We start from the raw sequence: 57671 nt of genomic DNA, 5'->3' as shown, positions 1-57671 counted from the left end.
TGCCGTTCATCATCGGGGCCTACGCCCTCATGTGGGTGGCCATCCTGGTGTACGTGCTCATCATCACGCTTGGCTTCAAGAAGGCCGAGAAGCAGATGGCCGTCCTGGAAGAGGCCCTCGCCGAGCAGCAGGCCAAGTAGCGCCCCCTGTCATCCTGTGCGCAGCGGCGCAGCGCTTCCCCCTCGCGTCATCCTGAGCGCAGCGGCGCAGCCGCGAAGTCGAAGGATCCGTTACAAGGAGCGCGAAGCGCGACACTGCATTTCCCTGCCGTGCTACAATAACGAAACGCAACGAACGAGGCGCCGCTTCTGCGGCGCTTCGCGCACGTTTACGAGAAAGGTGCATCCATGAAGGCTCTCATTCCCGCGGCCGGCCTCGGCACGCGCTTCCTGCCCGCCACGAAGGCCCAGCCCAAGGAGATGCTGCTGGTGGTGGACCGTCCGGCCATCCAGTACGTGGTGGAGGAGGGCCTGGCGTCGGCGGCCGACGAGGTGGTCATCATCAACAGTCGCGAGAAGAAGGCCATCGAGGAGCACTTCAGCCCGAACCCGGAGCTCGTGGCCCTGCTGCGCGCCCGTGGCAAGGACAAGTACGCCGACCTCGTGGAGCAGGTGGGCGCCTACAACGTGAGCTACGTGTACCAGGATGAGGCGCTCGGCCTGGGGCATGCCGTGCGCTGCGCTGCGGGGAAAACGGGTGACGAGGCGTTCTACGTGCTGCTGGGCGACGTGCTCGTGCCCGACAACAAGATGCTTCCCCGCATGCAGGAGGTGTCCGACGCGCACGGCGGCGCGAGCGTGATCGCCGTGATGCCCGTGCCGGACGATGAGGTGAGCCGCTTCGGCGTCATCGCGGGCGCGGCCGTGGAGGGCGAGGGCGACGTGTGGAAGGTGGACGCCCTGGTGGAGAAGCCGGCGCTTGAGGACGCGCCGTCGAACTTGGCCGTGTTCGGCCGCTACCTGCTCTCGCCGCGCGTGATGGAGCTTCTAGCCGACGTGGAACCCGGCGTGGGCGGCGAGATCCAGCTCACCGACGCCCTCGACGCGGTGCTCCGCGAGGAGGAGATGTACGCGCTCGTCATCGACCCCGCCGACGGCTTCGATACCGGCACCGTGGAAAGCTGGCTCGAGACGAACAACGTTTTGTTCGCAAGGAAGAACGGGTAGGGGAGAAAGCGAGCCGATTCTTCACGTGAAGCATCGGTGACGGGCGGACGGCGGCGCTTGCCATTTGGGTAGCCGCACATTAGAATACGGATTGACAGCAGCGCCCGCGCAACCGGGTGGTGCCGGTCAAGTGTTAAGCCGGGTTACTTGTCGAGGGCAGCCCGGCTTTTTCCTTTCTCCAGCACTATTCGCCTCATCCGGTTGATTCTACCATGCTATACGCATGATGATTGCATCAATTAACGACGTTCTGCGGCTTTCCCTCCGCGAAGGCGCCTACGTTGGCGGCCACGACGGACAGCAGGCGGGCGCGGGCTTCGTGGGTGGCCCAGGCGATGTGGGGCGTCACGACGATGTTCGCGCCCTTCGCCTGCAAAAGCGGGTTGTCGGGGCGCATAGGCTCCGTGGACACGACGTCGGCGCCGAAGCCGGCCAGCTTGCCGGAGCGCAGCGCGTCAACCACGGCCCGCTCGTCCACCAGGGAGCCGCGCGCGGTGTTCAGCAGGTAGGCGCCGTCCTTCATCTTCGCAAGGGCCGTGGCGTCCATCATGCGATCGGTCTCAGGCGTGGCCGGCACGTGCAGCGACACCACGTCGGCGGCGGCCAGAAGCTCGTCCAGCTCCACCTGCCGCACGCCGTCGCCCACAAGCTCGGGCTTGGGCGAGCGGTTCTCGAACATCACCTGCATGCCGAAGGCGCGCGCGACGCGGCACACGGCCTGCCCGATGCTGCCCATCCCCACGATGCCGAACGTCTTGCCCGCCAGCTCCACCAGCGGCGTCTCCCAGAACGAGAAGTCCTTCGCGCGCGTCCATGCGCCGTCCATGACCAGGCGGGAGTGCTCGCCCACGTGCAGGCACAGCTCCAGCAAGAGCGCGAACGTCATCTGCGCCACATCGGGCGTCGAATAGGCTGGCACGTTGGACACCACGATGCCGCGTTCGCGCGCCGCGTCGAGGTCCACCACGTTGAACCCGGTGGATGTGAGCGCGATCATCTTGAGGCGCGGCGCCCAGCCGAGGGCCTCGGCGTCCCACGCCACCTTGCTCGATACGGCGATGTCGGCGTCGGCCACGCGCGCGGCCAGCTGATCGCGCGGCGTGCGGTCGTACACGGTCACGGCGCCGTACTGCTTGAGCGCGTCCCAGCTGAGGTCGCCGGGGTTGTTCACGTATCCTTCGAGGACGACGATGTTCATAGGATCCTCCTGACGTAACGGGTGCGAGGCCCCCGATTCTAGCACGGGCCCGGCGAGCGGCGCACGCCGCGGCGAACGGGTTGCCGTCGCGTGTCGAAGGCGTGTCGAACGGCTGAGATGCCGCCGCAGAAAAAGGATCGGCCCGGTGAGAGGGGAGCTCACCGGGCCACAAGGAGGGGATGATGCGGTGCCTATTGGGCACCGACTCTGCTTTTAGGGATAAAGCAGATGCAAACTGAAAAGGAGGGGAGCCTTTCGTTTGCTGAAGCCATTATAAAAGTTGAGGTTGAAAATCATATGTGGCACACGTGCGTGTTTTGTGAATTGGTGTCTGCGAAAGTAACAAATAGGTAAATTCTTCCCGCTCATAAGGGAAAACCCCTGAGGTGAAACGCGCTGAAATCGGGAAAGCATTCGCGAAGTAAGCCGCTTCTAATTGTGCATCTGCACAAAAATAGGAGAGGCGTGGGAGCGGCTGACCGAGGGCGGCTCGGGCGGCGTCGGGGGTCCGAGAAAAGGATCGGCCCGGTGAGAGGGGAGCTCACCGGGCCACAAGGAGGGGATGATGCGGTGCCTTCGCACCGCCACTGCTTTGTAAGGGGTAAAAGCAGTACAAACTGAAAGGAGGGGAATCTTTCGTTTGCAGGGCCTAGTATAAAAGTCGGCCTTGAAAAACGTGTGGTCGGGTCGTGTTGGTCTTGTGCAGCGGCGCTGAACGGTCGGTGAACGAGCAGGTCGCGCGCTTAAAGGCGTGAAAACGTCGAGCAGCGGGGCCTCCCGGGGCGCCGTTCGCGGGCGGAGCGGAGCCGTTCGTCTGCCAGAGCGCTCTGCCCAGGCGGGCCCGAAGCTTACGCAGGGCGCCCCGTGCGCGGGAACGTCCGCGCCCGCACGTCGCCGCGAGCGCCGCGTTTTGGTATCATGCAAAGCCGACGAAAGGATTCCCCATGCCCGATATCGCCCTGCGCTTCCACAAGGACATGCTCGTGCTGTCCGCCCCCGTCGCTCCCGTGCTCGCCCGCCAGGGCTTCGACGCGGAGCGCGACCTCGAGTACGCGTGCCTCGTTGAGCCGGAGGCCGTTCGCGACGCCCTGCGGCTGAGCCAGGTGGCGGGCGCCCAGTGCCTCGTGGCCTGCACGGAGGGGATCACGCCGGCGCGCCTCGCCCATCGCGGCATGGAGGATCGGGGGGGCGAGGTGGCCCGCGCCGCGCTGACGGCGGTCGCGCAGCTTTCGCCGCAGCACGTCCTGGTCGAGGTCGGCCCGTGCGGGCTGCCCCTCGACCCCTCGAGCAAGTCGTCGCTCAACGAGAGCCGCGACCAGTACGCCCGCGCGGCGCGCACGCTCTCGGGGCTCGCCTTCGACGCCCTCTTCCTGAACGGCTTCGCGAGCGCGACCGATCTCAAGTGCGCGCTCATGGGCCTGCGCCAGGTGTACGACGGCCCGGTGCTCGCGTCGGTGGACGTGGACGCGGACGGCATGCTGGACGGCGGCCGCGACTCGTTCGAGGACGCCCTCGGGGTCATGCTCGACTGCGGCGCGTCGGTTGCCGGCTTCGCCACGGCGGCGCCGCTCGACGTGGCCGAGACGCTCGCCCGGCGCGCGGCGGGGGCGGGCGGGCTGCCCGTGCTCGCGCAGCTCCTCGTGGGGGAGAACGCCCCGAAGCAGGGCGCGCCGACGCCTGAGAACCCCTACTACTGCCCCGATGTCCTCGTCGAGGCGGGCGTGCGCCTCCGCACGGCGGGCGCGCAGTTCCTCCGCGCCGCCGGCAACGCCACCCCGGCCTTCGCAGGCGCGCTCGTAGCCGCGAGCGAGGGCTTCGACGTCATCCGCCCGGACGTGGAGGAGTAGCGCCGTGCCCGCGCGCCAGAGCGGCAACACCGTGCGCAGCCCGCATCATGGCGCGCTGCAGAACGTGGTGGACTCCGTTTTCGCCGATCGGGCCCCGAAGGAGGCCGTGCGCCGCCTCGAGGTGGTCGTGATCGCCGAGGCGGCCGACCTGCCGGACGACCTCATGGAGATCGTCAACCTCCTGCCGCCGGGCAGCTACACGCGCCAGCGGCTCTGCGACCAGCTGAACTCCGCCATCGGAGGGCATGCCTGGGGCCAGGTGTACGGCACGGTCGAATAGCCGCGATCCCACGCCTCGGCGGCAACGCCAGCGCGACGGCGGCGTGACGCGCCGATGCCGGGAGCGTGGATAATCTGTGAATCGAGCATCGCTTCCTGTGTGGGGCGCCCTTCGCCGCGAATTGCCCCCTTGCGCGTCGTGGAGCGCGCGGGTACCATATGTTCACGTTCTAACCGACTACCACCACTACATGTTGTGGAAAACCTGGCGCAGAGCTGGTGGAAAGCCTGCGCATAAACGCGCGAGGCAGCTGATCGCGACGGAAAAAGCCAAGCAAACGCACAACGAAGAGAAAAGGACGGCAAGCATGGTCGAGTCCATTATCAAGCGCGACGGCCGCATGACCGAGTTCAGGCAGGACAAGATCGCCGAGGCGGTGGAGAAGGCCTTCCAGGCGTGCGGCGCCATGCAGGACCGCACGGCCGCCGAGGACATCGCGCAGAAGGTGGTGGACAAGCTCGAGGCCGGCGCCATCGAGGGCGTGCCCACGGTGGAGGGCGTGCAGGACCTCGTGGAGGAGACGCTCATCGAGTCCGGCTTCGTGCAGACCGCCAAGTCCTACATCCTCTACCGCGCCGAGCGCAGCCGCGCCCGCGACGTGAACAGCCGTCTCATCCAGACGCTCAAGGACATCACGTTCTCCAAGGCGAGCGAATCGGACATGAAGCGCGAGAACGCCAACATCGACGCCGACACCGCCATGGGCACCATGCTCAAGTACGGCTCCGAGTCGGCCAAGCAGTTCTACGAGATGTGCGTCATCGAGCCGAAGTTCGCGCGCGCCCATCGCGAGGGCGACATCCACATCCACGACATGGACTTCTACACGCTCACCACCACGTGCTGCCAGATCGAGCTGTCGAAGCTGTTCAAAGGCGGCTTCTCCACGGGCCACGGCGTGCTGCGCGAGCCCAACGACATCGCCAGCTACGCGGCGCTCGCTTGCATCGCCATCCAGTCCAACCAGAACGACCAACACGGCGGGCAGGCCATCTGCGACTTCGACTACGGCCTGGCCGAGGGCGTGAAGAAAACGTACCGCCGCCTGTACAAGAAGCACCTGGCCGAGGCGCTCGACCTGCTGGCCGACGGCGTGGTGGACGACGCCCGCGCGTTCGCCCAGGACACGCTGGCCGCGGTTGAGGAGCGCACCGGGCTCTGGGCCAGCCTCAAGATGGACGAGAGCTTCGAGGCCGCCGTGCGCGAAGCGCTCGTCGCGGCCGGCATGGATGAGGCTCTCGCCGACAAGGCGCTCGCCTACGCCGCCAAGAACGCGCTCGGCGACACCGACCGCACGACGTTCCAGGCCATGGAGGCGCTCGTGCACAACCTGAACACCATGCACTCCCGCGCCGGCGCGCAGACGCCGTTCAGTTCGGTGAACTACGGCATGGACACCACGCCGGAGGGCCGCATGGTGGTGAAGAACATGCTGCTGGCCACGGAAGAGGGCCTGGGCTCCGGCGAGACGCCCATCTTCCCCGTGCAGATCTTCCGCGTGAAGGAGGGCGTGAACTACAATCCGGGCGACCCGAACTACGACCTGTTCAAGCTGGCCATGCACTGCTCGGCGAAGCGCCTGTTCCCCAACTTCAGCTTCATCGACGCGCCGTTCAACGCGCAGTATTACAAGGGCACGCCCGAGACGGAGATCGCCTACATGGGCTGCCGCACGCGCGTGATGGGCAACGTGTTCGATCCCGACCGCGAGATCGCTCCCGGCCGCGGCAACCTGTCGTTCACGTCCATCAACCTGCCGCGCCTGGCCATCCGCTCGAAGGGCGACCTCGACCTGTTCTTCGACCTTCTGGACGCGAAGCTGGCGCTCGCGGTGGGGCAGCTCGACGAGCGCTTCGAGATCCAGGCGCGCAAGAAGGTGTACAACGCGCCGTTCCTCATGGGGCAGGGCGTGTGGATCGACTCCGAGAAGCTCGCGCCCGGCGATGAGCAGCGCGAGGTGCTCAAGCACGGCACGCTCTCGCTCGGGTTCATCGGCCTGGCCGAGACGCTCGTGGCGCTCACGGGCAAGCATCACGGCGAGTCGAAGGCGTCGCAGAACCTCGGGCTCGAGATCATCGGCCACATGCGCAGCTACCTCGACCGCCTGTCGGCCGAGCGCGGCATGAACTACGGCCTGATCGCGACGCCCGCCGAGGGCCTGTCCGGCCGCTTCGTGCGCATGGACCGCGCGCGCTACGGCTCCATCCCCGGCGTCACCGACCGCGACTACTACACCAACGGCTTCCACGTGCCGGTGTACTACGACATCAGCGCGTTCGAGAAGATCGAGATCGAGGCGCCCTACCACGCGCTCACGAACGCGGGCCACATCTCCTACGTGGAGCTCGACGGCGACCCGACGGACAACCTCGAGGCGTTCGAGGCCGTCATCCGCCACATGAAGGAGAGCGGCATCGGCTACGGCTCGGTGAACCATCCGGTCGACCGCGACCCGGTATGCGGCTACAACGGCATCATCGGCGACGTGTGCCCCAAGTGCGGCCGCACCGAGGAGGAGCACGGCATGGCCTTCGAGCGCATCCGCCGCATCACCGGCTACCTGGTGGGCACCCTCGACCGCTTCAACGACGCCAAGCGCGCCGAAGAAGCCGACCGCGTGAAGCACCAGATGTAACCGATTTTGGCATAAAAGGGGACAGTCCCCTTTTATGCCATTTTGAAAGGCCCCTATGTTGACTGCTCCCGCTTCCATACGCCTGTACGGCACGGCCCCGGACTCCATCGTCGATGGGCCGGGGCTGCGCTTCGCCGTGTTCGTGCAGGGGTGCTCGCATGGCTGCCCCGGGTGCCACAACCCCGAGAGCCAGCCGTGCGCGGGCGGGGAGGTGCGCGCCCTCGATGACCTCGTGGCCGAGATCGCCGCGAACAAGCTGGCGCAGGGCGTCACCATTTCCGGTGGGGAGCCCTTCGAACAGGCCGCCGCGTGCGCCGAGCTCGCCCGCCGCTGCCGTGCGCTCGGGCTGGACGTGTGGACGTACTCGGGCTACACCTACGAGCAGCTGGCCGCGGGCGTGCCCGACCCGGCGGCGCGCGACCTCCTCGAGCAGACCGACGTGCTGGTGGACGGCCCCTTCGTGCAGGCGCGCCACTCTTTCAGCCTCAAGTGGCGCGGCTCGTCCAACCAGCGGCTCATCGACGTCTCCGCCACGCGCCGCGAGGGCCGCGTCGTTTTGTGGCAGCCGCAGGAGGACATCCCGCTCAAACCGCCGTCGTGGTGAAGCGCGAGATGGGCGGCTTGGCTTCCGTGTATGATGTGTCAGCCAGCCTCCTCCCTTGCCTTGTGGACAAAATCGGGCTTCGGGACTGATTTCTCATTCGGAACTCCTGTATTGGCTTCTCGCCACCAGGGGTTTCTTTGTTCTTTGGCGGAATTGACGCGAAAAATTCAGTCCCGAAGGCCGATTTTGTCCACGATGCTATGAGTCATATATAAGAAGCACGGTTCGGGAATCGCAGAAGCTCGGGCTTCTGCGGGTGTCGTCGACGCGTCCCGCCGATGCCGCACGGGACTCATCGAACCCATCGCCGCAACGATTTGTAGTGACAATGTTCCAATCATATGATATATTAGAGCCAATCATTCGATTGAAAGGACGGCTCATGGGCGCAGACATCACTCCGGCGGAGATCAAGCGGATCCGCAGCAAGTACGGCCTCTCGCAGCAGGCGTTCGCGCGGCTGCTCGGCATCGGCGAGGCGAGCATGGTGCGCTACGAGAACGGCCAGCCCCCCAGCAAGGCGAACGCGAACCTCATCCGCGCCGCCGACCATACCGCCTTCATGCACGAGTGCCTCGAGCGCGATGGGGACTCCATCCCGCCCGCGCAGCGCGAGCGGGTGGAGAAAGTGGTGTACGCGATGGTCACGTTCGACGACGAAGGGGAGATCATGGATATCAACGAGATGTACATGCTCACGCTTGAGCAGGAGATACTCAACGAGAAGGCCGCCGAGATCCTTTCTGAGGTATCGCGGCTGTACCTTGAGGCGAAAGAGGATGGCGACGAAGCGAGCATGATGGTATACGACGATGTGATGTCGATGATCGCCGAAAGGAAGGGGCAGATCATCAGGGAAGTGGACGGGAGTGCGAAAAAGCTGGCGGAGATCCGCGGGGCTATCGACGGCCTCGCGCATTTCGCGCGGCTCCATGCGGCGAAGGCCGCATGATGAAAGACGATCCCGGTGCTTTCAGCGAGGAGGAGTTCGTCCGCGAGTTCCAATCGATAACGAAGCGTCTCGTGCTCGAATCGCGCTGTGCGCCGTCCGCGCATCCTCAGGCGGTTCTGCTCGGAGGGCAAAGCGGCGCGGGGAAGACGGCGCTTCACGAGCTCTGCGTTAAGGGCTTCAAAGGCGGCGGCATCGTCATCAACGGCGACGAGTACCGCTCGCGCCATCCTCGGTTCGCCGAGCTGGACGCGCGATACGGGCCCGAGGCGGTGGCGCACACGGCCGCGTGGGCGGGGCAGATGGTGGAGGCGCTGGTCAAATCCCTTTCGACCATCCGCTACAACCTGGTCGTCGAAGGGACGCTGCGCACGTCGCAGGTGCCGTTGCAAACGGCCGCGCTCTTGCGGGGCAAAGGCTACCGCGTGTCGCTCGCGCTCATGGCGGTGAAGCCGGAGATATCGCTTCTCAGCTGCCAGCTGCGCTATGAGCTTATGCGCCTGGCGGGCACCACGCCCCGCGCGACCGACCCGGCGCACCACAACAAGATAGTCGCCGACATCGTGGAGAACCTGGGCGTGCTGGAGGCATCAGGGCTGTTCGACGAGATCCGGCTCTACTCGCGCGAGAAGGAGCTGCTGTTCCCGGTGGAAGGGGAGGGACGGGCCGCCGCCGAGGCGCTCGCCGACGTGCTCTTCGGCCCCTGGACTTCGGAGGAGCTGGAACATCGCGCGTTCCTCCAGGCCAAGCTCGACGCGCTGCGGCCGCCCACGCCGTCTTCGGAGCGATAGGCGGCGCCCCTCTCGGTAACGAGGCCGTCAGGTTCGCTGCGGCCGTTTCATGGTAGGATGTTCTCATGGATCAGCTTCTGCACAACATCGACAGCCTTGTGCGCGCGGACTGGCTGAACACGGCCCTCTCCGTGGTGGTCATCCTCGTCCTCACCGCGTTCGTCGCGCGGTTCGTCACGCACTTCCTGCGGCGCGTGCTCAACTTCAACGAGGAGAAGGATCTGCCCTCTAGCTCCATCTTCGTCAACATCGCCCGCGGCGCCGTGTGGCTGCTCGGCATCTGCATCATGCTCGACACCAGCTTCAACGTGAACGTAAGCGCCGTCATCGCCGCGCTCGGCGTGGGAGGCATCGCCATCTCGCTCGGTTTCCAGGACACCATATCGAACCTGATCGGCGGCTTGCAGGTGAGCCTTCTGCGCATCATCAAGCCGGGCGACAACATCGAGGTGGGCTCCTCGCGCGGCGTGGTGAAGGACGTCACCTGGCGCCACACCACCATCAAGAACTCGGATGGCGAAGAGGTCATCATACCCAACTCCATCATCAACAAGACGGCGCTCACGCATCTGCCGCCCACGAACCAGGCGAGCGTTCCCATCGTCGTGGTCACGGACGGCGCGCAGCTGGACGAGCGGGCGCACCTGATAGAGCAGGCGGCATGCGCGGCGGCGCAGTCGGCGGGCAAGACGACGAAGGATCCGGCCGTGGCGTTCAGCGCGGTGGACGACTCCGGCTTCGTGGGATCCATCACGTTCCGCATGGCGGATAGCCGCGACAAGGCGAGCGCCGTAGACGCCGTCGTACGCGCGGTGGCGCCGCTCACGCGCACCGCGCGCACGACGGCAGGCGAGTCCGAGGCACACGAGGGGAAGGACGCATGATGGGATCCGAGACGCGTTTGACCGAAGGCCCGTTGCACGATGGGAAAGGCGCGCTTGCGCAGTGCGGCTGGGCCACCGGCCTGGTGCGCACGTACAGCCGCGACCGCGTCAAGGCCCCGAAATGGCGGCTCAAGGAATGGGACTACTACCTGGTGAACGACGGGGAGTTCGCCGTGGCGCTCACTATCGGCGACATGGGCTACGTCGGGCTCATCTCGGTCTCGCTCATGGACTTCGCGCAGGCGGCCTCGCACACCGCGAGCGTCGTCACGCCGTTTCCGCTCGGGCGCTTCAAGCTGCCCGCCGACTCGTCGGCCGGCACGTCGGCGTTCGAGAACGGCCGCGTGTCGCTGCGCTTCGACGTGGCCGACGGCACGCGCCGCCTCAAGGCGCGTTTCGCGCGCTTCGACGGAGACGACGACCTCGTCTTCGAGGCCGTGCTCGATGAGGAGCCGCGTGACACCATGGTCATCGCCACGCCGTGGGCGGAGGACCCCCTCGCGTTCTACTACAACCAGAAGATCGTTGCCATGCGCGCGCGGGGCAGCTTCAAGAAGGGTCTGCTCGTGCACGGCTTCGATCCGGACGAATCGTTCGGCCTCCTGGACTGGGGGCGCGGGGTGTGGACGCGCGACAACACGTGGTTCTGGGCCGTCGCGCAGGGCTGGCAGGATGGCTGCCGGTTCGGCCTCAACCTGGGCTACGGGTTCGGCGACACGTCGGCCGCCTCCGAGAACATGGCCTTCGTCGACGGCGTGGCGCACAAGCTGCACCGGGTGGACTTCGGCATCCCTGAGAAGTCGGGCGGATCGCAGGCCAAGCGCACGGCCGACCGCTACCGCCTCATGGAGCCCTGGCACATGACCGACGACGAGGGGCGGCTCGACCTCGTGTTCACGCCGCTGCTCGACCGCGTCGACTGGATGGACTACAAGCTCATCCGCTCCGACCAGCACCAGGTGTTCGGCCGCTTCGACGGCACGGTGGTCCTCGACGACGGCACGAGGTTCCCCGTGGAGAACCTGATGGGCTCCGCCGAGGTCATCCACAACGTGTATTAGGTTCCATCGGCCTGAGCGGCTACCCTCGCGCTCTACATCCCTTCGGCTTCGAAGCGCTTCTTCAGGGCCTCTTGGTGGATGCTGTACTGCAGTGCCATCTCCTTGGCCACGCGGCCGCTCTTCACCAGGTCGAACAGGCTCTGGTCCATCGTGCGCATGCCCTCGGAGGCGCCGGCGGCTATCACGCTGTCTATCTGGTGGGTCTTCTCTTCGCGGATGAGGTTGCGGATGGCCGTGTTCGTGACCATGATCTCGAAGGCGGGCACCACCTCGCCGTCCACGGTGGGCACGAGCTGCTGCGACACGATGGCCTCGAGCACCATGGACAGCTGCATGCGGATCTGGCGCTGCTGCGAGGCGGGGAAGGCGTCGATGATGCGGTCCACCGTGCCGGCCGCGCCCGTAGTGTGCAGCGTGCTGAATAGCAGCTGCGCCATCTCGGCGGCGGTCACCGCAGTGCCGATGGTCTCGTAGTCGCGCATCTCGCCCAGCAGGATGACGTCGGGCGATTCGCGCATGGCCGAGCGCAGCGCCTCGCCGTAGGTGGCGATGTCGGTGGGCACCTCGCGCTGCGTGACGATGCAGCTGCCGTGCTTGTGCACGTACTCGATGGGGTCCTCCATGGTGATGATGTGCCCCGCGCGCTCGTGGTTCAGCTTGTCGATGATGCAGGCGAGCGTGGTGGACTTGCCCGCGCCCGCCGGGCCGGTGACCAGCACCAACCCCTTCTGCAGGCCGGCCAGGCGCAGCACCTCGGGCGGGATGTGGTACTCAGCTGGGTCGGGCAGGCCGAACGGGATGACGCGGATGACCGCGCCGAACGACCCGCGCTGGCGGAAGATGTTCGCGCGGAAGCGCCCCACGCCCGCGATGGCGAACGAGAAGTCGTCGTCGTGGTTGCCGTTCTCCTCGAACCGCTGCATGCTGCGGCCGGACACTTCGTAGATGGCATGCACGAACGTCTGGGTGTCGGCCGGCATGAGCGGCGCGGTGTCCAGGCGGATCTGCCGCCCGCTCACCTCGTAGGCAAGCGGCAGGCCGGCGATGATGAAGATGTCGGACGCCTTCACGCCCACCATCTCGCGCAGCAGCTCTTCAAGTTTCATCTCATGGCTCCTATCGTGTTTGCGCTGCGCCCGACCACAGCGTCTCTCCCGCGCCGTCGTCCGTCCACAGCGTGGTCGCCTTCCATGCGGTTACCTTGTACGTCGCGTCCGCCTGTATCTCCAGCTCGATGTCGAGCGAACGACCGCTTTCCGTCGTGAAATGCGCGCTCACGGTCCGCCCGTCGAGGGACGCGCCCGCGGGGAGCGCGCCTTTCAGGGCCGAGAGCGCGTCGTCCAGGCCGCCGCCCTTCGCGCGCACGCCGGCGAGCGTCGCGTCCACCTCGGACGCGAGCTCCTGCGCCGCGCGCTCGTTGGCGTAGGTGTCGGCGGTGAACGACGCCTGGCGCTCAGCCGCCGCGTAGGTGGCCTGCGCCGTCGTCACCGCGAGCACGGCCATCACGGCCAGGCACAGGATGATGACGAGGGCGAACAGGCTGATGGGCCCGATGCGCACCGACCCTCTTCCGCTCGCGGTCATGCCGCATCGCCCCCTCGCGTCCGGGCCGCTCCGTCGCTCGCGTAGCGCGACGTCTCCAGCCGGTACACCTCGTCGCCGTCCCGCCGCACGGTGATGATGGCCTCGTACAGCGTGCCGCCCGCCATCTTCTCGCCCGTGACCTCGCGCTCCACCACAAGGCCGTCTTCGCCCTCGGCGGTCTGCGCGCCCTCGGCGGGCGCGGCCGCGAACTCCTCGGCGCTGTTGGTGGCCAGAAGCACGGCCTGCGTGAGCGCGCGCTCCTCCACGCCGCGGGCGTGGGCGGCGCCGAACAGCTGCATGAACATCGCCAGCGCGAACGCCAGGAACAGCAGCAGCACGAGCGCCTCCACCACGAAGGCGGTGCCGTGCCAGGCGGTGTCGGCCCGCCGGCGCGCGGCCAGCAGCGATTCGCGGGGCTTCGCCATGTCAGGCACCTCCCTTCACGCTGCGCAGCGCGATGCTGGCGTCGCCGTCGTCGGTCTGCACGACCAGCAGGCCGTTCTCGTAGGAGAACGCGAAGCGCTCGGACGCCACGATGCGCGTGGCCTTCTCGGGCGTGTAGGGCGCGTCGTCGAGCGCGTACTCCTCCACGATGAAGCCCTGGTAGGCGTAGATGCGGGTTTCGAACGTGCCGCTGTCCAGCCGCTCGGTGAGCACGAGCGAGCGGCCCTCGGGGCCCTGTCCCGCGCCCACCGCGTCCACGGCGTCGGCCGCGCGCACGCTGTTGGCGATGAGGCCGGTGGCCAGGCGCGAGGAGTCGGCCGCGTCGCGCACGTCCACGAGCGCGCGGTACAGGCCGGTGCCCGCCATGATGGCGATGAGCAGCGCAACCACGAACAGCGCGAACAGAAGCACCGTGAACAGGCGGCCGAAGCCCTGCCCGCCCTCGGCGCGCCGCGCGATGCCCCTGCTGGTCAATGCCTCCATAACCGCGTCCTCGCTCTGCTCGTCCGTCATCGCGGCACCACCACCACGCTCGGCATCACGTTGTCGGCGAACACCTCGTAGGTGATCACGTAGTCGCTGCGGTTCACGCGCAGCCCGTAGCCCTGCTCGAGGTGCTCGAGCGAGGCGGGGTAGGCGCCCTCGATGGCGCAGCACTGCTTCGCGCTGTCCAGGATGGCGTCGCGCACGGAGGCCGCTCCCTGCTCGCGCAGGTTCTGGCCGATGGCGCCCGCCGCGAACCATCCGCCCACGGCCAGCGCCAGCACGAGCGCGAGCGCCGCCCACCGGACGTTCCGGCGGCGTTTGCGCTGCTGTGCCGTTCGCTCGCGGTACACGGCCGTCCTCCTAGCCTATCGATCCCATGATGCCGATGAGCGGCAGCATGACCGACACCAGCGTGGCGCCCACGGCCACGGTGAGGAACGCCGCCAGCACCGGCTCCACGCCGTCCACCAGGCGGTCCATCCGCACGATGGCGTCGTCGAAGAACGTGAGCGAGAGGCGCCCCAGCACGTCCTCGGTGCTGCCGGAGCGCGCGCCGATGGTGAGCATGCGCGCGTACACGGGCTCGAACACATCGCCCTCGGAGATGGCCTGGGCCAGGCTCTTCGGCGCGGCCACATCGAGCATGGTGCCGCGCGCGGCCTCCAGCTTGGCGCGCAGCGCGCGGTGGTCCACCATGGCCACGGCCTCCTTCATGGCCGTGTCGGTATCGATTCCCGAGGCCACGTAGGTGGCGAGCGCCGACGTGAAGCGACTCAAGGCCAGCTGGTACATGGTGCTGCGCGTGAAGGGCAGCTTCTCGGCAAGCGACATGAGGCCGCGCCGCCCGCCTTCGCTGCGCATGGCCACGGCCGCCGCCAGCACGGCCACGGTGCACGCGAGCGTGATGGCGAGCGCCGCCCAGCCTATGCCGATGGCCGCGCTCACCGCGTTGAACGATCCGGCCACGAGGCCGCCCGCCAGGCTCTCGTACACGTCCACGAACACCGGCAGGATGACGGCCACGGTGAACGCCAGGATCACCGACATCACGCACAGGAGCGCCGCCGGGTAGACCACGCTCGAGCGCATCTTCGAGAACAGGCGCCCCTCCTCGTCGTAGTACACGGCCAGCGTGCGCAGCGTGGGCTCCAAGCGGCCCGACACCTCGCCCACGCCCACCATGTCCACCACATGGCGGGGGAAGGCGCCCGAGCGCTCCATCGCCACGGCGAGCGAGTCGCCGCCGATGAGCCGGGCGTACACCGCGTCGCAGGCGCGCTTGAACGGGCCGCCCGCCATGTTGTCGCCCAGCAGGCTCACCGCTTCGTCGGTTTGGATGCCGGCGGCCAGCATGATGGCGGCGCTTTCGCAGAACGCGCTCACGGCGCTGCTCTCAAGCACGGTTTCGGCCATAATCTCACTCGCTCCTTGTCGTCAAAGCACCCTCGGTCCCGCCTGCCCGCAGCCGCGCGCGTCAGTAGGTGAAGCGATCGGTGTACTCCTTCGCGTCACCCACGTACTGCGTCGCGCCGCCGGCGGCGAACGTGAGGTCGATGCGCGTCCACGTGTTCGCCTCGACGTCCACCTGCACGCTCTTCCAGCTTCCATCAAGATATACTAAATTCCAGGCGTGGTAAACCTCATCGGGGGAAACGTAACCGGTTATGATTTTCGTCGGAATGCCCTGGCTGCGCAGCATGGCGGCCCCCAGGCTCACGTAATCGAAGCAGACCCCCGTGCCGGCAAAGAGCGTGGCGTCGGGGTCGGGCACGTAGCCGGTGGCGTCGGCCAGCTGCTGGGCCTTGGCCGTGTCGTAGGAGATGTTGGCGGTTATCCAGTCGTAGATGGCGCGCAGGACATCGCCCTGGTTCTGGGCGCCGGCGGCCAGCTCGTCGGCCTTGGCCACACAGGCGCTGTCCTCGTCGTAGTCGCAGAACACGTTGGGGCGCAGGAAGGGCTCGAACTCGCTGTCCATGGCGACGTCCACCGTCACGCTGTTCACGGCCACGTAGCTGTTTCCGCTGGTGTTCTGCATGACGCTCACCTCGTAGGCGCCGTCGCCCATGTTGAGGGGGGCCGCCAGGGGCGTGCCGTCGCCGGGCAGGTCGTAGTTGTACTGCTGGCCGTCCTTGGAAACCAGGAGCTTCATGCGGTTCTCGTTTTGCGCGGAGGCGGCCACGTAGCCCTGCGCGGCGTGCGAGACGTCGATGAGGCTGTCGTGGTCGGCGGTGGCGGCGTCGGCGTCGAGCTCGGAGGCGGCCAGGGGCGGGCGCTCGAAGGTGGGACCGCTCGTGGTGCCCTCGTCGTTCGCGGCTCCGGGGCGGGTTTCTCCTGCCGCCGTGCCGCCGCCGGCTCCCGCGCAGCCCGCGAGCGACGTGAGCGCGAGCGCGAACGCGAGCGCGACGACAGAGGCGCGGCGCGTCGCCGTCGCCAGGCGATATCTGCGCGCGCCAAGGCGTTTCACGGGCGGATCCTTCGGTCGGTCGGGCGGTCCCCGCATGCGGCGGCCGATGCTGGCTCCTCATTATACCGCGTCCCCCGCAAAGCCCCCCGCACGTCCTCCCGCCGTCTCTTATACACATCCGACGCCTCCGACGCCCCCGTCGTTCTGCGACGGCCGCCCCCCCTCCTTGTCATCCTGAGCGGAGGCGGCGTAGCCGCCGGAGTCGAAGGATCTCCCGCGGCGCCAGCCGGCAAATGTACGGTTGAAACGGGTCGAGCGGCCCGCAGGCCTCAACTTTCAGATGAGGGGAGGAGAAGATTTTCCGCCCTTCTCCACATTTGCGGGCGTCTGGACAGCAATTATGGAAGAGCCTGCATAAAAGGGCTGTTCGGCAAGCTTAAAAGGCCTCCGAAAAAGCCGCTCATATGGTAAAATAATACTTGGATTTTACCCTGTCTCAAACCAGGGTGGATCTACCACGTGAAAACGCGTACCCCGGCATGTGCACCAACGTATGAGCGAATCGTGATGTAAGCGGAGCCCCGCGAGGGCGGCGAAAGCCCCATAGGCTGAGCCAAAAGGATTCGGTGATACGGATGAGCATGCTGGAAAAATTCTGCGACGCGCGGAACACCTTCGAGGGCAAGGCCCTGGCCGTCTTCATGGCCGTGGTCATGGTGCTCTCGTTCTCGAACCTGACCTCCTTCGCGATCGCCGCCGAAGGCGACGCGCCCAGCGACGAGCCCGCGCTGCTCTCCGAAGAGACGCCGCAAGTCATCGACGAGCCCGTTGTGGAAACCGAGCCCGTGGAGCCTGCGGTCACCGAGGAGCCGAGCGCGACCGTCACCGAGACGCCCGCCGTCACCGAAACGCCCAGCGCGCCTTCCAGCAACGAGCCGGCCGTCGATGAGCCTGCCCCTGTCGAGCCCGCCGAACCCGGCGTGGCCGTGGTGGGCCTGGACTTCGAGCACGCCTACATAACGTATCTGGGCCAGGACATTGCGCTGCCTGCCGAAACGTTCAACTTCCCCCTGAACAAGGAGCTCGCGTTCTTCGTCCACGCCGACGAGGGCTTTGAGATCGACGCGGTGAAAACCGTCATCGAGGGCGTGGAGGCCGAGCTGACCGCCGATGAGCAGACCGGCGAGTACAAGGTGCCCGCCGACCAGGTGACCAGCAAGCTCACCGTCAAGGTGGAGGCCAAGGCGAAGGAATCCGAATCCCCGGAGCCTGAAACCGACACCCCCAAGGCCGACCCCATCACCAACGACACCAAGATCGAAGCCGACAGCACCGACGCCGCCACAGAGGCCGCCGCGCCCGAGGTGGCCGCCGCGCCCTCCAATTCCGCGTTGCGCTCTGTCACGACGGGCTCTGTTCCGGTGACGTTCGTGTACACGGACGAGAACGGCCAGACGGTGAGCACGGAGCAAGGCATGCTCCCCGGCGGCGTTATTGCCGATAACGTCCCGGCGAAGGACGGCTATTCGTTCAAGAATGCCTTTGTGGACAACAATCCTATCGTGTTTGCCGGCGAGATGGGCGGCTCGGTGTTCTACACGGCGGAGGGTGACCTGGATTCCGGCGTTGCCATGCGCCTTGAAGACGGCAAGTCCATTCAGCTTGTGTATGGTCCGTATGTTCAGAAATATCAGATAACCTACAGCGAATCGGGCGCGAGCGGTATCGCGGGCAATTCCGTCGACGGCCCCGCTTCCCTCAATGCGGGCGAACAGCTCAACTTCCGCGTTGACGTGGCTTACGGTTACCACGCAAACGTATCCTGCAACGGAGCGCCTGTCTCATCGAACGGCTATCTCTACCAGGTTGATGGCATTGACGGCGATGCGGTCATCAACGTCGAGTACGTGCAAAACGATTCTCTGGCATTCAGCGTTGCCGATCGCGGACTGCAAAACTTCCATTCGGCAAGTTTCAGCCCGAATCAAACGTTCCCGGTGCCTTCCGATGGCGTGACGTTCACGGTAAACATGACCTCGGCGCCGAGTATGGTGTATGAGTACGACTGGCGGCTGGACGCCCTGTCTATCAACGGCGAGACCCTCAACGTTCCTACGGCGTTTAGCGTGGGGGCAAGGGCCGAAACCACGCTTTCGACGGGTGTGCGCGTTGGCATCGAGCTGAAATCCATTTCGGGCTGGGATGATTCTTCGCGCCAGTTCTCCTACGATATCGTCGTGCAAGGCGCGAAAGACGATATCGTTATCACCTCGGGCAACTTCCGTGCGTCTACCTGGCAAGAAGTCATCCCGCGCTACACTTCGGGGGTCGTTCTCGAGAAGAGCCCCATCGATGGAGGCGGTTTCGAGAGTGTTGCCAACTACTTGCCCGTCCAGACTAATTACTTCCCCATTTTCAGGGTGAAGCTTGAGGCGGGCTATGAGAACCTGCAGATCCTGCTCAATGGCGAAAAACCTTCGTTGAAGGAAAGGGACGGCTGGCTTTACTGCATGGTGCCTCCTCTGGGATCGGGTAATCCGCTGCAGACACTCGATATCAGCGCCTCGCTCATTCAGTACCAGGTGAAGTACGATGCGAACGGCGGGACAAACGCTCCGACGGATTCCGCTACCTACGATTTTGTCAGCAACAAGCAGCTCATGGTTGCCGGCGCGATGCCTTCGAAGGACGGCGAGGTATTTCTCGGCTGGAAGCTGCAGGGCGGCAACGATACCTACTATCCGGGCTCTGTGCTGAATATCGAAGAAGTTGCCGCGCATGCGTCTGAGGGCAACGAGCTGGTGTTCGTTGCGCAGTGGGCCAAGAAAGTCGAGCCCGGGACGCCCATCCCTGTGCAGGTGCACTATTACTATCAGAAGGCCGACGGCACTTTCTCGAGCACCCCTGATCGTCTATCGAGCGTGTCGGGATTCGCCAACACAGAGATAGTGAAGTGGAACGGTGCCGAGGAGGCTCCCGAGGGATACCTCTACAACGAGAATCTTTCTGTAGCGAGCGCGCTGGTCTCGGCCGATGCGTCTAACCCGACGGTGCTCAAGCTGTACTACGACATCGCCCGCGACGTCTCCTACACCGTGCACTACTACCTTGAGGGAACGACGACCCCGGTGGCCGACGACAAGGTGGTGGAGAATCAGACCTTCGGAACGGAGATCCAGGAGAGCGCGGCCGACATCCGCGGATACCAAGTGGTGGGCGAGAGCACCCAGAGCATCACGCTGGACGCCTACGGCAAGGAGCTCACGTTCTACTACGTCTCCGCTGCGGCCGACTACACCGTGAGGCACTGGTTCCAGAACATCGACAACGACGAGTACAGCCAGGATCTTCCGTTGCTGCCCGATCAGACAGTGGAAGGCATCGCCGGCGAGCTGACTGCGGCCGTCGCGACGGCTCCGGAGGGCTTTACGGCGCAGGCAGTCGAGCAGAAGACCATCGCCGCCGACGGCAGCACGGTTGTCAACGTGTACTACGAGCGGAACAGCTACGAGGTAACGTACGCGTTCGATCGTACGCCCGAAGGCGCCAGCGAGGTTCCTGCGCCTTCCTATCATAAGTACGGCGCGGCGGTCGACGTTGCGCCCGGCGCTACGGCCCCCGGCTACACGTTCGCCGGTTGGACCACGAGCGATGCGGCCGTCGAGGACGGCTCCTTCACCATGCCCGCCGGGAACGTGGCCTTCACGGGCACCTGGACGGCCAACCAGGCCACGGTGGAGGTGTGGTTCTATGATTTGAACGGCACTGCCTACGTGCTGACTGAAGCGGGCGCGTTGTCCACGGCGGGTGCCGAGAGCGCTCACGCGAAAACGATCACCTCCGACAGCAAATCGGGCTATAGCGAAGACGAGCTGAAGCAGCTTGCCGCCACGGCGTACGATCTCACGCCGGAGAAGGACAAGTACGCGGACTACGGGATGGAAGTGTCCGACGGCGCGGGCGGCTGGGAGCCTCTTGCCAGCTTGGATTCCCACGTCATTCAGGGCGGGGAGACCATCCGCTACCACGTGTCTCCTGAAGGCGCCCGCACCGTCACCTACAGGGCGGGCGACCAGGGCGAGGGCGCGGATTTCGTCGACGGCAGCTATTTCAAGGGCGATACGGTAGCGCAGAAGAGCCTCGCGGACACGGGCATCGTCGCCAAGCCGGGCTACTCGTTTGCGGGCTGGACGACTGAAGATGTGGCCGTCGAAGCCGACGGCTCCTTCGCCATGCCGGGCCGCAGCGTGGTGTTCACGGCCCAGTGGGCGCCCAACGACGGAACCGCCTATACGGTGGAGCACTACAAGGTAAGCGCCGACGGCTCGACTGCGACGCTGGTGGGCCAGCCGCTGCAGCTTGCGGCGACCACGGGCACGACGGTGCAGGCCGAGGCGCTGAGCATCCCCGGCTACACCTACCAGCCTAACTTCAACGAAAACGGCATGACCACGGTGGCGTCCGGCACGGTGGCGGGCAACGGCTCGCTCGTGCTGAAGCTGTACTATACGCCCGACGCCGACGCGCTGGTCTACGATGCCAATCACGGCACAGGCGCGATGACTCCCACCGCAGGCGTCACCGACGGAGATGTTTCGGTGGCCGAGAACGGCTTCACGCGCACGGACTTCAAGTTCACCGGCTGGAACACCAAGGCCGACGGCGCGGGCGTGCCCTATGCCCCCGGCGCGACGTATCGGCTGACGGCTGAGGACGACGTGCTGTACGCCCAGTGGACCGAGCAGGCCACGCTCACGTACGACCTGAACGGCGGCCGCGGCATAAAGCCGGCCGACCAGCAGGTGGACAAGGGCACGACCATCACCGAATTCGCCGCGGGCGACGGCCTCTCCAACGGCGGCGCCACGTTCAAGGGCTGGTCTGCCGACCCGAATTCCCTCGAGCCGCTTACCGAGCTCACGATGGACGAGAGCAAAACCGTCTACGCCATCTGGGTCGACGTGTACGAGGCGATCTATCTTGCGCAGCAGTACGCCGACCCCGATAACCCTTCGACGGTCGAGTTCATCCGGGTGCATCCGGAGGGCGTTCCGTCGAAGTTCGAGGTGAAGGCCGGCGATAACTTCCTGGGTGACAAAAACGATACGACTCAGCGCCTCGATTGGATGCCCGAATCCATAACGACTACGGAGAAGGGCATCGACGGCGCCTCGCAATCCACCACGCAGAACTTCTATTATTGGGATAGGACCAACAGCGAAGCCGCGGAGAAGCGCGTAAGCGTGTACTACACGACTACCGTGGAGTCCGGATCGCTTTCCGATGGCGACGTGTCGGTGAACAACGCCAGTCGCGAGAATTACTCGGCTATCCGCCAGGGTATGGTGACGGTGCGTACGCACTACCTTGATGCTGCCGGAAACGTCGAGCACGCGCAGCTGACGGGCAACGCGATCACCCGCTATCAGGGTACGTCGCGCAGCGTGACCGAGCAGCTGTACTTCGCGTGGCAGGCGGAGAACTTCGTGTCGCTCGCGGTGCAGAACAGCAGCGCCGACTGGGTGCTGAACAAGGTCGTGCGCTCCGACGGCGGCGACGCCGTGGCTGGAGGCTCCGGCGCAACGCTGTCCAACGTGGCCGGCAACAGCACGGTGGACATCTACCTCACGCCCAAGTACACGGTGAGCTACTTCGACGTGACCGGCGGAACCGAGCAGGCGCTGCCGGAGCTCGCCCAGGTGGGTACCGTTCCCGTCGCGAACGTCGACGGCGGCACGAGCCTGCTGCCCGCCGGCATGGGCCTCATCTCCGACCTTTCCGCGCAGGCCCTGCCCACGCCGGAAGGCTATACCTACGAGGCTTCGTGGAACACGGCGGCCGCCTTCGACGGCACCGCTGTGACGCCTGGCGATGGACTGGATCTTGCGCTCTTCGGCGAGGGCCGCGCGCTGTCGCTGTACGCCAAGGGCACGCTGAACTCCTATGAGGTCGCGTATCAGTGGAACGCCGATCAGGCACCCGCCGACGCGGTGCTGCCCACCGGCGGCACGTTCGACCATGGCGACGCTTTCACCGTGGACACGGAGTATACGGCGGACACGCGCGTCGAGCTGACGGATGAATTCGGCAACGTGACCGACGTCTACACCTTCAGCGGTTGGGACACGGGCGACTTCACGGTGACGGGCTCGCGCACCATCACGGGCACGTGGACGCATACGGAGAACACCATCCCCCAGGCGCGCGTGACCTACGAGTGGGACGGCCCGGTGCCGGCCGGCGAGACGCTGCCGGTGAACGATACGTACTACACGTTGAACCAGGACTATCGGGCTGACATCGATACCGCCTACACGAGCGAAACCGTCATCGAGACGCATGACGCTTACAACAACGTGAACGGCCGCTACACGTTCAGCGGTTGGACCGATGAGAACACGAGCGGCACGATGGTCGAAGGCGGCGTGGTCATCAAGGGCACGTGGACATTCGAGTCCGTGGTGGTCGCCCAGCACAAGGTGACTTACGAGTGGACGGGCGACGTGCCCGAGGGCGATTACGCACAGACGCTTCCGCAACCCATAACGGGCCTGGTGAACGGCCAGGACTACAACGTGGACGCGCAGTTCACGAGCGAGACGAGCATTCCTCATCTCGATCAATACGGCAACGTGGACGGCCATTACACATTCGGCGGCTGGAGCCAGACCGGCACGCAGACGATGGGCGATGCCGACGTGACCATCACCGGCACCTGGACGCTCGTGCCTCAGGACGTGCCCGCTTACGGCGTCACCTACGAGTGGACGAACGCGCCTGATGGCGATTACGAGCAGACGCTGCCCACCGATCCCAATACGTATGTGAAGGGCCAGGGCTACCCGGTTGATGCCACGTTCGTGGCGGGCGACACCGTGGATCACCTCGACCAGTACGGCAACGTGGACGGCACCTGGACGTTCCTCGGCTGGCATGACGCGCATGCGGGCGTCATGGTGGAAGGCGGCGCGACCATCGAGGGCGCGTGGAGCTACGCCTCTCAGGACGTGGACGCCCACAACGTCTCCTACGAGTGGACGGGAGCACCCACGGGCCAGAACGCCCCGGTGCTGCCCATCGACGCGAACGCCTACGTGCCCGGCCAGACGTATCCGGTGGACACTACGTTCACGAACGCCTCCACCATCAACGACCTCGACGCCTACGGCAACGTGAAGGGCGTCTGGACGTTCGGCGGCTGGAACGATCCGAACGCCGGCACGATGGGCGACGGAGACGTCGTCATCACGGGCGAGTGGATCTACGCCGCCACGCCGGTTCAGAAGCACGGCGTCGCCTACGACTGGGGGACGGAGAACATCCCCGCGGGCGTGACGTTGCCGCAGGACTTCGACCAGTACGTGCCGGGTCAGACCTATCCGGTTGACGCCGAGTACGCCGCCGGCACGCGCATCGATGCGTTCGATGCCTACCATAACCTGAACGGTTACTACACGTTCAGCGGCTGGAACGATCCGGGCGTGGGCGTCATGGGCACGTCCGACGTGACCATCACCGGTTCGTGGAGCTTCACGCCGGTCGAGGTGCCCGCTTACGGCGTCACCTACGACTGGGGCGATGTGGCCGTCGAAGTGGCCGCCGTCTACCAGCTGCCCGTGGACAGCGGAACCTACGTGCGCGGCCAGAACTACCCGCTGGACGCCACGGAGTACCAGCCTGTGAACACCTACGACGCGTACGGCAACGTGAACGGCACCTGGACGTTCGGCGGCTGGAACGACGCGCACGGCGGCGTCATGGTGGAGGGCGGCGTGACCGTTACGGGCTCGTGGACCTACGCGCCGGTGGACGTGGCCAAGCGCACGGTGAGCTACGACTGGGGCACTCAGGACGTGCCGGCCGACGCGCAGCTGCCCGCTTCCGTGAGCGGCCTGGTGAAGGGCCAGGGCTACGAGGTGGACGGCACCTATACTAATGAGACCGTCATCGAGACGCATGACGAGTTCGGCAACGTGAACGGCCGCTACACGTTCAGCGGTTGGAACGATCCCGCTGGCGGCACCGTGGGCGACACCGACGTGGTCATCACCGGCTCGTGGAGCTACAGCGACGTGGCGGTGCCTGCGCATGGCGTTGCCTACGTCTGGGTGAACGCGCCCGACGGCGAATACGAGCAGACCCTGCCGGTGGATGGCGCGCAGTATGTGAAGGGCCAGGGCTACGCGGTTGACGCCACCTATGCCGCGGGCTACACCGTGGATCATAAGGACGCCTACGGCAACGTGGACGGCACCTGGACGTTCGAGGGTTGGACCGACCCGAACAACGGAATCATGGGCGAGGCCGATGTGACGGTTTCCGGCTCGTGGAGCTACGAGGCGGCCGAGGTGGCGAAGCATCAGGTGAACTACGAGTGGACGGGCGACGTTCCGGGCGGCGCCTACGCCCCAACGCTCCCCGCCGCCATCCGCGACCTGGTGAAGAATCAGCCCTACGACATCGACACCGCCTACGCCCCCGGCATGACGGTGGACCATCTCGACCAGTACGGCAACGTGGACGGCACCTGGACGTTCCAGGGCTGGAGCGATCCGAACGCTGGCACCATGGGCGAAGCCGACGTCACGGTGACGGGCGCGTGGGCCTATGAGGAGATAGCGGTTCCGACGCATCAGGTGAAATACGACTGGGGCCAGGCCGCTCCCGAGATCTTGGCTGCGTACTCGCTGCCCGCAGGCGTCGAGGGCCTGGTGAAGGGTCAGCCGTACACGGTCGATCCCACCGTCTACCAGCCGGTGAACACGGTCGACCAGTACGGCAACGTGACGGGTACGTATACCTTCAACGGGTGGATCGACCCGAACAACGGAACCATGGGCGACGCTGACGTGACGATCACCGGCACGTGGACGTATCAAAGCGAGGACGTGCAAACCTACGGCGTGAGGTACGAATGGACGGGTGCGCCCACGGGTGCCTACGTCCAGTCGCTGCCCACGAACCCCAACGCTTACGTCAAGGGCGAGGGCTATCCGGTTGATACGACCTTCGCCCAGGGGACGACGGTGGAGAGCACCGACGCGTACGGCAACGTGAACGGCCGCTGGACGTTCAGCGGCTGGAACGATCCGGGCGCGGGCGTCATGCTCGAAGGCGGCGTGACCCTGACCGGCTCGTGGGCTTACGAGTCGGTTGCGGTGGCCCAGCATCAGGTGAGCTACGAGTGGACGGGCGACGTGCCCGCCGGCGCGGAGCTTCCCGCTGCTGTGGACGGCCTGGTGAAGGGCCAGACCTATACGGTGGACGCGAAGTTCACGAGTGAGACGAGCGTTCCGCACTACGATCAGTACGGCAACGTGGATGGCATCTACACCTTCAGCGGCTGGAGCCAGACGGGCCAGCAGGCGATGGGCGATGCCGACGTGGTCATCACCGGCGCTTGGACGCTCGTGCCTCAGGACGTGCCCGCTTACGGCGTGACGTACGTGTGGACGAACGCCCCCGACGGCGACTACGAGCGGGCTCTGCCGACGGATTCCGCCACCTATGTAAAGGGCCAGGGGTATACCGTCGACACCACGTTCGTGGCGGGCGAGACGAAGGTGGACCACCTCGACCAGTACGGCAACGTGGACGGCACCTGGACGTTCCAGGGCTGGAACGATCCCCATGAGGGCACGATGGCGGAAGGCGGCGTGACCGTCTCCGGTTCGTGGACGTACGAGTCGGTGGACGTGGTGAAGCGCAACGTGAACTACGTATGGACGGGCGACGTGCCTGACGGCGCGTATGAGCAAGCGCTTCCGGCCGCAATCAGCAACCTGGTGAAGGGCCAGTCGTACCAGATCGATACCGCCTATGCCCCCGGCATGACGGTGGATCACCTCGATCAGTACGGCAACGTGGACGGCATCTGGACGTTCCAGGGCTGGACCGACCCGAACAATGGAACCATGGGCGACGTCGATGTCACGGTGGCCGGCGCGTGGAGCTACGCGCAGGTTGATGTGGCAAAGCATGCGGTCGGCTACGATTGGGGCACCCGGAACGTTCCTGCTGGCGTGCAGCTTCCCAGCGGCATCGAGGGCCTGGTGAAGGGCCAGACCTATACGGTTGACAACGCGTTCGCCGCGGGCATGACGGTTGACCATACCGACGCCTTCGGCAACGTGGACGGTCGCTATATCTTCAGCGGCTGGAGCCAGACGGGCCAGCAGACGATGGGCGACGCCGACGTGACCATCACCGGCGCTTGGAGCTACGAGCCGGTGGCGGTGGCGCAGCATCAGGTGAGCTACGAGTGGACGGGCACCGTGCCTGCGGGCGCGCAGCTTCCCGCTTCGCTGGGCGGCCTGGTGAAGGGTCAGCCCTACGCGGCCGACGCCGCCTATTACAACGGCTACCAGGTGACGGATGCCACCGGCGTCTACACCTTCAGCGGGTGGACCGACCCGAACGCCGGCGTCATGGGCGATGCCGACGTGGTGCTGACCGGCGGCTGGACGTACGAGGCTGCCGAGTACACGGTGGTGTACAACTGGACGAACCCGCCCGCGACGGCGGTCATCCCGGTCGGCGGCACGTTCGCCTACGGCGACGCGTTCACGGTTGACACCCAGTTCGCCGCCGGCACGCAGGTGAGCGACGCCACGGGCACCTGGACGTTCGGCGGCTGGAGTACGGGCGACTTCACGGTGGAGGGCAACGTCACCATCACGGGCGACTGGACATTCGAGGCCGCCGAGTACGTGGTGCGCTTCGTGGACTACAACGATACCGAGCTCGGCACGGGCACGTACGGCTACGGCGATGCGGTGAACGCTCCCGCCGATCCGACGCGCGCCGACGAGGACGGCCTGCGCTACACGTTCGCCGGATGGCGCGCCGAGGACGGCACCGTGTACGCCGGCACTGCGGTTCCTACGGTGACCGGTAATGCGGTGTACACGGCGGTGTACACGTCTGCGGCCGTGCCGGCAACACCGGTGACGCCGCCGACGCCCACGACCCCGCCGGCAACCCCGACGCCTGCGACGCCGACGACGCCGACGACGCCGACGCCTCCTGGGGTGATTCCGGAGGCCACGCCTCCGGTGGTGGCGGACGTCATCAACGCGCTTGAGGACGCCGTGACGCCGCTGGCCGGCCCCGAGGCCGCGCCCGAGGAGCAGGTCATCGACGACAACGGCAACCCGCTCGCGGGCTACGACCGGGTGAACTGCTGGGTGCACTGGTACCTCATCCTGGGCATCATCGTCACGCTGGTCTACGGCGCGGCAGTGCTCGTGCGCCGCATGAACTTCACGCACAAGCTGAAGGGCTTCGAGAACGACGTACTGGGCATCGAGGACGAAACCGCCGACGCGGCGGCTCCCGCCGCGCCCTTCGCGACGGAAGGGAAGGAGGCCTAGCATGAAGAAGAGCAACTGGATCATCATGGCGGTGCTGGCCGTTGCCGCGGGCGCGTTCCTCTGGCTGTGGTACTACCTGGGGTTCAACTTCGTGGACGACCCCTTCGACCTGGTGCTTGCCATCGTGTACTGGGCCCTGGTCATCGGCCTTTCGACGGGCATCCACTTCGCCGAGAAGAAGCGTCGGCAGCGCGTGCGCACGGTGTACGTGTCCGACCGCGCGCTGTTCAACTCCGAGGCGGGGCTGCTGGCCTTCCAAGGCGAGGAGCCCACGCAGGACGACATCGCCGCCGTGCTGTACAACCTGAAGTACGATTTCACGCGTGCCGACGAGCCCGACTTGGATGAGTTCGACGTGAAGTACCTCGTGCGCACCGAGAAGTTCGATGCCGAGCAGCGCGACGAGGAGGCGCAGCTCGAAGCCCCGGCTGAGAGCCAGGCGCCCGACGTCTCCGAGGCGGCGCCTACGACGCCCCTGGCCGCAGCCGAGACCGTCCCTCTGACGGAGACGGCGGCCGAGCCGGCCGATGGCGAGGAGCCCCCCGTGGAGCCCAAGGAGTGGAAGGGCGAAGTGGTGGTGGTGAAGACGAAGGAGGAGCACGCCTTCGAGACGCCGGAGGAGCTGGCCGCCATTCTGGCCCGGCTCCAGCAAGCCGCCGCATAGCAGCAAAGGAAACGGGGGCGCGTCGCGCCCCCGTTTTCACGTAGGGCGAGGGCTCTGCCCTCGCCGCCGCCCGGCTCCCCTAATCGTCCACGCCGATGATGACGCTCGAGGCCTTGAACACGGCGTAGGCCTCCTTGCCCACCTCCAGCTGCAGCTCCTTGAGCGAGCCCATCGAGATGGTAGACGTGATGGTCTGGCCGCCTTCGATCTCCATGATGACGATGGCGTTCACCGCGCCCGGATGGATGGCGGTGATGGTCCCCTTCAGCAGATTGCGTGCGGAAAGCTTCATGATGACGTGACGTCCTTTCGCGATCTCCCCTGATCCTCCCCAGCCCGCGCGTTCGCCGGGCTTTTCTGCGCCCAGTATTGTACCGCGAAAGCCCCTTCAAATGGTGGAGGCGGCTGATAGTTGAACGAACAGGGGAAACGCCAGAATTTACCCAGTTTTGACCAGCATCCGACACTTCTTTGATGGTTGTTGCCCATCATGTTCCTGCAACGGGCTTGCGGCCCGTCCTTCGGATAAGGCATGCGCCTGATGCGCGCATACGGGAAAGGTGGATCATGAAGAAGCGTTTGACGATGGCGGCGGGGGCGACGGTGCTCGCTCTCGGTTTGTTCGGCATGTTCGGCTGCGCCTCGGGCGGTGCCGCCTCCGCGAGCGACGGCGGGGCGGGGGTCGCATCGCCCTCCGGCGAGGTGTCGGTGTATTCGCGCGAGGACGGCTCCGGTACGCGCGGCGCGTTCGTCGAGCTGTTCGGCATCGAGGAGAAGGATGCCAGCGGTGAGAAGGTGGACATGACTACCATGTCGGCCGCCATCACGAACTCGACGTCGGTGATGATGACCAGCGTGGCGAGCGATGAGAACGCCATCGGCTACATCTCGCTCGGCTCGCTCAACGACACGGTGAAGGCGCTCGACATCGACGGCGTGCAGCCCACAGCCGACAATGTGAAGAGCGGCGAGTACAAGATCGCGCGCCCGTTCAACATCGTGACGAAGGACGGCCTGTCCGAGGTGGCGCAGGACTTCGTAAGCTTCATCATGAGCGCCGACGGCCAGAAGATCGTCGAGGAGAACGGCTACATCGCCGTTGGGGAAGGCGCCGCCTACGCGGCTTCCGGCAAGAGCGGCAAGATCGTGGCGGCCGGCTCGTCGTCGGTGACTCCCGTCATGGAGAAGCTGGCCGAGGCGTACAAGGCCCTCAACCCCGACGTAGCCATCGAGGTCAACCAGTCCGACTCCACCACCGGCGTGAACATGGCCGTCGAGGGCACCTGCGACATCGGCATGGCGTCGCGCGAGCTCAAGGACTCCGAGACGGCCGCCGGCGTGAAGCCCACGGTCATCGCCCAGGACGGCATCGCGGTTATCGTGAACGCGGCCGCGAGCGTGGACGGACTCACGAGCGACCAGGTGAAGGCCATCTACACCGGCGAGCTCGTCACCTGGGAAGACGCGCTGGCGTAAAAGGCAGTTTCGCGGCTGCGCTCGCTCAGGATAACGCAGAGCAGATCGTCATCCTGAGCAGCGACCGTAAGGGAGCGTTGCCGAAGGATCCTTCCAAGGCGCGCGAAGCGCGACACCATTCTTATCAGGAAAGGCATCATGACCAAAGTACACATCAAAGAAGGCCTCGCGCGGGCGCTGTTCGCGGGTGCCGCGGGGATATCCATCCTCGCGGTGGCGCTTATCTGCGTGTTCCTGTTCGCGAACGGCGTGCCGGCTATGGCGCAGATCGGGCTGCCCGACTTCCTGTTCGGCACCACATGGCGCCCGGCCAACGACCTGTACGGCATCTTCCCCATGATCATCGGCAGCATCTACGTCACGGCCGGCGCCATCGTGGTGGGCGTGCCTACGGGGCTGCTCACCGCCATCTTTCTGTCGCGGTTCGCGAGCGGTCGCGTGGCGGCGGTGCTCAAGCCCGGCGTGGAACTTCTGGCGGGCATCCCGTCGGTGGTGTACGGCTTTTTCGGCCTGGTGGTCATGGTGCCCCTCATCCGCGATACCATGCCCGGACGCGGCCAGTCGCTTCTGGCGGCAGCTGTGCTTCTGGGCATCATGATCCTACCCACCATCATCACGGTGGCGCAGAGCGCGCTCGACGCCGTGCCGAAGAAATACTACGAGGGTGCGTTGGCGCTCGGTGCCGACCACGAGCGCTCGGTGTTCCGCGTCATCGTGCCCGCCGCCGCCAGCGGCATCATGGCGGGCGTCGTTCTGGGCGTGGGGCGTGCCATCGGCGAGACCATGGCCGTGATCATGGTAGCCGGCAACCAGCCCGTCATCCCCGAGAGCATCTTCGCCGGCGTGCGCACCATGACGGCGAACATCGTGATGGAGATGGGCTACGCCGCCGACCTGCACCGCGGCGCGCTCGTGGCCACCGGTGTGGTGCTGTTCGTGTTCATCCTCGGCATCACCATGCTGTTCAACCAGATAAAGAAGCGGGGTGAGGCGAAATGACAACGCCGCCCTCTGTCATCCTGGCCGAAGGCCGAAGGCCGAAGTCGAAGGACTCCGTGCGGCACCAGCCCTGCGCCTTGCCGCCCGCGCGCAGCTTCGCGTCCAGATCGCTGCGCGCGCTCGTGTACGCAGGTGCCGCGCTCACATCGGCCGTGCTCGCGTTCATTGTGGGCTACATCCTGGTGAACGGCGTGCCCTACCTTACGCCGAGCCTCTTTGCCTGGGAGTACACCTCCGACAACGTCTCGCTCACCCCGGCGCTGGTGAACACGCTTGTCATGGCCGGGCTCTCGCTTGCCATGGCGGTGCCGGTAGGCGCGGGATCGGCCATCTACCTGGTGGAATACGCCCCGCGCGGCAGCCGGTTCGTGCAGGCGGTGCGCACTACCACCGAGACGCTGCAGGGCATCCCCTCCATCATCTACGGCCTCTTCGGCATGCTGTTCTTCGTCACGGCGCTGCACTGGAACCTGTCGCTTCTGGCGGGCGCGTGCACGCTGGCCATCATGGTGCTGCCGGTGGTCATGCGCACCACGGAGGAGGCGCTCCTGTCCGTGCCCGACGCCTACCGCGAGGGCGGCTTCGGCCTGGGGGCGGGCCGTTTGCGCACGGTGTTTCGCTGCGTGCTGCCCTCGGCGGTTCCCGGCATCCTGGGCGGCGTGATCCTCGCGCTCGGCCGCTGCGTGGGCGAGGTGGCCGCGCTCATTTTCACGGCCGGCTCCATCGCGCAGATCCCCAACTTCGCCGAGGGCGCCGCGGCGCTCTTCGATTCCACCCGCACGCTTGCCGTGCACATGTACGTGCTGGCCAGCGAAGCCCTGCACGTGAACGAGACCTACGCCACGGCGGTGGTGCTGCTGGTGATGGTGGTTCTGCTGAACCTGCTGGCCACGTTCGCCGCCAAGAAAATGAACAAGGGAGGCATCCATGACTAACGCAACGCTCGAACGGACGGCCCCGCGCGCAGCGGCCACCGAAACCTATCTGCCCCACGCGCACGGCCGCACGGCTCCCTCCAACGCTCCCGCCAAGATGGCCGTGCGCGACCTGGACCTGTACTACCAGGACTTCCATGCGCTCAAGGGCATCAACCTGGACTTCCCGCAAAACCAGGTGACGGCGCTCATCGGCCCGTCGGGCTGCGGCAAGTCCACGCTGCTGAAGTCGCTCAACCGCATGAACGACCTGGTGGCGGGTTGCCGCATCGAGGGCGACATCACGCTGGACGGCGAGGACGCCTACCGCTCGGTGGACGTGAACAGCCTGCGCCGCCGCGTGGGCATGGTGTTCCAGCAGCCCAACCCCTTCCCCATGAGCGTGTACGACAACGTGGCGTTCGGCCCGCGCACCCACGGCATCAAGCGCCGCGAGGACCTGGACGCCATCGTGGAGCAGAGCCTGCGCGACGCCGCCATCTGGGACGAGATGAAGGACCGCCTGAAGAAGAACGCGCTCGGCCTGTCCGGCGGCCAGCAGCAGCGCCTGTGCATCGCCCGCGCGCTGGCCGTGCGCCCCGAGGTGCTGCTCATGGACGAGTCCACGAGCGCGCTCGACCCCATCTCCACCGCCAAGATCGAGGACCTGGTGGGCGAGCTCAAGCAGAAGTACACCGTCATCATGGTGACGCACAACATGCTGCAAGCGCTGCGCGTGTCCGACAAGACGGCGTTCTTCCTGCTGGGCGAGATGGTGGAGGCCGGCGACACCGACGACATCTTCACCAGCCCCTCCGACCCTCGCACCGCCGACTACGTAGCCGGCAGGTTTGGGTAGGGCTTCCGCGAGCCGAACGGCATGCGCGCTTTGCCATCCCCAGCGAGCGAAAATAGGGGGGGCTTGATGACATCACCGTGCGCTGAACAAGCCTGCCGGCCACGCAGCCGGGCAGTTCGAGTAGAATAGGGGCGTCAGCCCGGGCTCGCGGATGCGGAGGTACGCCAATGGAAGAGGGTCGCGCCAAGCAGGTGTCGATGCGCAACAGCACGGCCGACTTCCTCACGTTCGCCCTGCAGGACGGGGCCGAGGGCATCCAGGTGTACGTGCAGGACGAGGACGTGTGGCTGACCCAGAAGGCCATGGCTACGCTGTTCGATTGCGCGGTGCCAAATATCAACTATCACTTGAGGTCAATTTTCGAGGCGGGTGAGCTAGAAGAGGCGGCAGTTGTTAAAGAATTTTTAATAACTGCCGCAGATGGCAAGCGCTACAAAACCAAGCACTACAACCTGGACGCCGTCATCTCCGTCGGATGTTTCACGTGAAACATCTGTGCTGAAGACCGGTCGTTCCGTCCAGTGCGCGGCCTGCCGATCTTGGTTTGACTGCGGATATCGGAATCCGGGTGCTCAAATCACAGTTTTGGCTGGTTTGAAGCGATTGAGGGTGTTCGAATAGCGGCTTTGCCTGTTTGATTGCGTGTTGGCGAGCATTTGCCTAGGTGGGCGATAGCGGTGTACCATGCGCGATCGCCGGGCAGCTTCAGAGCGGCCTAACTGTGACTTAGGGCTGTCGCTTTCGCAATGTGCCCGGTTGGCGAACTCTAACTGCATGAGCGGGAGGGGGCTTGCGGGCATTGTCGACCGAAACACACGCCACAGCACTCTGAAGCGTGTGTTTCGGTCGACAATCCCTCGCGCACTTTACGCAAATTTGACTTGCTCGTTGGCCCGTCTGCGCGTCGGCTGCTTTACAATGGGCCGAAACGACCGAAGCTGCCATGTGGGAGCGATCCATGATCTACTACGTTGAAGACGACACCAACATCCGCGACCTCACCGTGTACGCGCTGCGCCAGGCGGGATTCGAGGCGCAGGGCTTCCCGGCGGCCGGCGAGTTCTTCGCCGCGTGCAGGGAGCGCCTGCCCGAGCTCGTGCTGCTCGACATCATGCTGCCCGAGATCGACGGCCTCGAGATCCTCCATATGCTGCGCGCCGAGCCGGCCACGAAGCACGTGCCGGTGATGATGCTCACGGCCAAGGGCACCGAGTTCGACACCGTGTGCGGCCTCGACGCCGGCGCCGACGACTACCTGGCCAAGCCCTTCGGCATGATGGAGCTGGTCAGCCGCGTGAACGCGCTTCTGCGCCGCGCCAGCGCGCCGGCGGTCGCGCCCGACGACGAGCTTGCGTGCGGCCCGATATCGCTCGTCGTGTCGGCTCACACGGTGACGGTGGAGGGCGAGCCGGCCACGCTCACGCTCAAGGAGTTCGACCTCCTGCGCGCCCTCATGCAGAACGAGGGCCACGTGCTCTCGCGCCGCCAGCTGCTCGAGGACGTATGGGGCGTCACCTACGTCGGCGAGACGCGCACGGTGGACGTGCACGTGCAGACGCTGCGCCAGAAGCTGGCCGCGGCAGGGGAGGGGGCCGACGCCCTCATCCAGACGGTGCGCGGCGTGGGCTACTGCCTGAAGAGCCCCTCGTGACGCGGGCGCACCGCATGAGCCCCACGCATCTCAAGGTGAAGAGCCTCGCCGGCAAGATATTCACGAGCGTGCTCGCGTTCACGCTCGGCATCATCGTGCTTCTGGCCGTGGCCATGACCACCATCTACTATATGTCCTACGAGCACGACGCCGAGGCGGAGCTTGCCGCGAGCGCCCAGGATGCCGCGCGCTACCTGAACGCAACGCCCTCGGCCGAGAACGCGCCTGCCCTCGAAGCCCAGTTCAGCGGCCTGACCCGCTACACGCTCATCGCGCCCGACGGCACCGTGCTCTTCGACAGCGCCGCCGACACCGGCACCATGGACAACCATGCCGACCGCCCCGAGGTGCAAAAGGCCGCCGACGCGGGCGAGGCCGTGACCATGCGCTACTCCGAGACGCTCGGCACCGATACCGTGTACGCGGCCGTCAAGCTCGACGACGGCAGCATCGTGCGCCTGTCCGAGACGCGTCATTCGCTGCTGTCGTTCCTCGGCGACATGCTCATGCCGGTGCTCGTGGCCCTGGCCGTGGCGGTGGTGCTCGTGTTCCTCCTGTCGAAGGTGCTCACGGGGCGCATCATGAAGCCCATCGACGCGCTCGACTTCGCCAACCCGCTCGACAACGAGATCTACGAGGAGATGGATCCGCTGCTCATCCGCATCGACGAGCAGCAGCGCCAGCTCAAGCAGCAGAACACCGAGCTGGCCGAGGCCGAGAACATGCGGCGGGACTTCTCCAGCAACGTGAGCCACGAGATGAAGACGCCCCTGCAGGTGATCAGCGGATACGCCGAGCTCATGAAGAACGACATGGTGCAGCCCGCCGACCGCCAGAAGTTCGCGGCGCTCATCTACGACGAGGCGCAGACCATGCGCTCGCTCATCAACGACGTGCTCACGCTGTCGAAGCTCGACGAGTCGGCGTTCGATGGCGAGGGCTCGGCCGCCATCGACCTGCTCGCCGTAGCCGAGCGCGTGGCGGGCCGTCTATCCAGCTTCGCGTCCGATCAGGGCGTCGACGTGCAGGTGGAGGGGCAGCCGACCGTCGTGGCCGGCAGCGCGACGCTGGCGGAGGAGATGCTGTACAACCTCATCGAGAACGGCATCCGCTACAACCACGAGGGCGGGCGCGTGGTCATGCATGTGGACGGCGCAGGCGGCGAAGCCGTGGTGCGCGTGAGCGACACGGGCCCCGGCATTCCCGAGGAGCTGCACGACAAGGTGTTCGAGCGCTTCTTCCGCGTGGACAAGAGCCGCTCGAAGGAGACGGGCGGCACGGGCCTCGGCCTGGCCATCGTCAAGCACGCGGTGCTCTATCATCGGGGGACCATCGAGGTGCAGAGCGCTCCGGGCGCGGGCACCACGTTCATTCTGCGCTTCCCGCTCTCCGATTGAGGCGGCCCCGTCGCAAGGAAAAAGCCCCACCCCCGGCCAGAAGGATGAACCCACCTCAAAAGGTGGGTGCTCGCAGCCCGCTTCCTGGCTTTCGCATCGACAGATGCGAATCTCCATTTCACGCGCTATCTTGAGCTCCCTCATGTATTAGCATCGGTCCATCGCAAAGTATGGCTTCGAGGGCAGGACCTGATTCGAGTATATGTGCCCCGCAGCCAAAATAAAGACTTGACTTCCATTTTGTTTGCCGGTTCACACAACCTGAGTGTGGCAGGGGGACGGGTGTGACAGGGGTGTGACAGGGGGACAGGGAGGTGTCCTCTTTCCGCATTTTCGCCGAGAAAGCGATATACAAACAGGCGTTCGCATGATACCATACAGACTATGGATACCTTATTCACAGACATGGAGAACGAGCGGAAGTCGGAGGTCGCCCCGCTCGCGGTGCGCATGCGGCCGCGCACGCTCGAGGAGATCGTCGGCCAGTCGGAGGCGGTGGGCCCCGGAAGCTGGCTGCGCAACGCCATCGAGCAGGACCGGCTGAGCTCGGTCATCCTGTTCGGCCCGGCGGGCACCGGCAAGACCTCGCTTGCCCACGTGATCGCCGAGACGACGAAGGCCACGTTCGTGGAGGTGTCCGCCATCGGCGGCACCGTGTCCGACCTGCGCCGCGAGATAGACGCGGCCGAGAAGCGCCTCTCCGCGTTCGGCCTGCGCACCATCCTGTTCGTCGACGAGATCCACCGCTTCAACCGCAGCCAGCAGGACACGCTCCTGCACGCGGTGGAGGACCGCGTGGTGGTGCTGGTGGGCGCCACCACGGAGAACCCGTTCTTCGAGGTGAATTCCGCCCTCATCAGCCGCTCGCGCGTGGTGGAGCTGCACGGTTTGTCGGACGCTGAGATAGCGGAGCTCGTCGGGCGGGCGCTCGCCGACGAGCGGGGCCTGGGCGGGCTCTACCGGCTGGATGAGAAGGCGCGCGACGCCATCGTGCTGCTCGCAGGCGGGGACGGGCGCACGGCGCTCACCACGCTCGAGCTGGCGGCCGGCATGACAGAGCCCGGCACGCGCAAGAAGCCCGCGCGCATCACCGAGGACAACGTGCGCGCCGCCACGCCGCACCGCGTGCTGCCCTACGACAAGAACAAGGACATGCACTACGACGTGATCTCCGCGTTCATCAAGTCGATGCGCGGCAGCGACCCGGACGCGGCGCTCTACTGGCTCGCCCGCATGATCGAAGGGGGAGAGGACCCGAAGTTCATCGCGCGCCGCATGTTCATCGCCGCGTCGGAGGACATCGGCAACGCGGATCCGCAGGCGCTGCTCGTGGCCGAGGCGGCTTTCAAGTCGGCCGAGGTCATCGGCTATCCCGAGTGCCGCATCAACCTGGCGCAGGCCGCCATCTACCTGGCGCTCGCGCCCAAGAGCAACGCGGCCGAGGCCGGCATCGACGCGGCGCTCGCCGAGGTGCGCAGCGGTCCCGCCCGAAGCGTCCCCGACCACCTGCGCGATAGGCACCGCCCCGGCTCGGAGAACTACGGCGCCTACCGCTACCCCCACAGCTACCCCGGCGGCTGGGTGGACCAGCGCTACCTGCCCGACGGCCTGGAGCGCGGGTGCTTCTATCGGTCGAGCGACCGGGGCTGGGAGGCCTACCGCGCCGACGCGTCCGCGCGCGATAGGGCCGAGGCGCGAAGGCGGCCGCCGCAGGGATGACGCCCCGGCGCGCTTGCGGCTGCGGCGACGTCGAAAACCCCACGTCGCGCGGAAGGTAACCAATTCCCTACTCCTATGGAAGCAGGGTGGAAACGTGACCCGGCACCTATAGAATCGAAGGGGTGTCGTGCTATAGTAGTGGCTTCGGGAAACAGGAGGCGCATCGTGGATATCAGCGAAGTTGTCAGCATAGCCTTGCCCTTGGTGTACGTCGTCGTCGGCGCGGGGCTCATCTGGCTCGTCATCGAGCTCGTCATGACCGTGCGCAAGACGCGCCAGACGGTGGACGACCTGCAGAAGCAGGTCACGCCCACGCTCGCCAGCGTGGAGCGCATCACGGCCTCGCTCGAGCCCGTCGCCGCCAAGGTGGACCCGCTCGTCGAGCGCGTGTCGCTTACGGTGGACGCGGCCAACCTGGAGATCATGCGCGTCGATCAGATCCTCGAGGACGTGAACGAGATCACCGACTCCGTCTCGTCGGCCGTCGAGGCCGTCGACACGGTGACGAGCGCCCCGATGGAGCTGGTCACCAGCGTCACGTCGCGCGTGCGCAACGCCTTCAAGCCGCGCCGCGCGAGCGAGGAGTCGGTCGCGCTCGGCCAGGCTAAGGCGGAGGGCGAGGACAGGGCGCCCGTCGTCGGCCAGCATGCCGCCCCCGTCGAGGAGGCCCCCCGCCAGGCGGAGGCGCCCTCGACCACGGACGTTCCCGTCGCAGCTGTCCACCTGGTGAAGGACGTCATGTCCACCTCGGTGAAGGCCGCGAAGGAAGCGGTAAGCGAGCAGCGTGCGCAGCGGGCCGAAGAGCGCGCCGAGCGCGAGGAGAAGGCCGCCGCGAAGCAGGCTGCGGCCGAGAAGACCTCGGAGGCGGCGGCCACGATCGCCGACGTCGTCGCGAGCACCGCTGCGGCGGACGCCGGGGCGGCCTCGCAGAAGTATTTCACGTACGACGACAAGAATCCGTCGGCCTAAGGGCCGCGGCAGGAACGGCGCCCGCGCCCGGCAGCTCGCCGGGCGCGGGCGCTTGGGCGAAAGAGCAGCGGAAGGACGGGCTTGGTGGAGGAGACGACCAGCTCCGCAATCGAGAAAACCGAGAAGGCGAAACGCGGGTTCCTCACGGTGTGGACCATCGTGGGGGCCATCCTTCTCACGGGCGTGTTCGTGTACCTCGTCAACATCCTGAGCGTTCCGGTGGGCATCGTCATCTGGTCGGTCGTCATCGTGTTCTGCCTGCGCGGCCCGGTCAACAAGCTTGAGAAGGTCGGCGTCCCGCGCCTGGCGGGCACCGCCATCGCCTACGTGCTCATGTTCGTCGCGCTCGCGCTCGTCGGGCTGCTCATGTTCTCGCCGGTGTTCGGCGTGGGTGATCAGTTCGCCAACCTCATCCAGAGCATCCCCTCCTACGTGCAGACCATCGCCGGCTGGGGCAACGACCTGTACGCCCGCTACGCCGACGTGCTGTCCAACGACGCGGTGCAGAAGTGGCTCAACGACGCGCTCGATGCGGTGATGGCCTGGGCCACGACGTTCGCGCGCGACGGCGCCACCGGCGTGGTGGCCATCGGCGCGGGCGTGATGAACAGCTTCGTCGCCATCGGCTTCGCGCTCGTGGTGGCGTTCTGGGTCCTCATGGAGCTGCCGGCGCTCGGCCCGGAATGCAAGCGCCTCGTCGGCCCCAAGCGCCATGACGACCTGGAGATGCTGCACGTCACGTTCACGCGCGTCATGGGCGGCTACATCAAGGGCACGCTTCTGCAATGCGCGATCATCGGCGTGGGGTGCGCCGTCCTGTTCGGCATCATCGGCGTGCCCAACTACGCCGCGCTCGGCGGCATCGCGGGCCTGCTCAACATCATCCCCATCGTGGGCCCGTGGCTCGGCGGGGCGCTCGCGGCCATCGTGGGCGTGTTCGTGAACCCCGTGGTCGCCATCCTGGCGCTCGGCGGCACCATCGCCATCCAGCAGGTCGTCTACACGTTCGTCTCGCCCAAGATCATGGCGAACTCGGTGGACGTGCATCCGGCGCTCACCATCATCGCCCTCATGGCGGGCTCGGCCATCGGCGGGGCGATGAGCGGGTTCATGGGCTCGCTTGTGGGCATGCTGGCCTCCATCCCCGCCGTCGCCGTCGCGAAGGCGGTTTTCGTGTATTATTTCGAGAAGCGCACGGGGCGGCAGCTCGTGTCGCAGGACGGCGTGTTCTTCCAGGGCACTCCCTCCTCCGACGGGATGGTCGATCCCATCGCGGACGCGACGTCGCCGCACCCCAACATAACGGCCGCTTTCGAGCGCGTCGAGCAGCGAAAAGCCGAGGCCGAGCGCAAAGCTCGCCGCAACGACAAGAAGTAGAAAGACAAAAACATGAAGTACCTGACCAGCGCGGAGATCCGCGAGAAGTACCTGAGCTTTTTCGAGGAGAAGGGCTGCAAGCGGTGGCCCTCGTCCTCGCTCATCCCCGACGACCCGTCGCTTCTGCTGACGAGCGCCGGCATGGTGCAGTTCAAGCCCTACTTCCTGCAGCAGAAGCACCTCGAGGCGCCCTACATCGGCACCACCACGGTGCAGAAGTGCGTGCGCACCAACGACATCGACATCATCGGCACCACGGGCCGCCACCAGAGCTTCTTCGAGATGCTGGGCAACTTCAGCTTCGGCGCGTACTTCAAGAAGGAGATGTGCGCCTGGGCCTACGAGTTCTCCACCGAGGTGCTGGGGCTGCCGGCGGATCGCCTGTACTTCACCGTGTTCCTGGATGACGACGAGACCATCGAGATATGGAAGGGCCTGGGCGTGCCCGACGACCACATCTCGCGCCTCGGCGAGGAGGACAACTTCTGGCGCGCCGGACCCACCGGCCCGTGCGGCCCGTGCTCCGAGATCTACTACGACCAGGGCCCCGAGTTCGGCTGCGGCAAGCCCGACTGCGCGCCGGGCTGTGACTGCGACCGCTACCTGGAATACTGGAACCTCGTGTTCACCCAGTTCGACGGCCAGGAGGACGGCAGTTTCGTGCCGCTGCCCAAGAAGAACATCGACACCGGCATGGGCCTGGAGCGCATCGCGGCCATCCTGCAGGGCGTGCAGTCCAACTACGAGACCGACGTGCTGCGAAGCCTCGTGGCCGTGGGCGAGAAGCTCACCGGCCGCACGTACGGCGACGACCCGGCCATCGACCTGTCCCTGCGCATCATGGCCGATCACAGCCGCGCCGTGGCGTTCATGATTGCCGACGGCATCCTGCCCTCCAACGAGGGCCGCGGCTACGTGCTGCGCCGCCTTTTGCGCCGCGCCGTGATGAAGGGCCACCTGCTGGGCCTGGACAAGCCGTTCCTCAACGACTACGTGGACGAGATCGTGAACCTCATGGGGCACGTGTACCCCGAGATCGTGGAGAACCGCGAGCTCATGCGCCGCGTGATACTCTCCGAGGAGGAGCGCTTCGGCGCGAACCTGCGCCAGGGCCGTGCGTACCTCGACGAGGCGCTGGCCGGGCTGGACGGCCAGGTGCTGCCCGGCGACCGGGCGTTCACGCTGCACGACACCTACGGCTTCCCCGTGGAGGTGACCCGCGAGATGTGCGCCGAGCGCGGCATCGAGGTGGACATGGAGGGCTTCGAGCGCTGCATGGACGAGCAGCGCGAGCGCGCCCGCGCCGCCAACACGAAGGACGCCGAGGCCGCGTGGTCCACCTACGGCGGCGTGATGAGCGAGATATTGGACGCGGTGGGCCCCACCTCGTTCGTGGGCTACACCGAGAACGTGCACGACGCGCGCGTGCTGGCGCTGGTGCGCGACGGCGTGCAGGTGGACGCGCTCGAGGCCGGCGAGGAGGGCCGCGTGGTGCTCGACGCCACGCCGTTCTACGCCGAGAAGGGCGGCCAGGTGGGCGACGCGGGCGTGCTCGCCAAAGACGACGCGGTCGCTGCCGTGCTCGACACGCAGGAGCCCGAGAAGGGCCTTATCGCCCACACCGTGAAGGTGATGGAGGAGCTGGGCGGGCGCATCCAGGTGGGCGATACCGTGCGCGCCGCCATCGACGTGCCGCGCCGCGAGCGCATCCGCCGCAACCACACGGCCACCCACATCCTGCACTGGGCGCTGCGCGAGGTGCTGGGCGACCACGTGAAGCAGGCCGGCAGCTACGTGGCCGAGAACCGCCTGCGCTTCGACTTCACGCACTTCGAGGCCATGACGGCCGAGCAGATTTCCGAGGTGGAGCGCCTGGCCAACCAGAAGATCATGGAGAACCACCCCGTGCGCGCCTACGAGACGTCGCTTGCCGAGGCCCGCGAGGCCGGTGTGATGGCGCTCTTCGGCGAGAAGTACGGCGAAGTGGTGCGCGTGCTGGACATCGAGGGCTTCTCGCGCGAGCTCTGCGGCGGCACGCATGTGTCGGCCACGAGCGAGATCGGGTTCGTGAAGATAGCGGCTGAGACGAGCGTGGGTGCGAACCTGCGCCGCATCGAGGCCGTGACCAGCTTCGACGCGCTCGCGTTCATGAACCGCATGGAGGCCGAGCTGAAGGAGACGGCAGGCGAGCTGCGCGTGCCGCTCTTCGACGTGAGCGAGCGCACGGCCGCCAACGTCAAGCAGCTCAAAGAGCTCCAGGCCAAGATGAAGCGCAACCGCCAGACGGTGGCCGACGACGGTATCTCGGCGCTGCTGGCGGGCGCGGTGGAGAGCGCGGCGGGCTACCCGGTGGTGTTCGGGCGGCTGCCCGAGGCCGACGCGGGGCAGATGCGCAACGCCTGGGACGTGCTGCGCGCACGCCTCGGCAAGCCCGGCGCCGCGGTGCTCGCCACCGAGAAGGACGGCAAGCCCACGCTTCTGGCTGCCGGGTCGCCGGAGGCCGTGGAGGCGGGCTTCGACGCCGGCGCGGTGATCAAGGCAATCTCCGGGAACATCAAGGGCGGCGGCGGCGGCAAGGCCGCCATGGCGCAGGCCGGCGGCAAAGACGCCTCCGGCATCGACGCGGCCCTGGACGCCGCTCGGGAGATGCTGCTGTAAGGTTGCCATTGGGGGCCGGCCGAGGGGCTTGAATGCTCAAACAGTCCTCGCTTCGCTGCGGAACTGCGCTTCAAGCCCCTCGGCCGGCCCCTTCGCATATCCGCCGTGCTCGCGTGACAAAGGGACGGGGTAATTGTCACGTTTTGTCATCCTGAGCGGAGCGACCGGAGGGAGCGGAGTCGAAGGATCCCGTGCGGCGCCAGCGGGGCGTGAGAGGAGCGCGCATGCGCATCATGGCTTTGGACATCGGGGAGACGCGGGTGGGCGTCGCGGTGAGCGACCCGGGGGAGCGGGTTGCCTCGCCGGTGTGCGTGCTGCCGGCGGCCGACGTGCTGGCGGGCGCGAAGCCGTTCAAGCGCGTGCTCGAGGACTGGGAGCCGGAGCTTCTCCTGTGCGGGCTGCCCTATACGATGGCGGGCGAGGAGGGGCCGCAGGCGGCTCGCATCCGCGCGGTGGCCGAGCGCATCGGACACGCGTGCGACCTGCCCGTTCAGTTCGCTGACGAGCGTCTGAGCTCCCAGGAGGCCAAACGGAGTTTGCGTGAAAAGGGCCTCGGGGAACGGGAGATGCGAGGCAAAATAGATATGATAGCGGCGAGTTTGTTTCTGCAGGCGTGGCTCGATGCCCGCCGCGAGCGGGAGAGGTAAAGGACGCGCCATGCCCTCACGGAGAAAGCAAGTCACGTATTCCCAACGGCCGAACCACGCCGCCCGGTCCGCGCACGCGCGCGGCGAGCGGCAGTTCCGCACGTACGACACCAGCTACATCCGCCCGAAGTCGAGCAAGGCCCCCATCGTCTTCTCGATCGTGCTCATCGTCATCGTCCTCGGCGTCTTGGCCTGGGGCGGTTTCACGCTGTTCAACAGCTGCTCGGCCTCGCAGGTGGAGCTCCTCGCCGAGGGCGAGCAGGCTACCGTCGTCGTGGCCGAGGGCGAGGGCGCCCAGGCCATCGGCCAGAAGCTCGTCGAGGCGCGCCTGGTGGGCGGCAAGACGGAGTTCACGCGCCGCGTGGACGAGCTGGGCGTGGCGAGCCAGCTCAAGCCCGGCACCTACACGTTCGCCGGCGGCACGGGCCTCGACGACATCATCCACGCGCTGCAGGCCGGGCCCGACATGGGCGACGCGGTCACCATCCCCGAGGGGTACAAGCTCGCGGACATCGCGGCTGCGGTGGCCGATGCCAGCGGCGGGCGCATCTCGGCCGAGGACTTCACGGCGGCCGCCTCCGACGCGAGCGCCTATGCGGCCGACTACGGCTTCCTCGCCGACGCGGGCTCGAACAGCCTCGAGGGCTTCCTGTTCCCCAAAACCTATGCGATCGGCGACGACGCCACGGCCGACTCGGTCATCCGCATGATGCTCGACCAGTTCAAGACGGAGACGGCGGGCCTCGACTGGTCGTATCCGGAATCGCAGGGCCTGTCCATCTACGACGCCGTGAACTTGGCCTCCATCGTGGAGAAGGAGTCGAGCGGCGACGCGCAGATCCGCGCGCAGGTGGCCGCCGTGTTCTACAACCGCCTGGAGTACACCGAGGGGCCGACCGTCGGCTACCTGCAAAGCGATGCGACCACCGCCTACGAGGTGGGCCACGATCCCACTCCCGAGGAGGTGCACGCCGACACGCCGTACAGCACGTACACGTACAAAGGCCTGCCGCCCACGCCCATCTGCTCGCCGAGCCTCGACTGCCTGAAGGCCGTGTGTGCGCCCGACCAGGAGTCGCTCGGGAAATACTTCTTCTTCTACTTCGAGGGCGACAGCTACTATTTCACGGAGACGTACGACGAGCACATGGACACGTTCTCGTAGGCCGGGCGACCGAACATGCCGTTCCTTGAACCCGACCGCTACTTCGCGCGCCTCTCGCGCGTCGACATCGAGCGCGACCTGCTCGCGAAGGGGCTCCGCAACGTCCTTCTGGACGTGGACAACACCATCCTCACGCGCGACACCCACGAGGTGCCGCGCGACGCCGGCATGTGGCTCGCGAAGGCGCGCGACGCCGGCATCTCGTTCTGCCTCGTGTCGAACAACTGGCATGAGGGCGTGCGCCATCTGGCCAACCGCCTGTCGCTGCCCATCGTGGCCAAGGCCGTGAAGCCGCTGCCGCCGGCGTTTCTCATGGCCCTCAAGAAGATCGACGCCAAGCGCGCCGAGACGGTGGTCATCGGCGACCAGCTGGTCACCGACGTCATGGGCGCGCATTTCCTCGGCATGAAGGCGTACCTGCTCGCGCCGCTCGTCGAGCAGGACCTGCCCCACACGCTGCTTCTGCGCAACTTCGAGCGCGCCGTCATGGGCGGCCGCCAGCCCGAAGGCGTGGGCGCGCCCTCGGCCTACCAGTCTGCGGAAACAGCCGAAGCGGCGGAGGGCCGCGCCGACGCCAAGGCCGCCGCGAACACGGAAGGAACCTCATGACCGAGCGCCTCTACCTGCTGGGACATCCCGTCGCGCACTCGAAGTCCCCGGCGATGTACAACGCCGCGTATGAGCGGATCGGCCTGCCCTGGCGCTACGACCTGGCCGATTTCGCCGCAGCCGACGAGGCGCGTGCGTTTTTGGAGGGCGAGGGCTTCCTGTCCGTCAACATCACGACGCCCTACAAGCCGCTCGCCTTCGAGTCCGCCGACGCCACGGCCGCCTCGGCGAAGCTCGCGCAGGGGGCGAACCTGCTCGTGCGCAAAAGCGGCAAGCTCATCGGCTTCAACACCGACGGCCAGGGCTGCGTGGCCTACCTCGAGCGCACGGGCCTCGTCTTCGCCGGCAAGCGCGTGGCCGTGTGCGGTACGGGCCCCACGGCGCTCTCCATCATGCACGCCTGCTCGGTGGCGGGTGCCGACGTGTGCCTGCTCGTGGGCCGCGATAAGGAGCGGACGCGCGGCGTGCTCGAGTCGTTCGTGGAGCGCTTCGGGCTTCTGGCCAACGCCACCATCGACCTGCCGGCGGCGCATCCGCACCACCGCAGCTTCCGCACCGCCTACGAGCGCACCACGTTCAAGTTCGGCAGCTATGCGACGTCGGAGAAGGCGCTCGCGTCGGTCGGCCTCGTGGTGAACGCCACGCCCCTCGGCATGCATGCAGGCGACTCCGCGCCGTTCGACACGGCAATCCTGCGGCCGGGGCAGACCGTGTTCGATGCGGTGTACGGCCACGGCGAGACGGCGCTCTTGCGCGGCGCGCGCGAAGCCGGCTGCACGGTGCTCGACGGCTCGGGCATGCTGGTCGGCCAGGCCGTGGCCACGGTGAACATCCTGTGCGACCTCGCCGAAGCCGAACAGCCCCTCGCAGACGACGAGCTGTTCGCGCTCATGGCCGAAGCCGCAGCGTTCGACCTGTAGCAGCGGCGGGGGCCGTGACAAAGGGACGGGGTAATCGTCACTGATGACGCAGGACGGGGATAATGTCATCAAATCAAAGGATCGGATTTGATGACATTATCCCCGTCCTGCGTCATCAGTGACGATTACCCCGTCCCTTTGTCACGTCCCCCCAATCGCGGGAAGTTGACCGCTTTTTCCTGATTGGCCGTGACGGCTGCGGTACAATGCCAGACGAACGTACTCGGAGATGCGCGGAAAGCGAACGACTATGCGATACCTCACAGCGGGCGAGAGCCACGGGCCGTGCCTCACGGCCATCGTGGAGGGCGTGCCCGCGGGCCTCAAGATCAGCGAATCCCAGATCAACTCCGACCTCGCGCGCCGGCAGTCCGGCTACGGACGCGGCGGCCGGCAGTCCATCGAGCGCGACACGGTGGAGGTGACCTCCGGCGTGCGCTTCGGCCGGACGCTGGGAACCCCCATCGCGCTCGCCGTGCGCAACCGCGATTGGCAGAACTGGACCGATCGCATGGCGCCCTTCGGCGACGCCCCGTCCGACCTCGTGCGCGAGGTGCGCCCGCGCCCCGGCCATGCCGACCTCGTGGGCGCGCTCAAAACCGACACCGACGACTGCCGCAACATCCTCGAGCGCGCGAGCGCCCGCGAGACGGCCGCGCGCGTGGCGGCGGCCGGCATCGCGCGCGAGTTTCTGGCCGAGCTGGGCGTGGAGGTGTTCTCCTACGTCACCTCCATCGGCGGCGCGCGCTACGAGGAGGACGATCCCCTCATGCGCGCGCCCGACTACAAGCCGCTCGCCATCGAGATGAGCGAGGTGCGCTGCCCCGACGGGGCGGCCACCGAGGCCATGAAGGCCGAGATAGACCGCGCGAAGGCAGCGGGGGAGAGCCTGGGCGGCACGTTCCGCATCGTGGCCACGGGGCTCGTGCCCGGCGTGGGCGGCTACGCCACGGCGGCCGACCGCCTCACCGCGCGCATCGGCGGCGCGCTCTTCTCCATCCCGGCCCTCAAGGGCGTCGAGTTCGGCCTGGGCTTCGAGGCGGCGCGCCGTCCCGGCTCCGAGGTGCACGACCCCATCGAGGTCGACCGCACGGCCGGCTTCGTGCGCACGTCGAACAACGCGGGCGGCCTCGAGGGCGGCATGACCACGGGCATGCCGCTCATCGTCACGGCGGCTATGAAGCCCATCCCCACGCTCATGACGCCGCTTTCCACCGTGAACCTCGACACGCTCGAGCCCGAGGAGGCGTCCAAGGAGCGCAGCGACACGTGCGCCGTTCCCGCCTGCGCCGTCGTGGCCGAGAGCGAGGTGGCGTTCGCGCTGGCCGGGGCGTACCTCGAGAAGTTCGGGCGCGACAACATGGCCGATATCAAGGCCGCCTTCAAAGCATACCAGCAGCGGCTTCGGACGATGTCGCGATGACCCAGGGAGACAGCATGAGCCAGACAGAGGAAGCGCCTGATCAGGGGATCGGTGCGAACGCGGACATCGATCCGTCCGCCTACACCCTTTCGATAGCGGAGCCGAGCGAGCTCCCGTCGGTCGTGGGCTCCCCCTACCTCTCGCAGCAGCCCCGGCCCCAGTACGAGCTTTCGCGCCCGGTGTTCTTCGTCGGCTTCATGGTAGCCGGGAAGACCTCGGTGGCGCGCAAGCTGGCGCGCAGCTGCGGCGTGGCGTCGGTCGACCTCGACGCGTACCTCGAGCGTCGCGAGGGCAAGACCGTCAACCAGATGTTCGCCGAGGCGGGGGAGGAGGGCTTCCGCGCGCTCGAGACCGACGTGCTGCGAGAGTTCTCCCAGAAGGATCCCCTGCTCATCTCGTGCGGCGGCGGCGTGGTGCTGAAGCCCGAGAACCGCGAGATCCTGAAGTCGTCCGGGTTCGTGGTGTACTTGCAGGTGACGGCCGAGCAGGCGTACGCGCGCGTCAAGGACGTGTCGTCGCGGCCGCTGTTCCGCGACCTCGAGACCGCGCGCAGGACCATCGCCGGGCGCCTTCCCATGTACGAGGAGGTCGCCGACGCCATGGTGGACACCGTCGACAAGAACGTCCCCCAGATCGCGCGCGAGGTGCGCGAGATCCTGAAGCGGGAGGGCGTGCTATGTCCGCGAAAGTAGTGGTGAACATCCCCGGCGAGGCGGCCTACGACGTGCGCATCGGCGGCGGCGTGCTCGCGCGGCTCGGTGCGCACCTGCGCGCGCTGCCCGCCCTCGAGGCCGCGGAGCGCGCGCTCGTCGTAACCGACGGCAACGTCGGCCCCCTGTACCGCGACCAGGCGAAAGCCTCGCTTGCGGAGGCGGGTTTCCGGGTGAGCGACATCGCCGTGCCGGCGGGCGAGGACGCGAAGTCCATCGCCGTGGCGGGCGAGATCTGGGAGGCCATGGCGGGACTGGGCCTCGGGCGCGACTGCGCGGTGGTGGCGCTCGGCGGCGGCGTGGTGGGCGACCTCGCGGGGTTCGTCGCCTCCACGTACATGCGCGGCGTGCCCGTGGCGCAGGTTCCCACGACGCTTCTGGCCATGGTGGACTCGTCGGTGGGCGGCAAGACCGGCGTGAACCTGGCGGCGGGAAAGAACCTGGTGGGCACGTTCAAGCAGCCGCTCTACGTGTGTGCCGACACCGACACGCTCGCCACGCTCGATGACCGCGAGTGGGCGTGCGGGTGCGCCGAGATCGCGAAGGCGGCGCTCATCGACTCCGACGAGTTCTTCTTCTGGCTGGCTGACGCGGCCGGCGCGCTCGCGGCGCGCGACGAGGCCGTGGTGGCCGAGGCCATCGCGCGCTCGGTGGTGTTCAAGGCCGACGTGGTGGCCGCCGACAAGACCGAGAGCAAGGGCGTGCGCGAGTGCCTGAACTACGGGCATACGCTCGGCCACGCCGTCGAGGCGCTGGCGGGCTACGGCACGTTCTCGCACGGCGCGGCCGTGGCCGAGGGCATGCGTTTCTCCGCGCGTCTGGGGGCGGCGCTCGTCGGCACGCCGATGGCGCTCGTGGAGTCGCAGGACGCGCTGCTCGACGCGCTCGGGCTGCCGGCGCTTTCCTGGTCGGCCGAGCCGGCCGCGCTGCTCGACGCCATGAAGCGCGACAAGAAGGCCCGCCACGGCCAGGTGCGTTTCGTGCTGCCACGCGACGTGGGCGATTGGGAGCTTGCGGATGTGGACGACGGGACGCTGCTCGAGCACCTGGGTGCCTGGGCGCGGTCGAAGGAGCGGTGACATGAAGAAGCTTTTGCTGATGAACGGCCCGAACCTCAACCTGCTCGGCGTGCGCGAGCCTGCCGTGTACGGAACCACCACGCTCGCCGACGTGGAGGAGCGGGTGCGGGCCTACGCGGCCGAGCGCGGCACCGAGGTGGACTGCTTCCAGTCCAACCACGAAGGCGCGCTCATCGACCGGCTGCACGCGGCGCGCGGCGTCTACGACGGCATCGTGTACAACCCCGGCGCGCACACGCACTACTCCTACGCGCTGCGCGATGCGGTGTCGTCCATCGACGTGCCCTGCGTGGAGGTTCATATCTCCGACATCGACACGCGCGAGGAGTTCCGCCGCGTGTCCGTCATCGCGCCGGTGTGCGTCGCCCAGATCAAGGGCAAGGGAGTCGCCGGGTACGAGGAGGCCGTGGATGTCTTGCTCGGCCTCTAGCGAGCGCCTTGCGCGGATGCGCGCCGCCTGCGCGGAGGCGGGCCTGGGCGCGTTCCTTGTGCGCGACACGTCCAATATCGCATGGCTCACGGCCTTCGACGGCGTGTTCGACGACGAGGACGCCCACGCGCTCCTCGTCGGCCCCGACGCCGCTGTGCTCCACACCGACTCCCGCTACGCCGAAGCCGCCCGCGCCGCCGCAGCCGCCGAACGAGCCGTGGAAGTGGACGCCGAACGCAAGACGCATGCGAAGTTCGCCGCGAATGTCATCCTGAGCGGAGGCGGCGCAGCCGCCGGAGTCGAAGGATCCCCTGCGGCGCCAGCCGAGGATGCCGCCACTTTCTCCCTCGGCATAGAGGACTCCATAACCCTCGCCGAGTACCGCGCGCTCGAGGCTGCCTTCGCCGACGCGCCCGCGCGCCCGGAGCTGCGCGAGACCTCCGGCTTCGTCCGCAGCCTGCGCGCCGTGAAGGACCAGGCGGAGATCGCCCGCATGAAGCAGGCGCAGGCCGTCACCGACGCGGCGTTCGCGCACATCGTCGGCTTCATGCGCCCGGGCCTCACGGAGCTCGAGGTGCAGATCGAGCTCGAGGACTTCATGCGCCGCCACGGCGCGGAGGGGCTTGCGTTCCCCTCCATCGTGGCGACCGGTGCCAACGGCGCGAGCCCGCATGCCGTCCCCGGCGAAACGCCGCTTGAGGCGGGGCAGTGCGTCGTGCTCGACTTCGGCGCGCGGGCGCGCGGGTACTGCTCGGACATGACGCGCACGGTGTTCCTCGGCGAGCCCGACGAGCGCATGCGCGCCGCCTACGGGGCCATCCGCGAGGCCAACGAGCGCGTCGAGGCCCTCCTGCGTCCCGGCATTACCGGCAAGGAGGCCCACGAGCTGGCCGAGCGCGTGCTTGAAGAGCACGGCTTCGGCGGGACGATGGGCCACAGCCTGGGCCACGGCGTGGGTATCGACATCCACGAGGAGCCTAACCTCTCGCCGCGCAACGAGGAGCCGCTCGCCGTAGGCAACGTGGTCACCGTGGAGCCCGGCATCTATTTGCCCGGCGAGTTCGGCATGCGCCTGGAGGATTTCGGCGCGATCACGGAGTCCGGTTTCGATATTTTCACGCAATCCCCCCACGACATGGTGATTTTGTAGCCGCTTGCGTCTATACTGTTCCAGTTTGCATGACGAGCGGGGCCGCGCCATTTGCGACGCCCGCGAGCGAAAGGATCACCGACCATGGCAATTTCCACCGCCGACTTCAAGAACGGCATGTGCATCGAGTACAACGGCAAGCTCTGCACGATCGTCGAGTTCCAGCACGTCAAGCCCGGCAAGGGCGGCGCGTTCGTCCGCACGAAGCTGCGCGACATCCGCTCCGGCCGCGTCGTGGACTACACGTTCAACGCCGGCACGAAGTTCGACGCCGTGCGCCTCGAGACGCGCAAGCTGCAGTACCTGTACAACGACGGCGCCGACTTCAACTTCATGGACAACGACACGTTCGAGCAGATGGCCATCCCGGTCGACACCGTGGGCGACGCCGCCAAGTGGCTCAAGGAGAACGACGAGGCCAGCCTGCTGTACGCCGGCGACGAGCTGATCAGCATCGAACCCCAGATGTTCGTGGAGCTCGAGGTGACCGAGACCGACCCCGGCTTCAAGGGCGACACCGTCCAGGGCACCACGAAGCCCGCTACGCTTGAGACGGGCGCGGTGGTGCAGGTTCCCATGTTCGTCGAGCCCGGCGACATCCTGCAGATCGATACCCGCGACGGCCGCTTCATCAAGCGCGTCTAGCCAACCCCGTCGGCTTGCCGACTTTCAGTCGAACAAGAACGCCGCCCCAAGAGGCGGCGTTCTTGTTTGCAGGGATGGCTGGGGGAGGAGCTGATGACGCAGGACGGGGGTAATGTCATCAAATCCGGTCGGATTTGATGACATTACCCCCGTCCTGCGTCATCAGCGCCCTTTGTCGCGCTCCCCGTCAGTACCGCTGGGCGATCTTGAGGGCTTTGCGGTAGTCCTCGTAGTCGGCGACGCAGTGGGCGTCGGAGGCGATGTAGTCCACCAGGTCGTTCTCGAGCAGCTTGAGGGCCGTCTTCTTGCTGCCGCTGCGGAAGCCCCCGGAAGCGAAGTTCCCCGACAGCTGCAAGAGGCATCCGAGATCCTTCATCTCCACGGCGAGGTCGAGGTCGTTCTGCACCGGGCGGTAGCGCTCGGGGTGGGCGATGATGGGCTGGATGCCCTGCCCACGCAGGTTGTAGATGATGCGCTGCCAGTTGGGCGGCAGGCTGCCCACGCCGAACTCGAGCAGCAGCAGGTCCGTGCCCTCGAAGCACAGCTTCGGCGCGTTCTCCAACCCGATGCTCACCAGGTTCTCCCAGAACACCTCGAAGCCCAGCGTCATCTCGAACCCCTGGGAACGGGCGTAGGCGCTCAGCACCTCGAAGTGGTCGACGATGCGCTGGTAGTCGAAATGCGAGCCGCGGCAATGCGGCGTGCACACGATGGTGTCGATACCCGAGGCGCGCGCGGCGTTGAGCATGGCCTGCGATTCGGCGAGGTCCTTCGACCCGTCGTCGACGTCGAACAGGATATGGCAATGGAGGTCGAACATGTCCCGGCGACCCGAAGCCTACGAACGCGGCTTGTTCTTGTGGCGGGGGGCCTTCGCGCCGCCCGTCGTGATGGACTTGAACGCGTTGGGCGCGTAGGGGTTGCCCGCACCAGCGCCGGCGCCAGCAGCACCGGCAGCACCGCCCCTCGCATCGCCCGCGCCCGCGCCCGCGCCCGCGCGCGGCTGCGCGGCCGAACGCGCGGCCGCCGCCTGGCGACGCGGCGAGGGCTGCACGTCCTGCTCCCACTCCACCGGGGCGCTCATGCCCTCCGCGAAAGCGGTCTTGTCCGAATCGCCCTTTTCCACGCGCTTGCCGTCCTGCGTGTAGTAGGCGTAGTAGTAGTTGCTCTCGTCGTCGGTGCAGAACGTCATCACCGTGCCCAGGACGCGGGCGTCGGCCACGCGCAGCTGCTGCGCGCACTTCACCACCACCGAGCGCTTCGTCTGGTTCTGGCGCACTACCAAAAGCGTGCCGTCGACGAGGCTGCTCAGCACGGCGGCATCGACGAACAGCGACACCGGCGGCGTGTCGAAGATCACATAGTCGAACGAGTCGCGCAGCTTGTCCACGAGCGAGGCGAACCGCTTCGTGCTGAGGATGTCGGCGGGGCTCGGGATGCTCGGCTCGGCGTCCATGAAGTAGAGGTTCGGGATGTTCGTCGGCTGGATGGTCTCGTTGAGCGACGCGGTGCCCGAGAGGGCGGCGTAAATTCCGTGAGCCGGGTGGATGTCCAGCAGCTTGCCGAGCGAGCGGCGGCGCATGTCGGCCTCCACGATGAGCACCTTCTTGCCCGAGGTGGCGATGGCGTTGGCCAGGTTCGTCGACACGATGGTCTTGCCCTCGTTCTGCTCCGACGAGGTGACCACGAGGGTCTTCACCTTCTCGTCCACCGAGGCGAAGCGGATGTTCGCGAGCAGCGTCTTGGAGGCGTTGGACAGCTGCGGGTGCACGAAGCGCGCGAGGATCTTCTTGCTCTTCTTAGCCATGGTTAGTTCCCCTTACCCTTCAGCGCGGGCATGCGGCCCAGAACGGGCAGCCCCAGCAGCTCCTCGGCCTCTTCCGGGCTCTTCACCGTCACGTCGATCAGATCGAGCAGCACGATGAGCGCCACGGCGAAGAACAGGCCCGCCAAAAAGGCGACGGCGGTGTACATGATGCGGTTCGGGCCCGACGGCGCGGTGGGCACCTGGGCGGCGTCGACGACGTTGATGGCCTGCAGCTCCATGGTGTCCACGGCCACCGTGGCCGTCTGCTTGGCAAGCTCGTCGGCGATCTGCGCCACGGCCTCGGGCTTCTTGCCCGTCACGCTCAGCGTGATGACGCGGTTGGTGGTGGCCGAGGTCACCTCGATGTCGTAGCCTTCGAGCGAGCTCATGCCGAGCGCCTGCGCGGTGGCGTCGAGCACGCGGTTGGTCTGCGTGAACACGGCGATGTCGTTGGCGAGCTGCTGGCTGGCGGTGGTGTCGCTGCTCGTGACGCCCGTCCCCTGGTCGGAGGTCTTGTTGAGCACGTACAGCGACACGCTGGAAGTGTAGTCGTTCGACATGAAGCCCCAGCAGTACGCGGCGGTCGCGCCGGCGAACACGAGCGGGAACAGCACGACGAGGAACCACTTCTTCCGAAGCAGGTGGAGCAATTCTAACAGGGTCACGGGGTATCTCTCCTTATAAAGCCCGGGGTCACCTAAGGCCGGACGACGCTAGTCGACCTGGCGGTAGTACACGTCCAACACCGTCTGGTACACGGCGTCCTTGTCGAGGTAGAACTCGGCGTACTTCTCGCCCTGCTGCATCTCGCCCGAGAGCGTGACCACGTCGAGGCTCGTGATGCCGCTCGAGAGCACCGAGGTGGCCAGGTAGCTGAACTCGTTCACGCCGAGGTTGGTGATGGAATACTCGCTTGCCGTGTTGAACAGGTCGAGCAGAGTGCCCACGTTGCCCTGCGCCATCCCGAGCGCCTGGGCGGCGAAGGCCTTGATGTACTGCACCTGGCGCTCCTGGCGGTCGAGCGAGGAGGTGAGCACCGAGGTGTCGCGCCACTGCACGTAGCGCAGCGCGTTGTCGCCGAACAGCACCGTGTCCTGGCCCTCCACGATGTTCGTGTTGGGGATGGTCTGCAAAGGAGTGAGCGCCACGCCGCCGATGGAGTCGTTCAGCGGGCCCACGCCGCTCAGGTCGAGTGCGAAGTAGTAGGAGATGGGCATGTTGTACAGCACGCGGGAAGCCACGGTGGTGGTGTAGTCGCAGCTGGTCTCGCGGCCGTCGCCGTAGCTGTAGGCCAGGCACAGCTGCATCTGGTCGAGGCCGATGAAGGCGTCGCCCACGAACTCGCCCACCTCCACCATGGAGTCGCGCGGCAGCCCGATGGCGGTCACCGAGCCCGTCTCCGTGTCGAACGCCATCACCATGACGGCGTCGGCCTGGCCGGCCTTCTCTCCGGCGTCGGCCGGCGCGGTGCGGTCGTAGCCGATGATGCAGAGGGACACCATGTTCTCGTTGAGGGCGTAGGTGTGGCCGTTGTACTTGACCGTCTTGCCCTCGTCGTAGGTGACGGCCTCCTCGGCGGTCTGGATGTCCGCGGCCTGCGCCACCTCGTGGACGGCGTTCTCGCCCGCCTTGATGCTGCTCATGACGCCCCAGGCGATGCCGCCGCCCACCAGCGCGATGGCGGCAACCACGATGAGCGCCGTGCGGATGCGCTTGTTGCGCTTCTTATGGCTGCGCTTGCGCTTGCGGATGAGGACCTCCTGGTTCTGGGAGGCCGCCTGCGAGGCGAAGAAGTCCGATGCCTCGTTGCGGTTCGCAGAGGGCATGCCCGATGCGGAGGTCGGCCTGGCCTCGCGCGGGCGCGGGGGCTGTGCCGGTCTGTTAGTAGGTCGGTTGGTCATCGATCAACACTCCAGTGACGATATAACGGCTGGTCGTATGGCTTGTATCGCTCATGCATGTGCTCAACTGCACTATTCTATCATCAATTGACAATTCGGTGTCGGATCGCACGTTAACCAGCAGAGAATCCGGATTCATCACAGAATCAAGGTAGCCCTGCAGCACGTCGGGATCTGAGAAGTCGTAGGAGTTCAGGATGTGGCGGTCGTCGTAGAGGTACGCCGAGACGATGCGGTAGGTGAGCACGTGCCCCGGCGTGTAGATGAGCAGGTCCTCGTGCTCGGCGAAGAACTCCTCGTTCTCGAAGTAGTGCAGCGTGGAGAACATCGTGCCGTTCTGCAGGTTGTGGCCGTAGATCAGCGTCACCGGGTCGGTGAAATCGGTGCTGTTGGCCATCTCGGTGTAGATGGCGCCTTCGACCGCGTACTCGCCGTCCTTGTTGTGGTCGAGGTAGAGGAAGTCGTTCGTGGCGCTTTGCAGCACGGGCAGGTTCACATCGGTGCCGGGAACGTAGATCCACGCGTAGATGTCGGGGTTCTCCAGCTTGAGCGAGGCGAAGTCGATGGGGTTCTCCACCCGGTCGTCGGCGGGGGCTTCCTCGGCGGGGCCCTCGGCCGGTTTGTCGACGGGCTCGGGCACCGGGGTGTTGCGCATCTCCTCGGCCACGCGGTTGAGCTCGCTTTGCTGCCAGAGCATATAGCCGACGCCGGCCGCGACGCCGCAGAGGAGGAGCGCTAGGATCACCGAGAGGATCACGATGGAGCGCTTCCTGCCCTTGTCCTGCTGGGCGGGCGTTTTCGCGTGCCGGGGCTCGAGATTGGCGTGGCGCTGGTTTTGAGGTGCGTTTGACATGGGGGAACTGCTCGCTTTCGCGGAAGAGTGCTAAATGATCGAACTATAGTAGCAAATCGGTTGCGCATATAAGAAGAGACCTGTCGCAAAACAGGTCTCTTCGATAGAAGCTCTATAAGAGGTGCCGAAGGGTTATTCGGTGACCTTCTTGCGCAGGGCCACGAACACGACGCCAGCGGCCACGGCAGCGACGGCCGTCGCACCGGCGACCATGCCGAAGTCAACGCCGGTCTGCGGGGACTTCGCGCCCGTGTTGGAGGCGGAGGAGTCGGCCACCTTGTCGCCGATGGCGATCGAGAAGATCGACAGCTTGTCGACGTTGACGGTGATGGTGCCGTCGGCGGCGACGGTGCCGGACTTGGCCTCGGTCGTGCCGTCGTTGTGCTGGATGTACACCGTGTAGGCGTAGCCGGCGTACTTGGCGCCGACGTTGAACGTCATCGTGACGTTGGTGGCGTCGCCCTTCACCTCAAAGGAGGCGATGACGTTGCCCTGGGCGTTGCTGGCAGCCTTCGGGGACACCTGGATGCCCTCGATCGTGCCGCTCTCGGCCTTCACGGTGGCGCTCACGCCGTTGCTGTCCTTGACGGTGTTGCCGCTGGGGCTGGGGGCAGCCCAAGCCAGCGTCGGCATCGCGAGCATCAGCGCTGCAGCGCAGGCGATTGCAACAATCCTCTTCTTCATTAAGATCCTTCTTTCCTCTGGTGCTCGATGTCGAACACGGCTTTCCAACTTCAGTCTTAGGGAATCATAGCTTCCGTTCTACGCGTTTGTCAATGAGAAATCGCTTTTCCGCTTCATAAACGTCAATTTCGGTAACGAACGGTAGTCGCAGGTGAAGACCCATGGAGAACCATGCGAAAACTTGATACGCAAGGGTTGAAAAGGCCTTTGACAAAAAGCCCATAAGTAATTCATATACGTCAAATAACGTACAAGCGTGCTAAAGCTTTTGGTTGGGAAAAGGCGGGGGGGGGGGGGATCTTAAATGAGAAAAGGGCCGCTTGGAAAAAATTATCTCCACATTCGGCGTTGCTAAACCGTTAACCCGGCCCTATGATTTATACTGTATCCGCCAAACCCACCAGGCAATACGCACTCGATTGCTGTGCTTTTGAGGTTGTATCGCCTACGGTCTGGCGAAAAAGGGCCGATACGCTGGGACGAAGAGCAGTGTGTGGACTATGTGAAGGACTGCATGGGAGCGCTTTGATCGTGCAGGCCTTCACCCTTCTTCGGAGCAGGTTCGGCCGAGGGCGGTGAGAGCCGCCGAGCATATCTTATGAGCGAAGGATCGTCGCTGGGTGCGCGTCTCTGAGCGAGTAAGAGGATGAATACCGTTGTCGTTTCCCATTGCCCTTGGGGCGGTGGCGAAGCCATGTTTTCTGTCTGGCGCTCGTCGGGAGGCCGTGTATGTGGTACGTCGTGCAAGTGATGGGCGGCCGTGAGCGCCGCGTCCTGCATTTGGTGGAGCGCCTCGTGGACGGAGACGTCCTCGAGGAGTGCTTCATCCCCCAGTACGAGATCATGAAGAAGGTCGGGGGCGAGTGGAAGCTGCGCACCGAGATCCTGCTGCCCGGATACCTCTTCCTTATCACTAATAAGGTGGATCGGGTTGCCGAGGAGCTGAGGCGGGTTCCCGCGTTCACGAAGCTCCTGGGAAACGACAACGCGTTCATCCCTCTTAACGCGGACGAGATCGCGTTCATCGATTCCTTCACGACGCAGGACCACCGGGTGGTCGAGATGTCGGAAGGGGTGATCGAGGGCGATGAGATATGCATCACGAAGGGCCCGCTCGTGCATCAGAGCGGCCTGGTGAAGAGGATTGACCGCCACAAGCGCCTGGCGTACGTGGAGACGACGATGTTCGGCCGGACGCTGAACCTCAAAGTCGGACTAGAGATTGTCAGAAAACATAGGGGCATATCAACTTGACGAAGA

Annotated in this window: 49 protein-coding genes (1 of these 49 cut by a window edge); 34 read left to right on the top strand and 15 right to left on the bottom strand. The window is 66.2% G+C overall.

Features of this window, described 5'->3' with window-relative positions; genetic code table 11:
• Both FX134_RS07115 and FX134_RS07110 read left to right on the top strand, forming a co-directional pair.
• On the top strand, nt 1-140 hold the 3' portion of the coding sequence (locus FX134_RS07115; protein ID WP_080799669.1) for a hypothetical protein. It extends 46 nt beyond the left edge of the window; the window shows 140 of its 186 coding nt (coding positions 47-186); the start codon falls outside the window, past its left edge; the stop codon is at nt 138-140.
• 207 nt (nt 141-347) lie between these two features.
• A complete protein-coding gene (locus tag FX134_RS07110) occupies nt 348-1166 on the top strand; it encodes a UTP--glucose-1-phosphate uridylyltransferase (RefSeq protein ID WP_080799667.1) in 819 nt (272 codons plus the stop codon).
• 235 nt (nt 1167-1401) lie between these two features.
• On the opposite strand, the gene FX134_RS07105 is transcribed toward FX134_RS07110, so the two are convergent.
• The gene (locus tag FX134_RS07105; RefSeq protein ID WP_080799665.1) at nt 1402-2364 is read right to left on the bottom strand and encodes a D-2-hydroxyacid dehydrogenase; all 963 of its coding nucleotides are present in this window, start codon (nt 2362-2364) and stop codon (nt 1402-1404) included.
• Between the two features lie 944 nt (nt 2365-3308).
• Between FX134_RS07105 and FX134_RS07100 the strand changes: the two genes are divergently transcribed.
• The 8 genes from FX134_RS07100 to FX134_RS07065 all read left to right on the top strand — a co-directional run bounded on the left by FX134_RS07100 (nt 3309) and on the right by FX134_RS07065 (nt 11415).
• A complete protein-coding gene (locus tag FX134_RS07100; protein WP_080799662.1) occupies nt 3309-4211 on the top strand; it encodes a homocysteine S-methyltransferase family protein in 903 nt (300 codons plus the stop codon).
• 4 nt (nt 4212-4215) lie between these two features.
• Nucleotides 4216-4491 (top strand): hypothetical protein, encoded by a 276-nt coding sequence (locus tag FX134_RS07095; RefSeq protein ID WP_080799659.1) that lies wholly within the window; start codon nt 4216-4218, stop codon nt 4489-4491.
• 307 nt (nt 4492-4798) lie between these two features.
• Complete coding sequence (locus FX134_RS07090; protein ID WP_080799656.1) at nt 4799-7126, top strand: anaerobic ribonucleoside triphosphate reductase; 2328 nt, start codon at nt 4799-4801, stop codon at nt 7124-7126.
• Nucleotides 7127-7184: 58 nt separating this feature from the next.
• Nucleotides 7185-7730: an anaerobic ribonucleoside-triphosphate reductase activating protein gene (gene nrdG, locus FX134_RS07085; RefSeq protein WP_080803873.1), complete on the top strand. Its 546-nt coding sequence runs from the start codon at nt 7185-7187 to the stop codon at nt 7728-7730.
• A gap of 382 nt (nt 7731-8112) precedes the next feature.
• Nucleotides 8113-8682 (top strand): helix-turn-helix domain-containing protein, encoded by a 570-nt coding sequence (locus FX134_RS07080; RefSeq protein WP_080799654.1) that lies wholly within the window; start codon nt 8113-8115, stop codon nt 8680-8682.
• Nucleotides 8679-9470 (top strand): zeta toxin family protein, encoded by a 792-nt coding sequence (locus tag FX134_RS07075; protein ID WP_080799651.1) that lies wholly within the window; start codon nt 8679-8681, stop codon nt 9468-9470. Before FX134_RS07080 ends, FX134_RS07075 begins: the two co-directional genes overlap by 4 nt.
• A gap of 65 nt (nt 9471-9535) precedes the next feature.
• Nucleotides 9536-10354: a mechanosensitive ion channel family protein gene (locus FX134_RS07070; protein ID WP_080799648.1), complete on the top strand. Its 819-nt coding sequence runs from the start codon at nt 9536-9538 to the stop codon at nt 10352-10354.
• Nucleotides 10351-11415, top strand: a complete 1065-nt coding sequence (locus tag FX134_RS07065; RefSeq protein WP_232050866.1) for a DUF2804 domain-containing protein — start codon at nt 10351-10353, stop codon at nt 11413-11415. The genes FX134_RS07070 and FX134_RS07065 overlap by 4 nt, the downstream gene beginning before the upstream one ends.
• A 32-nt stretch (nt 11416-11447) precedes the next feature.
• Here the strand turns inward: FX134_RS07065 and FX134_RS07060 are convergent, their stop codons facing one another.
• The 7 genes from FX134_RS07060 to FX134_RS07030 all read right to left on the bottom strand — a co-directional run bounded on the left by FX134_RS07060 (nt 11448) and on the right by FX134_RS07030 (nt 16393).
• Entirely contained in the window at nt 11448-12521 is a 1074-nt protein-coding gene (locus FX134_RS07060) for a type IV pilus twitching motility protein PilT (protein ID WP_080799642.1), read from the bottom strand.
• 10 nt (nt 12522-12531) lie between these two features.
• Nucleotides 12532-12999 (bottom strand): FixH family protein, encoded by a 468-nt coding sequence (locus FX134_RS07055; RefSeq protein WP_080799639.1) that lies wholly within the window; start codon nt 12997-12999, stop codon nt 12532-12534.
• Nucleotides 12996-13424: a hypothetical protein gene (locus tag FX134_RS07050; RefSeq protein WP_080799635.1), complete on the bottom strand. Its 429-nt coding sequence runs from the start codon at nt 13422-13424 to the stop codon at nt 12996-12998. The genes FX134_RS07055 and FX134_RS07050 overlap by 4 nt, the downstream gene beginning before the upstream one ends.
• Nucleotide 13425: 1 nt before the next feature.
• Nucleotides 13426-13926 carry a DUF4860 domain-containing protein gene (locus FX134_RS07045; protein WP_080799632.1) on the bottom strand — a complete coding sequence of 167 codons (501 nt, stop codon included), beginning with the start codon at nt 13924-13926 and terminating at the stop codon, nt 13426-13428.
• Nucleotides 13927-13952: 26 nt separating this feature from the next.
• Complete coding sequence (locus tag FX134_RS07040; protein ID WP_080799630.1) at nt 13953-14279, bottom strand: hypothetical protein; 327 nt, start codon at nt 14277-14279, stop codon at nt 13953-13955.
• A 10-nt stretch (nt 14280-14289) separates the two neighbouring features.
• Nucleotides 14290-15342, bottom strand: coding sequence for a type II secretion system F family protein (locus FX134_RS07035; RefSeq protein ID WP_080799627.1), 1053 nt, complete (start codon nt 15340-15342; stop codon nt 14290-14292).
• 61 nt (nt 15343-15403) lie between these two features.
• The gene (locus tag FX134_RS07030; RefSeq protein WP_172623411.1) at nt 15404-16393 is read right to left on the bottom strand and encodes a transglutaminase-like domain-containing protein; all 990 of its coding nucleotides are present in this window, start codon (nt 16391-16393) and stop codon (nt 15404-15406) included.
• Nucleotides 16394-16968: 575 nt separating this feature from the next.
• On the opposite strand from FX134_RS07030, the gene FX134_RS07025 reads away from it, so the two are divergent.
• Together FX134_RS07025 and FX134_RS07020 are read left to right on the top strand one after the other, a co-directional pair.
• Entirely contained in the window at nt 16969-27705 is a 10737-nt protein-coding gene (locus FX134_RS07025; protein ID WP_080799621.1) for an SHIRT domain-containing protein, read from the top strand.
• Nucleotide 27706: 1 nt separating this feature from the next.
• The gene (locus tag FX134_RS07020) at nt 27707-28369 is read left to right on the top strand and encodes a phosphatase PAP2 family protein (protein WP_080799619.1); all 663 of its coding nucleotides are present in this window, start codon (nt 27707-27709) and stop codon (nt 28367-28369) included.
• Between the two features lie 79 nt (nt 28370-28448).
• Here the strand turns inward: FX134_RS07020 and FX134_RS07015 are convergent, their stop codons facing one another.
• Nucleotides 28449-28661, bottom strand: a complete 213-nt coding sequence (locus tag FX134_RS07015) for a TOBE domain-containing protein (protein ID WP_080799616.1) — start codon at nt 28659-28661, stop codon at nt 28449-28451.
• Nucleotides 28662-28936: 275 nt separating this feature from the next.
• Here FX134_RS07015 and FX134_RS07010 point away from each other — a divergent pair, with 275 nt between their 5' ends.
• The 21 genes from FX134_RS07010 (at nt 28937) to efp (ending at nt 51166) form a co-directional block, all read left to right on the top strand.
• Nucleotides 28937-29845: a substrate-binding domain-containing protein gene (locus FX134_RS07010; RefSeq protein WP_080799611.1), complete on the top strand. Its 909-nt coding sequence runs from the start codon at nt 28937-28939 to the stop codon at nt 29843-29845.
• Between the two features lie 138 nt (nt 29846-29983).
• Nucleotides 29984-30844: a phosphate ABC transporter permease subunit PstC gene (gene pstC / locus FX134_RS07005; RefSeq protein ID WP_080799609.1), complete on the top strand. Its 861-nt coding sequence runs from the start codon at nt 29984-29986 to the stop codon at nt 30842-30844.
• A complete protein-coding gene (pstA, locus tag FX134_RS07000; protein WP_232050865.1) occupies nt 30841-31779 on the top strand; it encodes a phosphate ABC transporter permease PstA in 939 nt (312 codons plus the stop codon). The genes pstC and pstA overlap by 4 nt, the downstream gene beginning before the upstream one ends.
• A complete protein-coding gene (gene pstB, locus FX134_RS06995) occupies nt 31772-32617 on the top strand; it encodes a phosphate ABC transporter ATP-binding protein PstB (protein WP_080799607.1) in 846 nt (281 codons plus the stop codon). The genes pstA and pstB overlap by 8 nt, the downstream gene beginning before the upstream one ends.
• A gap of 167 nt (nt 32618-32784) precedes the next feature.
• The gene (locus tag FX134_RS06990; RefSeq protein WP_080799605.1) at nt 32785-33105 is read left to right on the top strand and encodes a hypothetical protein; all 321 of its coding nucleotides are present in this window, start codon (nt 32785-32787) and stop codon (nt 33103-33105) included.
• A gap of 470 nt (nt 33106-33575) precedes the next feature.
• Complete coding sequence (locus tag FX134_RS06985; RefSeq protein ID WP_080803866.1) at nt 33576-34268, top strand: response regulator transcription factor; 693 nt, start codon at nt 33576-33578, stop codon at nt 34266-34268.
• Nucleotides 34265-35665, top strand: coding sequence for a sensor histidine kinase (locus FX134_RS06980; protein ID WP_232050864.1), 1401 nt, complete (start codon nt 34265-34267; stop codon nt 35663-35665). The genes FX134_RS06985 and FX134_RS06980 overlap by 4 nt, the downstream gene beginning before the upstream one ends.
• A gap of 384 nt (nt 35666-36049) precedes the next feature.
• Nucleotides 36050-37384 carry a replication-associated recombination protein A gene (locus FX134_RS06975; protein ID WP_080799601.1) on the top strand — a complete coding sequence of 445 codons (1335 nt, stop codon included), beginning with the start codon at nt 36050-36052 and terminating at the stop codon, nt 37382-37384.
• A gap of 165 nt (nt 37385-37549) precedes the next feature.
• The gene (locus FX134_RS06970; protein ID WP_080799597.1) at nt 37550-38353 is read left to right on the top strand and encodes a ribonuclease E domain-containing protein; all 804 of its coding nucleotides are present in this window, start codon (nt 37550-37552) and stop codon (nt 38351-38353) included.
• Between the two features lie 84 nt (nt 38354-38437).
• Nucleotides 38438-39730 (top strand): AI-2E family transporter, encoded by a 1293-nt coding sequence (locus FX134_RS06965; RefSeq protein ID WP_080803859.1) that lies wholly within the window; start codon nt 38438-38440, stop codon nt 39728-39730.
• Between the two features lie 12 nt (nt 39731-39742).
• Nucleotides 39743-42388: an alanine--tRNA ligase gene (gene alaS / locus FX134_RS06960; RefSeq protein ID WP_080799594.1), complete on the top strand. Its 2646-nt coding sequence runs from the start codon at nt 39743-39745 to the stop codon at nt 42386-42388.
• 224 nt (nt 42389-42612) lie between these two features.
• Nucleotides 42613-43035 carry a Holliday junction resolvase RuvX gene (ruvX, locus tag FX134_RS06955; RefSeq protein ID WP_080799592.1) on the top strand — a complete coding sequence of 141 codons (423 nt, stop codon included), beginning with the start codon at nt 42613-42615 and terminating at the stop codon, nt 43033-43035.
• Nucleotides 43036-43045: 10 nt separating this feature from the next.
• Complete coding sequence (mltG, locus tag FX134_RS06950; protein WP_080799587.1) at nt 43046-44200, top strand: endolytic transglycosylase MltG; 1155 nt, start codon at nt 43046-43048, stop codon at nt 44198-44200.
• A 15-nt stretch (nt 44201-44215) separates the two neighbouring features.
• A complete protein-coding gene (locus FX134_RS06945) occupies nt 44216-44809 on the top strand; it encodes a YqeG family HAD IIIA-type phosphatase (RefSeq protein WP_080799584.1) in 594 nt (197 codons plus the stop codon).
• Entirely contained in the window at nt 44806-45729 is a 924-nt protein-coding gene (locus FX134_RS06940; RefSeq protein ID WP_080799581.1) for a shikimate dehydrogenase family protein, read from the top strand. Before FX134_RS06945 ends, FX134_RS06940 begins: the two co-directional genes overlap by 4 nt.
• A gap of 250 nt (nt 45730-45979) precedes the next feature.
• The gene (gene aroC / locus FX134_RS06935; RefSeq protein WP_080799578.1) at nt 45980-47152 is read left to right on the top strand and encodes a chorismate synthase; all 1173 of its coding nucleotides are present in this window, start codon (nt 45980-45982) and stop codon (nt 47150-47152) included.
• Nucleotides 47153-47166: 14 nt separating this feature from the next.
• Nucleotides 47167-47844 (top strand): shikimate kinase, encoded by a 678-nt coding sequence (locus tag FX134_RS06930; protein WP_080803856.1) that lies wholly within the window; start codon nt 47167-47169, stop codon nt 47842-47844.
• Nucleotides 47829-48941: a 3-dehydroquinate synthase gene (aroB, locus tag FX134_RS06925; RefSeq protein ID WP_080799575.1), complete on the top strand. Its 1113-nt coding sequence runs from the start codon at nt 47829-47831 to the stop codon at nt 48939-48941. Before FX134_RS06930 ends, aroB begins: the two co-directional genes overlap by 16 nt.
• A gap of 1 nt (nt 48942) precedes the next feature.
• Complete coding sequence (aroQ, locus tag FX134_RS06920) at nt 48943-49371, top strand: type II 3-dehydroquinate dehydratase (RefSeq protein ID WP_080799573.1); 429 nt, start codon at nt 48943-48945, stop codon at nt 49369-49371.
• Nucleotides 49352-50521, top strand: a complete 1170-nt coding sequence (locus tag FX134_RS06915) for a M24 family metallopeptidase (protein ID WP_080799570.1) — start codon at nt 49352-49354, stop codon at nt 50519-50521. Before aroQ ends, FX134_RS06915 begins: the two co-directional genes overlap by 20 nt.
• Before the next feature lie 84 nt (nt 50522-50605).
• Entirely contained in the window at nt 50606-51166 is a 561-nt protein-coding gene (efp, locus tag FX134_RS06910) for an elongation factor P (protein ID WP_080799566.1), read from the top strand.
• A 187-nt stretch (nt 51167-51353) separates the two neighbouring features.
• Here the strand turns inward: efp and FX134_RS06905 are convergent, their stop codons facing one another.
• From FX134_RS06905 to FX134_RS06880, 6 genes are all read right to left on the bottom strand, one after another.
• The gene (locus tag FX134_RS06905) at nt 51354-51986 is read right to left on the bottom strand and encodes a tyrosine-protein phosphatase (protein WP_080799563.1); all 633 of its coding nucleotides are present in this window, start codon (nt 51984-51986) and stop codon (nt 51354-51356) included.
• A gap of 18 nt (nt 51987-52004) precedes the next feature.
• The gene (locus FX134_RS06900; RefSeq protein WP_080799559.1) at nt 52005-52973 is read right to left on the bottom strand and encodes a CpsD/CapB family tyrosine-protein kinase; all 969 of its coding nucleotides are present in this window, start codon (nt 52971-52973) and stop codon (nt 52005-52007) included.
• Between the two features lie 2 nt (nt 52974-52975).
• Nucleotides 52976-53638, bottom strand: coding sequence for a YveK family protein (locus tag FX134_RS06895; RefSeq protein ID WP_080799556.1), 663 nt, complete (start codon nt 53636-53638; stop codon nt 52976-52978).
• Between the two features lie 48 nt (nt 53639-53686).
• A complete protein-coding gene (locus FX134_RS06890; protein ID WP_172623410.1) occupies nt 53687-54799 on the bottom strand; it encodes an LCP family protein in 1113 nt (370 codons plus the stop codon).
• A gap of 55 nt (nt 54800-54854) precedes the next feature.
• The gene (locus tag FX134_RS06885; RefSeq protein ID WP_172623409.1) at nt 54855-55727 is read right to left on the bottom strand and encodes a class B sortase; all 873 of its coding nucleotides are present in this window, start codon (nt 55725-55727) and stop codon (nt 54855-54857) included.
• A gap of 132 nt (nt 55728-55859) precedes the next feature.
• Nucleotides 55860-56411 (bottom strand): hypothetical protein, encoded by a 552-nt coding sequence (locus FX134_RS06880; protein ID WP_143412156.1) that lies wholly within the window; start codon nt 56409-56411, stop codon nt 55860-55862.
• Nucleotides 56412-57140: 729 nt separating this feature from the next.
• Between FX134_RS06880 and loaP the strand changes: the two genes are divergently transcribed.
• Nucleotides 57141-57665, top strand: a complete 525-nt coding sequence (loaP, locus tag FX134_RS06875) for an antiterminator LoaP (RefSeq protein ID WP_080799548.1) — start codon at nt 57141-57143, stop codon at nt 57663-57665.
• The last annotated feature ends 6 nt before the right edge of the window (nt 57666-57671 follow it).

Origin of the sequence: Arabiibacter massiliensis (assembly GCF_902386925.1) — a bacterium.
Lineage (GTDB): Bacteria > Actinomycetota > Coriobacteriia > Coriobacteriales > Eggerthellaceae > Arabiibacter > Arabiibacter massiliensis.
Note: the sequence above shows the minus strand (reverse complement) of the source record. Positions and strands in the feature narration are given on the sequence as shown.

Bases quoted from the DNA above. Each gene is read 5' to 3' on its own strand.
- FX134_RS07110 (WP_080799667.1), top strand. From the start codon at position 348: ATGAAGGCTCTCATTCCCGCGGCCGGCCTCGGCACGCGCTTCCTGCCC.
- FX134_RS07105 (WP_080799665.1), bottom strand. From the start codon at position 2,364: ATGAACATCGTCGTCCTCGAAGGATACGTGAACAACCCCGGCGACCTC.
- FX134_RS07100 (WP_080799662.1), top strand. From the start codon at position 3,309: ATGCCCGATATCGCCCTGCGCTTCCACAAGGACATGCTCGTGCTGTCC.
- FX134_RS07090 (WP_080799656.1), top strand. From the start codon at position 4,799: ATGGTCGAGTCCATTATCAAGCGCGACGGCCGCATGACCGAGTTCAGG.
- FX134_RS07080 (WP_080799654.1), top strand. From the start codon at position 8,113: ATGGGCGCAGACATCACTCCGGCGGAGATCAAGCGGATCCGCAGCAAG.
- FX134_RS07075 (WP_080799651.1), top strand. From the start codon at position 8,679: ATGATGAAAGACGATCCCGGTGCTTTCAGCGAGGAGGAGTTCGTCCGC.
- FX134_RS07070 (WP_080799648.1), top strand. From the start codon at position 9,536: ATGGATCAGCTTCTGCACAACATCGACAGCCTTGTGCGCGCGGACTGG.
- FX134_RS07065 (WP_232050866.1), top strand. From the start codon at position 10,351: ATGATGGGATCCGAGACGCGTTTGACCGAAGGCCCGTTGCACGATGGG.
- FX134_RS07060 (WP_080799642.1), bottom strand. From the start codon at position 12,521: ATGAAACTTGAAGAGCTGCTGCGCGAGATGGTGGGCGTGAAGGCGTCC.
- FX134_RS07055 (WP_080799639.1), bottom strand. From the start codon at position 12,999: ATGACCGCGAGCGGAAGAGGGTCGGTGCGCATCGGGCCCATCAGCCTG.
- FX134_RS07050 (WP_080799635.1), bottom strand. From the start codon at position 13,424: ATGGCGAAGCCCCGCGAATCGCTGCTGGCCGCGCGCCGGCGGGCCGAC.
- FX134_RS07045 (WP_080799632.1), bottom strand. From the start codon at position 13,926: ATGGAGGCATTGACCAGCAGGGGCATCGCGCGGCGCGCCGAGGGCGGG.
- FX134_RS07035 (WP_080799627.1), bottom strand. From the start codon at position 15,342: ATGGCCGAAACCGTGCTTGAGAGCAGCGCCGTGAGCGCGTTCTGCGAA.
- FX134_RS07025 (WP_080799621.1), top strand. From the start codon at position 16,969: ATGAGCATGCTGGAAAAATTCTGCGACGCGCGGAACACCTTCGAGGGC.
- FX134_RS07020 (WP_080799619.1), top strand. From the start codon at position 27,707: ATGAAGAAGAGCAACTGGATCATCATGGCGGTGCTGGCCGTTGCCGCG.
- FX134_RS07015 (WP_080799616.1), bottom strand. From the start codon at position 28,661: ATGAAGCTTTCCGCACGCAATCTGCTGAAGGGGACCATCACCGCCATC.
- FX134_RS07010 (WP_080799611.1), top strand. From the start codon at position 28,937: ATGAAGAAGCGTTTGACGATGGCGGCGGGGGCGACGGTGCTCGCTCTC.
- pstC (WP_080799609.1), top strand. From the start codon at position 29,984: ATGACCAAAGTACACATCAAAGAAGGCCTCGCGCGGGCGCTGTTCGCG.
- pstA (WP_232050865.1), top strand. From the start codon at position 30,841: ATGACAACGCCGCCCTCTGTCATCCTGGCCGAAGGCCGAAGGCCGAAG.
- pstB (WP_080799607.1), top strand. From the start codon at position 31,772: ATGACTAACGCAACGCTCGAACGGACGGCCCCGCGCGCAGCGGCCACC.
- FX134_RS06990 (WP_080799605.1), top strand. From the start codon at position 32,785: ATGGAAGAGGGTCGCGCCAAGCAGGTGTCGATGCGCAACAGCACGGCC.
- FX134_RS06985 (WP_080803866.1), top strand. From the start codon at position 33,576: ATGATCTACTACGTTGAAGACGACACCAACATCCGCGACCTCACCGTG.
- FX134_RS06975 (WP_080799601.1), top strand. From the start codon at position 36,050: ATGGATACCTTATTCACAGACATGGAGAACGAGCGGAAGTCGGAGGTC.
- alaS (WP_080799594.1), top strand. From the start codon at position 39,743: ATGAAGTACCTGACCAGCGCGGAGATCCGCGAGAAGTACCTGAGCTTT.
- ruvX (WP_080799592.1), top strand. From the start codon at position 42,613: ATGCGCATCATGGCTTTGGACATCGGGGAGACGCGGGTGGGCGTCGCG.
- mltG (WP_080799587.1), top strand. From the start codon at position 43,046: ATGCCCTCACGGAGAAAGCAAGTCACGTATTCCCAACGGCCGAACCAC.
- FX134_RS06945 (WP_080799584.1), top strand. From the start codon at position 44,216: ATGCCGTTCCTTGAACCCGACCGCTACTTCGCGCGCCTCTCGCGCGTC.
- FX134_RS06940 (WP_080799581.1), top strand. From the start codon at position 44,806: ATGACCGAGCGCCTCTACCTGCTGGGACATCCCGTCGCGCACTCGAAG.
- aroC (WP_080799578.1), top strand. From the start codon at position 45,980: ATGCGATACCTCACAGCGGGCGAGAGCCACGGGCCGTGCCTCACGGCC.
- FX134_RS06930 (WP_080803856.1), top strand. From the start codon at position 47,167: ATGAGCCAGACAGAGGAAGCGCCTGATCAGGGGATCGGTGCGAACGCG.
- aroB (WP_080799575.1), top strand. From the start codon at position 47,829: ATGTCCGCGAAAGTAGTGGTGAACATCCCCGGCGAGGCGGCCTACGAC.
- aroQ (WP_080799573.1), top strand. From the start codon at position 48,943: ATGAAGAAGCTTTTGCTGATGAACGGCCCGAACCTCAACCTGCTCGGC.
- FX134_RS06915 (WP_080799570.1), top strand. From the start codon at position 49,352: ATGTCTTGCTCGGCCTCTAGCGAGCGCCTTGCGCGGATGCGCGCCGCC.
- efp (WP_080799566.1), top strand. From the start codon at position 50,606: ATGGCAATTTCCACCGCCGACTTCAAGAACGGCATGTGCATCGAGTAC.
- FX134_RS06905 (WP_080799563.1), bottom strand. From the start codon at position 51,986: ATGTTCGACCTCCATTGCCATATCCTGTTCGACGTCGACGACGGGTCG.
- FX134_RS06900 (WP_080799559.1), bottom strand. From the start codon at position 52,973: ATGGCTAAGAAGAGCAAGAAGATCCTCGCGCGCTTCGTGCACCCGCAG.
- FX134_RS06890 (WP_172623410.1), bottom strand. From the start codon at position 54,799: ATGCCCTCTGCGAACCGCAACGAGGCATCGGACTTCTTCGCCTCGCAG.
- FX134_RS06885 (WP_172623409.1), bottom strand. From the start codon at position 55,727: ATGTCAAACGCACCTCAAAACCAGCGCCACGCCAATCTCGAGCCCCGG.
- FX134_RS06880 (WP_143412156.1), bottom strand. From the start codon at position 56,411: ATGAAGAAGAGGATTGTTGCAATCGCCTGCGCTGCAGCGCTGATGCTC.
- loaP (WP_080799548.1), top strand. From the start codon at position 57,141: ATGTGGTACGTCGTGCAAGTGATGGGCGGCCGTGAGCGCCGCGTCCTG.